Origin of the sequence: Streptomyces sp. NPDC058257 (assembly GCF_042881845.1) — a bacterium.
Taxonomy (GTDB): domain Bacteria; phylum Actinomycetota; class Actinomycetes; order Streptomycetales; family Streptomycetaceae; genus Streptomyces.
The window spans coordinates 450722-500240 of the sequence record NZ_JBHVXJ010000003.1; the positions used below are offsets into that span (position 1 = coordinate 450722).

Annotated in this window: 45 protein-coding genes; 21 read left to right on the forward strand and 24 right to left on the reverse strand. The window is 70.4% G+C overall.

Features of this window, described 5'->3' with window-relative positions; all coding sequences use genetic code 11:
- Positions 1 to 156: 156 nt before the first annotated feature.
- From ACFVXC_RS11035 to ACFVXC_RS11045, 3 genes are all read left to right on the forward strand, one after another.
- Entirely contained in the window at positions 157 to 894 is a 738-nt protein-coding gene (locus tag ACFVXC_RS11035; RefSeq protein WP_389903871.1) for a hemolysin III family protein, read from the forward strand.
- 135 nt (positions 895 to 1029) lie between these two features.
- Positions 1030 to 2589 (forward strand): MFS transporter, encoded by a 1560-nt coding sequence (locus ACFVXC_RS11040; RefSeq protein WP_389903873.1) that lies wholly within the window; start codon positions 1030 to 1032, stop codon positions 2587 to 2589.
- Between the two features lie 5 nt (positions 2590 to 2594).
- A complete protein-coding gene (locus ACFVXC_RS11045; RefSeq protein WP_389903874.1) occupies positions 2595 to 3260 on the forward strand; it encodes a TetR/AcrR family transcriptional regulator in 666 nt (221 codons plus the stop codon).
- 111 nt (positions 3261 to 3371) lie between these two features.
- On the opposite strand, the gene ACFVXC_RS11050 is transcribed toward ACFVXC_RS11045, so the two are convergent.
- Positions 3372 to 5384, reverse strand: coding sequence for a thioredoxin domain-containing protein (locus tag ACFVXC_RS11050; RefSeq protein ID WP_389903877.1), 2013 nt, complete (start codon positions 5382 to 5384; stop codon positions 3372 to 3374).
- A 134-nt stretch (positions 5385 to 5518) separates the two neighbouring features.
- On the opposite strand from ACFVXC_RS11050, the gene ACFVXC_RS11055 reads away from it, so the two are divergent.
- The gene (locus tag ACFVXC_RS11055) at positions 5519 to 8713 is read left to right on the forward strand and encodes a tetratricopeptide repeat protein (RefSeq protein ID WP_389903880.1); all 3195 of its coding nucleotides are present in this window, start codon (positions 5519 to 5521) and stop codon (positions 8711 to 8713) included.
- Here the strand turns inward: ACFVXC_RS11055 and ACFVXC_RS11060 are convergent.
- Positions 8710 to 8949: a hypothetical protein gene (locus ACFVXC_RS11060; protein ID WP_389903882.1), complete on the reverse strand. Its 240-nt coding sequence runs from the start codon at positions 8947 to 8949 to the stop codon at positions 8710 to 8712. The two genes, ACFVXC_RS11055 and ACFVXC_RS11060, sit on opposite strands and share 4 nt — an antisense overlap.
- Positions 8942 to 9823, reverse strand: coding sequence for a mycothiol conjugate amidase Mca (mca, locus tag ACFVXC_RS11065; RefSeq protein WP_389903884.1), 882 nt, complete (start codon positions 9821 to 9823; stop codon positions 8942 to 8944). The genes ACFVXC_RS11060 and mca overlap by 8 nt, the downstream gene beginning before the upstream one ends.
- Positions 9824 to 9991: 168 nt before the next feature.
- On the opposite strand from mca, the gene ACFVXC_RS11070 reads away from it, so the two are divergent.
- Together ACFVXC_RS11070 and greA are read left to right on the forward strand one after the other, a co-directional pair.
- The gene (locus tag ACFVXC_RS11070; protein ID WP_389903886.1) at positions 9992 to 10435 is read left to right on the forward strand and encodes a DUF4307 domain-containing protein; all 444 of its coding nucleotides are present in this window, start codon (positions 9992 to 9994) and stop codon (positions 10433 to 10435) included.
- A gap of 201 nt (positions 10436 to 10636) precedes the next feature.
- Positions 10637 to 11134 carry a transcription elongation factor GreA gene (gene greA / locus ACFVXC_RS11075; protein WP_389903888.1) on the forward strand — a complete coding sequence of 166 codons (498 nt, stop codon included), beginning with the start codon at positions 10637 to 10639 and terminating at the stop codon, positions 11132 to 11134.
- A 78-nt stretch (positions 11135 to 11212) separates the two neighbouring features.
- Here the strand turns inward: greA and ACFVXC_RS11080 are convergent, their stop codons facing one another.
- The 3 genes from ACFVXC_RS11080 to ilvA all read right to left on the reverse strand — a co-directional run bounded on the left by ACFVXC_RS11080 (position 11213) and on the right by ilvA (position 14670).
- Positions 11213 to 12088 (reverse strand): ABC transporter permease, encoded by an 876-nt coding sequence (locus ACFVXC_RS11080; protein WP_389903890.1) that lies wholly within the window; start codon positions 12086 to 12088, stop codon positions 11213 to 11215.
- Positions 12085 to 13116 (reverse strand): ATP-binding cassette domain-containing protein, encoded by a 1032-nt coding sequence (locus ACFVXC_RS11085; RefSeq protein ID WP_389903893.1) that lies wholly within the window; start codon positions 13114 to 13116, stop codon positions 12085 to 12087. Before ACFVXC_RS11085 ends, ACFVXC_RS11080 begins: the two co-directional genes overlap by 4 nt.
- 324 nt (positions 13117 to 13440) lie before the next feature.
- Positions 13441 to 14670 (reverse strand): threonine ammonia-lyase, encoded by a 1230-nt coding sequence (gene ilvA, locus ACFVXC_RS11090; protein ID WP_389903894.1) that lies wholly within the window; start codon positions 14668 to 14670, stop codon positions 13441 to 13443.
- A gap of 145 nt (positions 14671 to 14815) precedes the next feature.
- On the opposite strand from ilvA, the gene ACFVXC_RS11095 reads away from it, so the two are divergent.
- From ACFVXC_RS11095 to ACFVXC_RS11105, 3 genes are all read left to right on the forward strand, one after another.
- Positions 14816 to 15319: a MarR family winged helix-turn-helix transcriptional regulator gene (locus ACFVXC_RS11095; protein WP_389903897.1), complete on the forward strand. Its 504-nt coding sequence runs from the start codon at positions 14816 to 14818 to the stop codon at positions 15317 to 15319.
- Positions 15320 to 15428: 109 nt separating this feature from the next.
- Entirely contained in the window at positions 15429 to 15911 is a 483-nt protein-coding gene (locus ACFVXC_RS11100; RefSeq protein ID WP_389903900.1) for a sigma factor-like helix-turn-helix DNA-binding protein, read from the forward strand.
- Positions 15908 to 16162, forward strand: coding sequence for a hypothetical protein (locus tag ACFVXC_RS11105; protein WP_389903901.1), 255 nt, complete (start codon positions 15908 to 15910; stop codon positions 16160 to 16162). The genes ACFVXC_RS11100 and ACFVXC_RS11105 overlap by 4 nt, the downstream gene beginning before the upstream one ends.
- Before the next feature lie 38 nt (positions 16163 to 16200).
- Here the strand turns inward: ACFVXC_RS11105 and ACFVXC_RS11110 are convergent, their stop codons facing one another.
- Entirely contained in the window at positions 16201 to 17355 is a 1155-nt protein-coding gene (locus tag ACFVXC_RS11110; RefSeq protein WP_389903903.1) for a cystathionine gamma-synthase, read from the reverse strand.
- A 90-nt stretch (positions 17356 to 17445) separates the two neighbouring features.
- Between ACFVXC_RS11110 and ACFVXC_RS11115 the strand changes: the two genes are divergently transcribed.
- Positions 17446 to 18564 (forward strand): hypothetical protein, encoded by a 1119-nt coding sequence (locus ACFVXC_RS11115; RefSeq protein WP_389903905.1) that lies wholly within the window; start codon positions 17446 to 17448, stop codon positions 18562 to 18564.
- An 80-nt stretch (positions 18565 to 18644) separates the two neighbouring features.
- Positions 18645 to 19355, forward strand: coding sequence for a peptide-methionine (S)-S-oxide reductase MsrA (gene msrA / locus ACFVXC_RS11120; RefSeq protein WP_389903907.1), 711 nt, complete (start codon positions 18645 to 18647; stop codon positions 19353 to 19355).
- Between the two features lie 177 nt (positions 19356 to 19532).
- On the opposite strand, the gene ACFVXC_RS11125 is transcribed toward msrA, so the two are convergent.
- The gene (locus ACFVXC_RS11125) at positions 19533 to 20648 is read right to left on the reverse strand and encodes a helix-turn-helix domain-containing protein (RefSeq protein WP_389903909.1); all 1116 of its coding nucleotides are present in this window, start codon (positions 20646 to 20648) and stop codon (positions 19533 to 19535) included.
- A gap of 452 nt (positions 20649 to 21100) precedes the next feature.
- Here ACFVXC_RS11125 and ACFVXC_RS11130 point away from each other — a divergent pair, with 452 nt between their 5' ends.
- The 3 genes from ACFVXC_RS11130 to ACFVXC_RS11140 all read left to right on the forward strand — a co-directional run bounded on the left by ACFVXC_RS11130 (position 21101) and on the right by ACFVXC_RS11140 (position 23282).
- Positions 21101 to 21448, forward strand: coding sequence for a hypothetical protein (locus ACFVXC_RS11130; protein WP_389903910.1), 348 nt, complete (start codon positions 21101 to 21103; stop codon positions 21446 to 21448).
- Positions 21449 to 22000: 552 nt separating this feature from the next.
- Positions 22001 to 22669 carry an ATP-dependent Clp protease proteolytic subunit gene (locus ACFVXC_RS11135; RefSeq protein ID WP_389903913.1) on the forward strand — a complete coding sequence of 223 codons (669 nt, stop codon included), beginning with the start codon at positions 22001 to 22003 and terminating at the stop codon, positions 22667 to 22669.
- A 1-nt stretch (position 22670) separates the two neighbouring features.
- On the forward strand, positions 22671 to 23282 hold the full coding sequence (locus ACFVXC_RS11140) for a ClpP family protease (RefSeq protein ID WP_389903915.1): 612 nt from the start codon (positions 22671 to 22673) through the stop codon (positions 23280 to 23282).
- Positions 23283 to 23286: 4 nt separating this feature from the next.
- Here the strand turns inward: ACFVXC_RS11140 and ACFVXC_RS11145 are convergent, their stop codons facing one another.
- Both ACFVXC_RS11145 and ACFVXC_RS11150 read right to left on the reverse strand, forming a co-directional pair.
- Positions 23287 to 23649: a helix-turn-helix domain-containing protein gene (locus ACFVXC_RS11145; RefSeq protein WP_389904435.1), complete on the reverse strand. Its 363-nt coding sequence runs from the start codon at positions 23647 to 23649 to the stop codon at positions 23287 to 23289.
- Positions 23650 to 23814: 165 nt separating this feature from the next.
- Positions 23815 to 24717, reverse strand: a complete 903-nt coding sequence (locus ACFVXC_RS11150) for an aminoglycoside phosphotransferase family protein (protein ID WP_389903917.1) — start codon at positions 24715 to 24717, stop codon at positions 23815 to 23817.
- 43 nt (positions 24718 to 24760) lie between these two features.
- On the opposite strand from ACFVXC_RS11150, the gene ACFVXC_RS11155 reads away from it, so the two are divergent.
- Complete coding sequence (locus ACFVXC_RS11155; RefSeq protein WP_389903920.1) at positions 24761 to 25591, forward strand: alpha/beta fold hydrolase; 831 nt, start codon at positions 24761 to 24763, stop codon at positions 25589 to 25591.
- A gap of 80 nt (positions 25592 to 25671) precedes the next feature.
- Here the strand turns inward: ACFVXC_RS11155 and ACFVXC_RS11160 are convergent, their stop codons facing one another.
- Together ACFVXC_RS11160 and ACFVXC_RS11165 are read right to left on the reverse strand one after the other, a co-directional pair.
- The gene (locus ACFVXC_RS11160; RefSeq protein ID WP_389903922.1) at positions 25672 to 26058 is read right to left on the reverse strand and encodes a VOC family protein; all 387 of its coding nucleotides are present in this window, start codon (positions 26056 to 26058) and stop codon (positions 25672 to 25674) included.
- Positions 26059 to 26362: 304 nt separating this feature from the next.
- Entirely contained in the window at positions 26363 to 27421 is a 1059-nt protein-coding gene (locus tag ACFVXC_RS11165; protein WP_389903923.1) for an NAD(P)-dependent alcohol dehydrogenase, read from the reverse strand.
- Between the two features lie 118 nt (positions 27422 to 27539).
- Here ACFVXC_RS11165 and ACFVXC_RS11170 point away from each other — a divergent pair, with 118 nt between their 5' ends.
- Positions 27540 to 28508, forward strand: coding sequence for a helix-turn-helix domain-containing protein (locus ACFVXC_RS11170; protein WP_389903925.1), 969 nt, complete (start codon positions 27540 to 27542; stop codon positions 28506 to 28508).
- Between the two features lie 4 nt (positions 28509 to 28512).
- On the opposite strand, the gene ACFVXC_RS11175 is transcribed toward ACFVXC_RS11170, so the two are convergent.
- From ACFVXC_RS11175 to ACFVXC_RS11200, 6 genes are all read right to left on the reverse strand, one after another.
- Positions 28513 to 29301: a group II truncated hemoglobin gene (locus ACFVXC_RS11175; protein ID WP_389903927.1), complete on the reverse strand. Its 789-nt coding sequence runs from the start codon at positions 29299 to 29301 to the stop codon at positions 28513 to 28515.
- Between the two features lie 194 nt (positions 29302 to 29495).
- Positions 29496 to 32840 (reverse strand): S8 family serine peptidase, encoded by a 3345-nt coding sequence (locus ACFVXC_RS11180; RefSeq protein WP_389903929.1) that lies wholly within the window; start codon positions 32838 to 32840, stop codon positions 29496 to 29498.
- A 142-nt stretch (positions 32841 to 32982) separates the two neighbouring features.
- Positions 32983 to 33666: an ABC transporter ATP-binding protein gene (locus ACFVXC_RS11185; protein WP_389903931.1), complete on the reverse strand. Its 684-nt coding sequence runs from the start codon at positions 33664 to 33666 to the stop codon at positions 32983 to 32985.
- A gap of 95 nt (positions 33667 to 33761) precedes the next feature.
- Positions 33762 to 35291, reverse strand: coding sequence for an ABC transporter permease (locus ACFVXC_RS11190; protein ID WP_389903933.1), 1530 nt, complete (start codon positions 35289 to 35291; stop codon positions 33762 to 33764).
- Between the two features lie 215 nt (positions 35292 to 35506).
- On the reverse strand, positions 35507 to 36763 hold the full coding sequence (locus ACFVXC_RS11195; protein WP_389903934.1) for an Ig-like domain-containing protein: 1257 nt from the start codon (positions 36761 to 36763) through the stop codon (positions 35507 to 35509).
- A gap of 262 nt (positions 36764 to 37025) precedes the next feature.
- Complete coding sequence (locus tag ACFVXC_RS11200; RefSeq protein ID WP_389903936.1) at positions 37026 to 37394, reverse strand: hypothetical protein; 369 nt, start codon at positions 37392 to 37394, stop codon at positions 37026 to 37028.
- Positions 37395 to 37504: 110 nt separating this feature from the next.
- On the opposite strand from ACFVXC_RS11200, the gene ACFVXC_RS11205 reads away from it, so the two are divergent.
- Positions 37505 to 37858, forward strand: coding sequence for a hypothetical protein (locus ACFVXC_RS11205; RefSeq protein ID WP_389903938.1), 354 nt, complete (start codon positions 37505 to 37507; stop codon positions 37856 to 37858).
- A gap of 15 nt (positions 37859 to 37873) precedes the next feature.
- On the opposite strand, the gene ACFVXC_RS11210 is transcribed toward ACFVXC_RS11205, so the two are convergent.
- Positions 37874 to 39142 carry an MFS transporter gene (locus ACFVXC_RS11210; RefSeq protein ID WP_389903941.1) on the reverse strand — a complete coding sequence of 423 codons (1269 nt, stop codon included), beginning with the start codon at positions 39140 to 39142 and terminating at the stop codon, positions 37874 to 37876.
- Positions 39143 to 39323: 181 nt separating this feature from the next.
- On the opposite strand from ACFVXC_RS11210, the gene ACFVXC_RS11215 reads away from it, so the two are divergent.
- A complete protein-coding gene (locus ACFVXC_RS11215; RefSeq protein ID WP_389903943.1) occupies positions 39324 to 40058 on the forward strand; it encodes a TetR/AcrR family transcriptional regulator in 735 nt (244 codons plus the stop codon).
- A 192-nt stretch (positions 40059 to 40250) separates the two neighbouring features.
- On the forward strand, positions 40251 to 41030 hold the full coding sequence (locus ACFVXC_RS11220; RefSeq protein ID WP_389903946.1) for a PepSY domain-containing protein: 780 nt from the start codon (positions 40251 to 40253) through the stop codon (positions 41028 to 41030).
- A gap of 86 nt (positions 41031 to 41116) precedes the next feature.
- Here ACFVXC_RS11220 and hutH read toward each other — a convergent pair whose 3' ends face one another.
- The 5 genes from hutH to ACFVXC_RS11245 all read right to left on the reverse strand — a co-directional run bounded on the left by hutH (position 41117) and on the right by ACFVXC_RS11245 (position 47288).
- The gene (hutH, locus tag ACFVXC_RS11225) at positions 41117 to 42655 is read right to left on the reverse strand and encodes a histidine ammonia-lyase (RefSeq protein WP_389904438.1); all 1539 of its coding nucleotides are present in this window, start codon (positions 42653 to 42655) and stop codon (positions 41117 to 41119) included.
- 71 nt (positions 42656 to 42726) lie between these two features.
- Positions 42727 to 43941, reverse strand: a complete 1215-nt coding sequence (locus ACFVXC_RS11230) for a diguanylate cyclase domain-containing protein (RefSeq protein WP_389903948.1) — start codon at positions 43939 to 43941, stop codon at positions 42727 to 42729.
- A gap of 115 nt (positions 43942 to 44056) precedes the next feature.
- Positions 44057 to 44854 (reverse strand): enoyl-CoA hydratase/isomerase family protein, encoded by a 798-nt coding sequence (locus ACFVXC_RS11235; protein WP_389903951.1) that lies wholly within the window; start codon positions 44852 to 44854, stop codon positions 44057 to 44059.
- A gap of 128 nt (positions 44855 to 44982) precedes the next feature.
- Entirely contained in the window at positions 44983 to 46167 is a 1185-nt protein-coding gene (locus ACFVXC_RS11240) for an adenylate/guanylate cyclase domain-containing protein (protein WP_389903953.1), read from the reverse strand.
- Positions 46168 to 46376: 209 nt separating this feature from the next.
- Entirely contained in the window at positions 46377 to 47288 is a 912-nt protein-coding gene (locus tag ACFVXC_RS11245) for a biotin--[acetyl-CoA-carboxylase] ligase (RefSeq protein ID WP_389903956.1), read from the reverse strand.
- Between the two features lie 150 nt (positions 47289 to 47438).
- On the opposite strand from ACFVXC_RS11245, the gene ACFVXC_RS11250 reads away from it, so the two are divergent.
- Complete coding sequence (locus ACFVXC_RS11250; RefSeq protein WP_389903959.1) at positions 47439 to 49097, forward strand: acyl-CoA carboxylase subunit beta; 1659 nt, start codon at positions 47439 to 47441, stop codon at positions 49095 to 49097.
- Between the two features lie 42 nt (positions 49098 to 49139).
- Complete coding sequence (locus ACFVXC_RS11255; RefSeq protein ID WP_389903961.1) at positions 49140 to 49346, forward strand: acyl-CoA carboxylase epsilon subunit; 207 nt, start codon at positions 49140 to 49142, stop codon at positions 49344 to 49346.
- The last annotated feature ends 173 nt before the right edge of the window (positions 49347 to 49519 follow it).

Sequence of the window (49519 nt, forward strand, 5' to 3'; positions counted from 1 at the left end):
TGAGCATCGCCACTCGCCAGGACGGCCCTCACCCGCGCGTCCATCCGCGAAGCCGTCACTTGTACGCTCGGGTATCACCGTGAGCATCGCCACTTGTGCGCCTCGGTTCCCACTCGCCTGATGCCTAACTTACGGTTGCGTAGGTACGATGCCGATATGACCGCTCCCGTCCCTGACGCGATCACGAACTCCTCGGCCAAGAGCCCGGATTCGTCCGCGTCCGCCGCCCCGTCGCTACCAGAGATCCCGGATCTCGCGGAAGTGAAGCCGAAGATGCGCGGCTGGCTGCACGCGGGCATGTTCCCCGCGGTGCTCGTCTCCGGCATCGTGCTCACGGCGCTCACGGACTCCACCCGCGGGCGCATCGCCTGCGGGATCTATGTCCTGACGGCCTGCCTGCTCTTCGGAGTCAGCGCGATCTACCACCGGGGCACCTGGAGTCCGCGCGCTGACGGCGTGCTGCGCAGACTCGACCACGCCAACATCTTCCTGATCATCGCGGGCACGTACACCCCGCTGACGATGCTGCTCCTGCCCGAATCCAAGGGGCAGTGGCTGCTCTGGGGCGTGTGGGGCGCGGCGGTGGCCGGCATCCTCTTCCGGGTCTTCTGGGTCGGCGCGCCGCGCTGGCTCTACACCCCGTGCTACATCGCGATGGGCTGGGCGGCGGTTTTCTACCTGCCGGACTTCCTGCGCACGGGCGGCATCGCCGTCCTGGTCCTCGTGATCGTGGGCGGACTGCTCTACAGCGCGGGCGGCGTGATCTACGGCATCAAGCGCCCCAACCCCTCCCCGCGCTTCTTCGGCTTCCACGAGGTCTTCCACTCCCTGACACTGGCCGCGTTCGCGGTGCACTACGTGGGCATCTCGCTGGTGGCGTACCAGCACGGGTAGTCGCCCGCGGGTGGTCACCACACCCCTCCCCTCTTTATGGCCGCGGCTTTCGAGCCGCGGCCATTTGCGTGCGCGGAGACACGCGAATGGCGGAACGCTTGACGGTCACTACCTTTTGAGAGTTACTCTCATTTCATGGCTACTGTCATAAGTTCGCCTGCCGCGCACCGGCAGGACCCCCGTCGCTGGTGGGCGCTCGGCGCCCTGGTCGCGAGCATGCTCGTGCTCGGTTTCGACATGACGATCCTCAACGTCGCCCTGCCCACGATGGCCGGGCAGCTGGACGCGAGCACGGGCCAACAGCAGTGGATGGCGGACGCCTACATCGTCGTCTTCGCCGCCCTGATGCTCCCGGCAGGACTGCTCGGCGACCGCTTCGGACGCCGCAGGATGCTGATCACCGGCCTCGGGATCTTCCTGGTGGGTTCGCTGATCGGCGCCCTGGTCGACTCCGTCGAGCTGGTCGTCGTGGCCCGGGCGGTGATGGGCATGGGCGGCGCACTCGTGATGCCCCTCGCCATGGCCGTACTGCCCGCGCTCTTCGCGCCCGGCGAGCGGACCAAGGCCGTCGGCATCGTCTCGGCCGCCGCCGCGCTCGGCGCGCCGCTCGGACCGATCGTCGGCGGCTGGCTCCTCGACCACTTCTGGTGGGGCTCGATCTTCCTGATCAACGTCCCGATGGTGGCGATCGGCATCACGGCCTGCGTCTTCCTGCTCCCGGAGACGACCGACCCGTCGTCCCCCAAGGTGGACGTCACATCCACCGCGCTCACCGCGGCCGGGCTCGGCACGCTCATCTACGGGATCATCGAGGCGCCCGTACGCGGCTGGGGCGACCCGCTGGTCCTCGGCATGTCCGCCGGAGCCGCCGTACTGATCGCCGCGCTCGTCCTGCGCGAACGGAACATGACGCGCCCGATGCTCGACATGTCGCTCCTGCGCGACCGCGGCTTCCTGCTCAACATGCTCGCGGCGACGCTCGTCATGTTCGTCCTGTCGGGCCTGATGTTCGTGCTTCCGCAGTATCTGCAGGCGGTGCTCGGCCATGACGCCTTCGGCACCGGGGTGCGGCTCCTGCCGATGATGGGCGGTCTCCTGGTCGCCGCGAAGGGCGCGGAGCCCGTCGTACGCCGCTTCGGCCCGCGTGCGGTGATCAGCTGCGGGCTCGTCGTCCTCGCCTTCGCGGCGATCCTCGGCAGCCGTACGACGGTCGACTCCGGCTACGGCTTCACCGCGCTGTGGCTCTCCATCGCCGGGCTCGGCTTCGGCTTCGCCGTCGTACCGTCCATGGACTCGGCCCTCGGAGCGCTCCCGGTCGAGCGCGCGGGATCGGGCACAGGGCTCCTGATGACCGTGCGGCAGGTGGGCAGCGCCATCGGCATCGCGCTGCTCGGCTCACTGCTCGCCGGTGTGTACGCCGACCGGCTCGACACCGGCAAGCTTCCCTCGGCCGCCGCGGACACCGCGGGCGATTCGGTCGTGGCCGCCCACGCGGTCGCGGAACGGCTCGGGGTCCCGGGGCTCGCCGACTCCGCCGACGAGGCGTACGTCGACGGCATGGCGACGGTCCTCCTGGTGAGCGGTGTCGCGGCGCTGGTGACGGCGCTGCTGGTCGCGGCGCTGCTGCCGAAGACGGCTCCCGCGCCGCAGGACGACGCCGACATGGCCCGCCGGACGGAGCATGCCCGACAATGAGCCCCATGACGGCCGCACGAACCACTCCTTCCGCGCACACCCCTCAGCCGGGGCAGACGGGACAGCCGGGGCACATGGCAGAGCTCGGACTCCGCGAGCGCAAGAAGCTCAAGACGCGCATCGCGATCCGCGAGGCCACCTACCGGCTGATCGAGGAGCAGGGGTACGACGCGACGACGGTCGAGCAGATCGCCGAGGCCGCGGAGGTGTCGGCGTCGACCGTCTTCCGGTACTTCCCGACCAAGGAGGACATCGTCCTCACCGACGAGTACGACCCGCTCCTGGAGGACGAGTTGCGGGCGCGCCCCGCGGACGAGCCGATCATGGAGTCCCTGCGGCACGTGCTGCGCAGGGCGGTGGTCGTGGGGTTCACCGAGGAGCCGGAGGTCTCGCGCCTCCGTACGCGCCTGATGGTCGAGGTCCCCGCCGTACGCTCCCGGATGATGGAGAGCATGTCGGTCACCGGCCGGATGCTGTGCCGCGTCATCGCGGAACGCACCGGCCGCGACGCCGCGGACCTTGAGGTCCGGGTGTTCTCGATGGGTCTGATCGGCGCGCTGACGGAGACGTCGGCGTACTGGGCGGAGCACGGTCACAAGGACGACCTGGGCGATCTGGTGGACCGCACCCTGACCACGCTGACCACGGGCTTCGCCTCCGGACAGGGCTGAATCTCGCAGCCCTGCCCGGCGCTTGAGGGGCGGTGCCGGAGAAGGCCCCGCCCCTCCCCCGCCCCCGCCCCATCCCCCATCACTCAGCCCTCAGCCCTCATCACTCAGCCCTCAGCCCGACAGCTTCGCCGCCAGCTCCCCCGCGTCAGTGGTGGGCGCATCGCACACGAACCGCCGGCACACGTAAGCCGCAGGCAGCTCCCTCCCCGCGAGGAGCGGAAACTCGCCGCCGCCCGCGGGGCCGACGGCCACCACCGCCCCGGGCGCCGTCCCCAACAGCGCCGTGCGGTGCAGCTCGCCCCCGGCCTCGCCGATGACGGCGACCTCACGAGGCCCGTCAAGGGCCGCCTCAGCCACCGCCAGCCCATGCCCGATGAACCGGGGAGCCCGAGGCGCGAGCCCCTTCACGACCCCCAACGCCCGCTCCGCCGCGAGGCGATGCGGCTCGGCGCCGGTCTGCGCCGAGTACGACAGGAGCGCCCCCGCAGCCGCCGTCCACCCAGAAGGCACCGCGTTGTCCGTAGGGTCCTGCGGTCGCCGGATCAGCCGCTCCGCGTCCGCGGCGGTGTCGTACAGCGACCCCGACTCCGCGTCCACGAACTGACCGAGCACATGGTCGAGCAGGAACCCGGCGAACTCCAGCCATACCCCCTCCCCCGTGACGGAGGCCAGCGCGAGGAATCCCTCGGCGACATCGGCGTAGTCCTCCAACACGCCCGCGTTGGCGCCCACTTGACCGTCCTTGGACGTACGGGACAACCTCGCCCTGTCGTCCATGTGCAGCCGCACGAGCAGGTCACCCGCGCCCACCGCCGCGGCCACCAGGTCCGGCCGGTCGAAGTACGCGCCCACCTCGGCGAGCGCGGCGACGGCAAGTCCGTTCCAGGCGGCGACGACCTTGTCGTCCCGTCCCGGAGCGGGCCGCTGCGAACGCGCCGCGAGCAGCCGCTCCCGGATCGAGGTGAGCCGCGCGGCATCCGCCACCACGCCCCGCGCCTCCGGAAGCTGAAGCACCGAAGCGCCCTCCTCGAAGGTCCCTTCCTCCGTCACCCCGAAGTACGCGGCGGCGAGCTCGGCATCCGCGTCGCCGAGCACCTCGCGCAACTGCTCCGGTGTCCATACGTAGTACGCGCCCTCGACATGCGCGCCACTCACGGCGTCCTCGCTGTCCGCATCGAGCGCCGAAGCGAACCCGCCCTCGTTCGTGCGCAGTTCGCGCACCATGAAATCGGCCGTCTCCAGGGCGACACGCCGCGCGATGTCCGATCCCGTGGCCCGCCACAGGTGGGCGTAGACCCGGCAGAGCAGCGCGTTGTCGTACAGCATCTTCTCGAAGTGGGGGACGACCCACTCCCGGTCCACGGAGTACCGCGCGAACCCACCGCCCAGCTGGTCGTAGATCCCGCCGCGCGCCATCCGCTCGCAGGTGTCGGCCGCCATCTGGAGGGCGCCCTCCGAGCCGGTGCGGGCGTAGTGCCGCAGCAGGAACTCGATGACCATGGACGGCGGGAACTTGGGCGCGCCCCCGAAACCGCCCCGCGAGGCGTCGTAGTCGCGCGTCAGGCCGAGCAGCGCCTGCGCGAGCTCGTCCTCGCCGGGCAGCTCGTCGGCGCCGAAGGCCAGCTCGCGTTCGGCGAGGTCGCGGACGATCTTCCCGGCGACCTCGTCGACCTCGTCGCGCCGGTCCGTCCAGGCACGCCGGACCCCGTCGGCCACCTGCTGGAAGGAGGGCATGCCGTGCCGCGGCTCGGGCGGGAAGTACGTGCCGAAGTAGAAGGGCTCGGCGTCGGGGGTGAGGAAGACCGTCATGGGCCAGCCGCCCTGGCCCGTCGCGGCCTGCACGGCCTCCATGTAGACGGCGTCGATGTCGGGCCGCTCCTCGCGGTCGACCTTGACGTTGACGAAGTGCTCGTTCAGGAAGGCCGCCGTGTCGGCGTCCTCGAAGGACTCGTGCGCCATGACGTGGCACCAGTGGCAACTGCTGTAACCCACGCTGAGCAGCACGGGGACGCCTCGCTCCCGCGCCTTCGCGAAAGCCTGCGCCGACCAGGGCCACCAGTCGACGGGGTTGTCGGCGTGCTGAAGAAGGTAGGGGGATGTCTCATGGGCCAGTCGGTTCGGCATGCCCCCCATCCTCGCGCACCGGGGCCTGTGATCCGGGGACTGCCCCACGTGATCCGCGGACTCCCTCGCGCCGGAGCGCCGTACGCAGGACACTTGATGCCACAGGTGACTATTGCTCTCGGAGGGGGACCCATATGCGGGACAGCCATCGGGCTGAGGCCGAGCGGCTGTTGGTGCGGGCGGTGGAAGAAGAGTCGCGGCGCTCCGGCGGACGGACCGACGGGGGTGTGCTGCTCTCCCGGGCCAAAGCCGCCCTCGACGCCATGGGGCAGACCGCCGACGAGGAGTACACGGCCTATACGCGGGCCCTGGACGAATCGGAGGCCGGTCAGCTCTCCTTCGGGCAGCGGTATGCCAGGGAGGGGGCGGGAACTCCGCTGCTCGTGGCCGCCGTTGCGGCCGTGGCCGCGTGTATCGCCGACCTCGTGCTCGGGACCGACACCTCGACCGCTCTGGGCGTGGGCGCCGCTGTCGGCGTCGTCGGTGCGGCCACCACCGTTGTGAAGGTCACCGCGTCCCACGTGCCCGATGCCAGCCGCCGCGCCGGTGCGCTCAACCAGCCCGGCGGACCCGAGCAGCTGCGGCTGCAGTGGCTTACGGCCCTTGAGGTACGGGGCATCCGGCCCTTCATCGACCAGCAGCGGGTGCTCCAGGCCTCCTCCGGCACGAAGAAGTCCGCGCCCCGGCTGCGGGGCACGGACAAGAGCGCGGCGGCGCGCAGGCGCACCGTACTGGAGCAGTCCTTCACCCAACTGCCCGAACTGGAAGGGCCGTTCGCCGGGCGCCGCGCCGAGCTCGCCCGTGTCGCCCAGTGGGTGCACGCCGCGCGGGCCAGCACCGAGACCAGGCCCACCGTGGTCGTGCTGCACGGCGCTCCGGGCTCCGGGCGCTCCTCGCTCGCCGTCCGTGCCGCGCACGATCTGCGGGACCAGTTCCGGGGCGCCTGCGTCGTGGATCTGCGGGGCGAGAGCTCCCAGCCACTGTCCACGCGGGACGCGCTCCTGCACCTGCTCAATCGGTTGGGCGCCCCGCGCGAGCAGCTGCTGTTCCGGGAGCGTTCCTCGCCGGAGCAGCAGGTCAAGCGGCTCAGCGAGCTGTACCACCAGTATCTGACCGGGCTCGCGGTGACCGTCGTACTGGATGACGCGAGCGACCCGGCGCAGGTGCGCACGCTCGTGCCCGAGCGCTCCGACAGCCTCGTGATCGTCACCGCCCGCAAGCCCCTCGAACTCCCCGCCGACCTCCCCGCCTGGGTGCACCAGCTGCCGGTGGAGCCGTTGGACGCGGCGGGCGCGGAGGAGCTGGTCAAGGAGGCCGCGGAGAATTCCTCCGGGCCCTATGACGCCGAATCGTCCGACGCGGTGCGGGAGTTGTGCGGCGGACTGCCACTCGCCCTGCGTATCGCCGGCTCCTCGATCGGCGCGCGCACGACGCGCCAACTCGCCTCCGACCTCTCCGCGTACGGCCCTGTGGAACCCGTCGAGCGCGTCCTGTGGCTGCGCTACACGGACCAGTCCGAGCCCGCGCGGCGCCTCCTGCGCAGGCTCGCGCTCGCCGGGCGCGCGTCCCTGGGGACTGCCGCGGCGTCCGCCCTGCTCGGCGCCGACGAGCAGGAAGCGGCCCGCCAGCTGACCGCGCTCTCACGCGCGGGCCTCGTCGACCACGTGCGCGGCAGCCGCTACCGCCTGCACGATCTCGTACGTGCCTTCGCCCTTGCCCGCCTCCTCGACGAGGAGGAGCCCGCGGAGCGTACGGCCGCGCAGGAACGATTGATCGCCAGCTACAGCGAGCTCGCCGGCTCTGTGATCCGCCTGGTCGACGGCAAGATGTCGACGCGGGCCGGCCAGTTCGACCGGCACGGTTTCTCCTCGCTCGACGCGGCCCTGCGCTGGCTGGACGACGAGTCGAGCTTCATCACGGCGACGCTGCGGCACGCGGAGGGCGTGGACCAGGAGGCGGTGCTCAACCTCCTGGGCGCGCTGTGCGACTACTGCCTGCTGCGCGGCGACCTCTACCGCCTCGGCGAGATCAGCGAACTCACGCAAGCCGTCGACCAGGGGCTTCTCGTGCGGAGCGTGCAGTGGCGTACGGGTATCGCCTCCCGCCAGCTCGGCGAGCTCGACCAGGCGCGGACGACCCTGACGTCGGTCGTGGACCTGTACTTGGAGGCCCAGCAGGACGCGGGCGCCGCGCTCGCCCTGTGCTCGCTCGGGATCACCCTGCACCACCAGGGCAATCTGACGGAGGCGTCGGCGCGCCTGCACGAGGCCCTCGAAATGCAGGCCTCCGACGAGCTGGCCGGTGACCGCGCCTGGACGATGCACGCACTCGCGGCGGTGGAGCGGGACCGCTCCAACCTCAACCAGGCGCTCGGGCTCCTGGAGGCCTCCCTCACCCTGCACCGCGAGAACGACTCCCTGCACGGCGAGGCGTGGGCGCACTTCCAGCTCGGTCAGCTCTTCCTGCGCATGGGCGACGTACCGCGCGCGGAGGAGCAGCTGCGTGGCGCCCTGGAGCTGTACGGGCGTACGCGTGACGGCCGCGGCGAGGCCTGGGCCCTGACGCAGCTGGCGCGGGCCCGCCTGGTGGACGGCGACCCGTCGGCCGCGGTCGACGGTCTTCGGCAGGCGGTGTCACGGCACCGCGACAACGAGGACGCGCGCGGCGAGGCGTGGAGCGCCTACTACCTGGGCCAGGCGCTGGAGGAGGCCGGCAGTCTCGACCAGGCGGTGCGCGAGCTGGAGCGCTCGCGGACGATGTTCTCGCGGATGCGGGACGTGTACGGCCTTGCTTGCGCGCGCCACCACTCGGCACGGGTGACCCGCGACCAGCGCGCCGCCCAGACGGGCTCGCTGCGCAACTCCGGTTTCGCCCGCCAGCTCCTGGTGGACGCCCGCGCCGACTTCCAGCGCATCGGCGTCGCGCACGGCGAGGCGTGGACATGCCTGGAGCTCGCGGTCGTCGACGCGGGGAACACGCGTGCTCAGCAGGCGCTCGCCCTGTGCGACAAGGCGGCCGAGCTGTTCGCCTCGTACGGCGACCGGCGCGGCGAGGACTGGGCCCGCTTCCTGCGTTGCACTTTGCTGCCGTACGCGTCGCCGGGCGGCTGGGAGATCGGTACCGCCGTCGCCCAGGAGGAGCTCAGCCAGCTGGCCCGCGCCGGTCATCCGACGCGTGACGGCAAGCTGGCCGACTACATGGAGGCGTACGGCCTCCTCCTGGAGCGCGGCGCCGACCTGGAGACCGGCTGGCAGGCCTGGCGTCTGGGCATGGTGCCCAACCGTCACTCCCGCGAGGTGATGGGAGTGACGGTGGCGCCGACGGGCTAGCCCTCGCGGGGTTGGGCCTCGGAGGTCTTCCCGTCGCCGGTGGAGGCCTCCGCGGGTTCCTTGAAGTCGACCTTCCGCATGTGCTTGCTCATCGACTTCATCAGACCCCAGACGGCGAGTGCCATCACCGCGAAGACGATGAAGCCGAGAACACCCGGGGTCACCTTGTCATCGTCGACCTCTTTGGCGAGAGGGACGAGATGCGTCATTGCCAGATGTGCGTTCACATCAGGCATTGTCGCGGATGCCCGCAAAGAGGTCGTCCTCGGGGAGGGATGTATCGACGAGCGACTTCGCGAGCTCGTACTCCTCCGTGGGCCAGACCTCCTTCTGGAGCTCCATCGGCACCCGGAACCAGCCGCCCTCGGGGTCGATCTGCGTGGCGTGCGCGATCAGCGCCCGGTCCCGGACCTCGTAGAAGTCGGCGCAGGGAACGTGGGTGGTCAGGGTGCGCTCGACCCGCTCGAACTCGTCCCAGCGCTTCAGCCAGTCCCCGTAGGGCGACTCCATACCCTTGTCGAGCATCGCCTGGTGCAGCGCCTCGGTGCGCGGCCGGTTGAAGCCCTGGTTGTAGTAGAGCTTCTGCGGCTGGTAGATCGGCCCGAACTCGCTCTCCGGGTACTTCTCGGGGTCCGCGGCGCCTTCGAAGGCGACCATCGAGATCTTGTGGGTCATGATGTGGTCGGGGTGCGGATAGCCGCCGTTCTCGTCGTACGTCGTGATGACCTGCGGACGGAAGGAGCGGATCTGCCGGACCAGCTCACCGGCGGCCTTGTCGACGTCCTCAAGCGCGAAGCAGCCGTCGGGCAGCGGCGGCAGCGGGTCGCCCTCGGGCAGACCCGAGTCGACGAAGCCGAGCCAGTCCTGCTTGACGCCGAGGATCTCGCGCGCCTCGTCCATCTCCTTCCTGCGCACCTCGTGGATGTTCTCCTCGATGTACTTGTCACCCTGGAGCTTGGGGTTGAGGATGTCGCCCCGCTCCCCGCCCGTGCAGGTCACGACGTGCACGTCCACCCCCTCGGACACGTACTTGGCCATGGTGGCCGCGCCCTTCGACGACTCGTCGTCGGGGTGGGCGTGAACGGCCATCAGTCGCAGCTGCTCAGTCAAGACTCGATCCTCAGTGATCTGGCGCCCGGTCGATTCGGCGCAGTAAACAGGTGTCGTCCCGCAGGGACGTCGATGCGGGGCGGCGGTCGGGTGGCGGGTGGGAGGCTTCTATAGTGACGGAACCGGGGGGCGGAAAATTCCGGCATCCCCTTTTCATGGAGGACGATCATGGCGGCCGTGAACGGCGGTGACATCAGCGGCTCCGCCGCGCGGGCTCCCGCGGGCCCTCCCGAGAGCCGGTACGGCCACGCGCGCACGGCCGACGAGCAGGCGGACCGCAAGCTGAAGATCATCGGCAGCGTCCTCGGTGTGCTCTTCCTCCTGATGATCGGCTGGTTCGGATACGACTACGTCTCCGGCACCAAGGTCAGCGGCGAAGTGATCAAGTTCGAGGTGGCATCGGACAGCGCGGTCAAGGTGCACCTGGAGGTGCGCAAGGACGCGGACGCGCACGGCTACTGCACCCTGCGCTCACAGTCCGAGGACGGCGAAGAGGTCGGCCGCGCGGACTTCCGCTTCGACCAGGACACGGGCCGGATCGACAAGGTCGTCACGCTGCGCACGAAGGCGCGCGGTACGAGCGCCGAGCTGCTCGGCTGTCACTCGGACTGACTCCGCCCCGCCCCTTGCGTCACGCCGGACGCACGACGTCCCCGGTGTACCGGTCCTCACCTGCGTTGACGTATTTCTGATGGCTTATGTCCTCCCCCTCACGCGCCTGAATTGTTAGGCTCGTGGTTTCGCCCACCCGTGAGGGAACATCCTTCTGGGTAGGGCGATGCTTTGTATTCCCAGTACCTACGAGGAGCACCTGTGACCCAGACCAGCGAGAACGTCACCTGGCTGACCCAGGAGGCGTACAGCCAGCTCAAGGCCGAGCTGGAGTACCTGTCTGGTCCCGCGCGCACCGAGATCTCCACGAAGATCGCGGCCGCACGCGAGGAGGGCGACCTGCGCGAGAACGGCGGGTACCACGCGGCCAAGGAGGAGCAGGGCAAGCAGGAGCTCCGCGTCCGCCAGCTGACCCAGCTCCTGGAGAACGCGAAGGTCGGCGAGGCGCCTGCCGCGGACGGCGTGGCCGCGCCCGGCATGGTCGTCACGATCGCCTTTGACGGCGACGAGGACGACACCCTGGAGTTCCTGCTCGCCTCGCGCGAGTACGCGAGCGCCGATATCGAGACGTATTCGCCGCAGTCCCCGCTGGGCAGCGGTGTGAACGGCAAGAAGATCGGCGAGAACGCGCAGTACGAACTGCCGAACGGCAAGCTCGCCTCCGTGAAGATCCTCGAAGCCAAGCCCTACCAGGCCTGAGGCCCGCATCGGCGACGCGAAAGGCCCCCCGCACCGAGCGTGCGGGGGGCCTTTCGCGTGGCTGGCTCCCGCTCGGGCTCAGGCTGTCGCCGAGCGGTACTTGCGGACCGCGAGCGTGCGGAACGCCACGATGATGAGCACCGACCAGATCAGCGAGGCCCAGACCGGGTGCTCCATCGGCCAGGCTCCGGTGACCGACCGCGGAACGCCCTCGATCGTGTTGCCGAACAGCTCTCGGGCCGCCGCCACCGTGGCACTGAACGGGTTCCACTCGGCGACGTACTGAAGGAACTTCGGCATCCCGTTGACCGGCACGAACGCGTTCGAGATGAACGTCAGCGGAAAGAGCCAGATCAGCCCTCCCGAGGTCGCCGCCTCGGGGGTCCGCACGGACAGGCCGATCAGCGCGCCGATCCAGGTGAACGCGTACCCGAGCAGCAGGAGCAGGCCGAAGCCCGCGAGAACCTTGCCGATGTTCTCGTGCGTGCGCCAGCCGACGAGCAGGGCCACCACCGCGAGCACGGCCAGGGTCACGGCCGTCTGCACCAGGTCCGCGAGGGTGCGGCCGGTCAGAACGGCGCCGCGCGCCATCGGCAGCGACCTGAAGCGGTCGATCAGGCCCTTGTGCATGTCGTCGGCGATGCCCGCTCCGGCGCCCGCCGTGGCGAACGTGACGGTCTGCGCGAAGATGCCCGCCATCAGGAATTCCTTGTAGGCGCTCGCGCTGCCTGCGGGCGCGCCCGGAATGTTGATGGAACCACCGAAGACGTACGTGAACAGCACCACGAACATCACCGGTTGGATGATCCCGAACAGGATCATCTCGGGAATCCTGGTCATGCGAATGAGATTCCTGCGGGCCACGACCAGGGAGTCCCTGACGGACTGGCCGATGCCGCCCGCGGGCCTGGGGCCCGCCGTGCGTTTGGTCACGATGCCGGTGGAGGTGCTCACTTGTCGGCCTCCTTCTCGGGCTCGCCCTGCGCGTCCTTCGCCTCGCCGCTCTTTTCGCCGCTCTCTTCGCCGTTCTTCTCGTCCTTCACCTCGGCCACGTGGCCGGTCAACGAGATGAACACGTCGTCCAGGGTCGGGCGGCGCAGCCCGATGTCGTCGATCTCGATCCCGCGGTTGTCCAGGTCGCGGATGACCTCGGCGAGCAGCTTGGCGCCGCCGGAGACCGGGACGGTGAGCTTGCGGGTGTGGCTCTCGACGGCGACCTCGCCCTTGCCGAGGCCTCGCAGGACCTCCACGGCCGGGGTGATGTGCTCGCGCTCGTGCACCACGACCTCGACGCGCTCGCCGCCGGTCTGCGCCTTGAGCTGGTCGGAGGTGCCGCGTGCGATGACCCGGCCGTGGTCGACGACGCAGATGTCGTGCGCGAGGTGGTCGGCCTCTTCGAGGTACTGGGTGGTGAGGAGGAGGGTCGTGCCGCCCGACACCAGCTCCTGGATGACCTCCCAGAGCTGCTGCCGGTTGCGCGGGTCGAGGCCCGTCGTCGGCTCGTCCATGAACATCACCGGGGGCGACACGACGAGGGCGGCCGCGAGGTCGAGGCGGCGGCGCATGCCTCCCGAATACGTCTTGGAGGGGCGGTCCGCGGCGTCGGCGAGATCGAACCGGTCGAGCAGCTCGCCCGCCCTGACCTTCGCCTCCTTGGCCTTCATCTGATAGAGCTGGCCGACCATTTGGAGGTTCTCCCGGCCCGTCAGATACTCGTCGACGGCGGCGAACTGGCCGGAGAGACCGATCGAGCGCCGTACTTCGTTCGGATGTTTCAGTACGTCGATGCCCGCGACGACCGCCCGGCCGCGGTCCGGCGTCAGAAGCGTCGTCAGGCAGCGCACCGCCGTGGTCTTGCCCGCGCCGTTCGGCCCGAGGAGGCCGAGCACGGTGCCTTCCGGGACATCCAGATCAACGCCGTCCAGAGCCCTTACGTCACCGAAGGTCTTGACGAGACCTTCGGCGTAGATGGCGCCTGGCATGTGGGTTCTCCCCGTGAGTTTGGGTGACTTCCTACCGAAAAGTTTAGATTTGCCGGTTAGCACGCGCCCGGCGACCAGTGACGTGAGACACACCATAACGCGATACATCGCGTCTTCGCAACGGGATTGACGAAGCTGTGGACAACGCAAAATAGCGGGCAACGCCCTTGGATGTGCGGGATTTTCGCCGGAGTCACCCGCGACGCGGACCGTCAGACGGGACGCGCCGAACGTCAGACGGGGGCGCCGAACGTCAGGCGGGGGGGCGCCGAACGTCAGGCGGAACGCGCCAGCCGTCAGCCATCAGCCGTCAGCCGTCAGCCGTCAGCCGATGACGGTGTAGCCCGCCTCGCGCAGCGCCGCGCCGACCTCGGTGCAGTGCGACGGGCCCTTGGTCTCCAGCTGCAACTCGACCTCCGCCTCCGTCAGGCCCAGACGCGGATCGGTCCGCACATGGCTCACGTCGAGGACATTGGCGTCGACCACCGAAAGCACCCCGAGCAGCGTGGCAAGGGCCCCGGGGCGGTCCGTGAGGCGCAGACGCAGCGACAGATACCGGCCCGCCGCAGCCATGCCGTGGCGCAGGATCCGCTGCATCAGGAGCGGATCCACATTGCCGCCCGACAGGAGCGCCACCACCGGACCCTCGAACTCCCGCGGCCTGCTCAGAAGCGCCGCGACGGGGCTCGCGCCCGCGGGCTCGACGACCATCTTGGCCCGCTCCAGGCAGAGCAGCAGCGCACTGGACAGGGCGTCCTCGGACACGGTGACCACGTCGTCGAGCAGCTCGTCGATGATCTGGAACGGCACGTCGCCGGGGCGCCCGACCTTGATGCCGTCGGCCATCGTCGCCGGATTCTCGACGGACACCGGATGCCCCGCGGCCAGCGAGGGCGGGTACGCCGCGGCGCCCGCGGCCTGCACACCGATCACCTTGACGTCCGGGCGCAGCGTCTTGACGGCCACCGCGATACCCGCGGCGAGCCCGCCGCCGCCGACACCCAGGACCAGAGTGCGCAGCTCGGGGCACTGCTCCAGGATCTCAAGGCCCACCGTGCCCTGCCCCGCGATGATGTCGGGGTGGTCGAAGGGGTGGATGAAGACGGCGCCCGTCTCGTCCGCGTACTCCTGCGCCGCGGCCAGCGTCTCGTCGACCACCTGGCCGTGCATCCGCACCTCGGCGCCGTACTCGCGGGTCGCTGCGACCTTGGGCAGCGGCGCGCCCACCGGCATGAAGACCGTGGACCGCACGCCGAGCAGCGAGGACGCGAGGGCCACGCCCTGCGCGTGATTGCCCGCGCTCGCGGCGACCACACCGGCCGCGCGCTCCTCCGGATACAGGCCCGCGATCCGCACGTACGCGCCGCGCAACTTGAACGAACCCGTCCGCTGGAGGTTCTCGCACTTGAGGTGGACCGGCGAACCGACCAGTTGCGAAAGGTGCCTGCTGCCTTCCATCGGCGTCACCCTGGACACGCCCGAGAGCATCTTCCGGGCACCGCGCACGTCGTCGAGGGTGACCGTCGGCAAGGAGTGACGCGTGCGGTAGCTCATGACGGCCAGTCTCCCAGTTCACACCGGGGTCCTCCTGTGGTGACCACGTGCCGAGACTGGTTTGCGCAGCGCCGGTACGCCCCGCGTCCCGGCCGCGTACCCTGTCCCCCAACCCATCGCCCTCGCATGAAGTGAGCCCCCGGCCATGCCCACAACTCCGGACATGACGACCGCCAGCGATCCCGGCCTCCTCGACACGCTGCAACACCAGGTGGCCGTGTTCGCCCGCCGTGCGGAGCAGACACGCCTCGGCGGCGTCGGACAGGTCCGCAACTCCATGGACCGCGCCGCATACCTGCTGCTCAACCGCCTCGACAAAGAGGGGCCCATGGGCGTCAAGGCGCTCGCGGCAAGCATGGGCATCGACTCGTCCACGGTCACCCGGCAGGTCGCCCCACTGGTCGACACCGGGCTGGTCAAGCGCACATCGCACCCCGAGGACGGCCGTGCCGTGGTGCTCCAGCTGTCGCCCCGCGGCGAGGCACGCCTCAATGAGGTGCGGTCCTCGCGGCGCGACCTCATGGCCGAATTGACCGATGACTGGTCCCCCCAGGAGCGCGAAAGCTTCTGCACGCTCCTCACGCGCTTCAATTCCGCGCTCTCCGCCCGCCAGACATCGCCGGCGCCCCCGGAGACACCCGCTTCCTGAACCCCGGTCCCCGCGCCCGGCGGCTCCGGGGGTGCCTGCCTCTTGACCCCGGCCGTGTGCCTGGCCTCATATGAGACCGGGGGCCCGTCCCCTCCAGGCGGGAGGCGCGGTGCGCGGACGGCGGGCGTTCTTGAACGCCCGCCGCGCCCGGGAGTTCGAAGCGTTCGTCGCGGGCGCGGCAGGGCGGCTGCTGCATGCCGCGACGCTGCTCACCACCGAGCCGCCGGACGCCAACCCACGCGCGCGTGCCCTGCTGACCGCGTCCCTCGCACACTCGTACGCGGGATGGGACCGGATGCGCGGAGAGGACCCGTACGACCGCACCCGCAAGGAGCTGGCCGTCCGCTTCGCCCGCGGGGCCTGGCGGCGCCGTCGCGGCCACGGCGGCGTGCTGGCCCGGCTCACGCCCCAGGAGCGGCTGATTCTCGTCCTGCGGCTGTACGAGGGGGTCGCCGAGGAGCAGACAGCGGCGCTCCTCGGCCTGCCCGCCGAGCGGGTCAGCGCGATCTGCGCCCGCGCGATGGAGACGGTCCTGCACCCGCCGCGCGGCCCCGCTCCGACGCGCCCCCTGGGAAAGGCGGCTCCGTCATGAGCCAGTTCGACCGCAAGGAGAACGCGGTCCGCCATCTCCTGGACGGCGGCACGCCCCCCTCGGTCCCGACGGAGGTCTACGAGGAAGCGGTCCGCCGCGGCGGCCGCAAGCTGCGCCGCGACAGGGCAGTGCGCCGGCTGCTGTGGCTCCTGCTGCTCGCCGCGGCGGTCACCTTCGTGATCTGGGCGTCGATCGCCCAGCCCTGGGTGCAGCATCCGTCAAAGACGACTCCACCGCTGACGAACTGGTGACTGGGCGCGGAAGCGCCCGGCCCCCGTCGGGCCCGTGTCTAACCAAGCGCCTGCTGCAGGTCGGCGAGCAGGTCATCGGCGGCCTCGATGCCCACCGAGAGCCGCACCAGGTCCGCCGGGACCTCAAGGGCCGAGCCCACCACGGAGGCGTGCGTCATCCGCCCCGGGTGCTCGATCAGGGACTCCACGCCGCCGAGCGACTCGCCCAGGGTGAACAGCTTCGCGCGGTCGCAGACGGCGACCGCGGCCTCCTCGCCCCCGGCGACCTGGAAGGACACCATCCCGCCGAACGACTTCATCTGCTTGGCCGCGGTCTCGTGACCGGGGTGCTCCGGAAGCCCGGGGTAGAGAACACGCGTCACGCGCGCGTGCCGCGTCAGCATGTCGGCGATCTTCGTCGCGTTCTCGCTGTGCCGGTCCATGCGCACGGCCAGCGTCTTGATGCCGCGCAGGACCAGCCACGCGTCGAAGGGCCCGGCCACCGCGCCCATCGCGTTCTGGTGGTACGCCAACTCCTCGCCGAGGGCCGCGTCGTCGACGACGAGCGCGCCGCCCACGACGTCCGAGTGCCCGCCCATGTACTTCGTCAGGGAGTGCACGACGACGTCCGCGCCGAGCGCGAGGGGCTGCTGGAGGTAGGGGCTCGCGAAGGTGTTGTCGACGACGAGGCGGGCCCCCGTCTCCTTGGCGACCTGGGAGACGGCGGCGATGTCGGTGATGCCGAGCAGCGGGTTGGAGGGGGTCTCCACCCAGATCGCCTTCGTACGGTCGGTCACCGCGGCCCGTACCGCCGCCGGGTCGGAGGTGTCGGCGACCGACCACTCGACGCCCCACCGCGACACGACCTTGGCGAAGAGCCGGAACGTGCCGCCGTACGCGTCATTGGGGATGACCACGTGGTCGCCGGGACTGAGCAGCGTACGCAGCAGGCAGTCCTCTGCGGCGAGGCCCGACGCGAAGGCGAGCCCGCGGCTGCCGCCCTCAAGGGCGGCCAGGTTCTCTTCCAGGGCGGTACGGGTGGGGTTGGCGCTGCGGCTGTACTCATAGCCGCCGCGCAGCCCGCCGACACCGTCCTGCTTGTACGTCGACACCTGGTAGATCGGCGGGACGACCGCGCCGGTGAGCGGGTCGGCGGTGTTGCCCGCGTGGATCGCGGCGGTCTCGAAACTCTGGCTGCTGAACGTGTCACTCATGCGGCCAGAGCCTAGTCCGGGACGGGCACGGGGCCGACAAGTTCGAGACTGGTTCGCCAAGTGTCAGAGCAGTCTGGTTCGCTTGTACTCATGGAGATTCTCTGGGTGCTGATGGCGGCGATCATGATCGGGGCGGTCCTCGGCCCGATCCTGCTGCGCAGGCGGGGCGGAATCCGCCAGGTCGCCCCCGGTTCACCGGACGCCGCGGACCCCGCCGAGTACGGCTTCGCCCGTCAGGAAGAGCTGGACATCCGCATGCCGGGACCGGACCGCGACCTCCTGGACGTCCTCGACGTGGTCCAGCAGTCGCAGAGCTGGAAGGCGGCGGCGCAGCTGCTCGCGGGCACGGAGGTGCACGGCGAGGTGCGCTGGCAGCGCGTGCAGGCGTTCGCGGGCGCGGCGTCCCTGGAGCTTCAGCAGCGGCCCGGCGGGGTCGGCGACCAGCCCGGCGGGCAGTGGCTGCGGGTGTGGCGGGCCGAGGCGCCGAAGGACGCGGGCGGCGCGGCGGTGCACGCGGAGTTCCTGGTCCAGCAGGCCTGGCGGTCGTCGACGTCCGGGACCGACGAGTTCCGGATCATCCTGGAGGAGGCGAAGGAAGCCTGCGGGCAGGCGGCGCTCCTCTCCCCCGGCGACCCCGTCCCGTACATCATCGAGCTCTCCATCGCGCGCGGCCTCGCGTACTCGCGCGAGGAATTCGAACAGCTGTGGCTGAAGATCCTTGACCGCGCGCCCGCGCACCTGGGGGCGCACCTGGCGGCCCTGCACTACTGGTGCGAGAAGTGGCACGGCTCGCGCGACCTCGCGAACGACTTCGCGGAGGCGGCTGCGGCCCGCGCCCCCAAGGGCTCGCTCCTCGCCGCGCTCCCGCTCTTCGCGGTGTACGAGCACCTGCCCGAGGTCAATCTGGTCCGTGGTTTCTACGAGAGCGAGGTCGTCACCAAGGCCGTCGAGGGCGCGCTCTACGCGGTGCACTCGGCCCGCCCGGACGACCCGATGCTGGCGCACGTCCGGCATCTCCTGATCTTCTTCCTGGTCCGCTGTGAGCGCTGGGCGGAGGCCATGAAGCAGCTGCTCCACGTGGACGGCCACGTGGGGGCACTCCCCTGGACGGTCTCCTCCGACCCGGCCGCGGACTACGCGGTGTACCGCGCGCTCGCCGTCGCGGGGTACGAGGCGAACGGCGGCAGCCCGGCGACGCTGTCGCACTGAGGAATGCGGCCCGCCCCGCACACGTTGACGAAGAAGCCGCAAGCCGCGCCCACCCCTAAGCGTCCCAGGAGGACAGCCCCATGCTCTTCGGCCGCACGCCCGAGCTCCCCGCCCCCGAGCAGGCCCTGAAGGGCCGCGCGACCCCCGAATTCGAGGTCCCCTCCCGCTACACGGTCCTCGGCAACCCGCTCCTGGGCCCGTACCCCGACGGCCTGGAGATCGCGGACTTCGGGCTCGGCTGCTTCTGGGGCGCGGAGCGCAAGTTCTGGCAGACGGAGGGCGTCTGGACGACGTACGTCGGCTACCAGGGCGGTTACACGGAGAACCCCTCCTACGAGGAAGTCTGCTCGGGCCTGACCGGCCACGCGGAGGTCGTCCGCGTGGTCTTCGACCCCACCCGCGTCTCGTACGCCGCTCTCCTGAAGCTCTTCTGGGAGTCCCACAACCCCACCCAGGGCTTCCGCCAGGGCAACGACGTGGGCACCCAGTACCGCTCGGCGATCTACACCCACTCCCCCGAGCAGGAGGCGGGTGCGGTGGCGTCGCGCGACTCGTACCAGCAGGTCCTGACCTCGGCACGGCACGGCGAGATCACCACGACAATCCTCCCGGCAGCCTCCCGCCCGTTCTGGCCCGCAGAGGGCTACCACCAGCAGTACTTGGACAAGAACCCGGACGGCTACTGCGGAATCGGCGGCACGGGCCTTGAGCTGGACAGCCCGTCGGAGACGAACTGGGGCCGAGCCTGCCCTACGGGGATCGCTCCGGCGCCTCAGGCCACGGAGCAGTAGCCTTCAGCTCCCGCTCGGCCGAACAGACTGTGCCGCCGACTGTGAGTCAGTACGGCGGCACAGCCATTCCACGCATCCTTCAAGAGCGGTGGCTGCGCAAGGCCCTGGCCGTGCCGCCACCTGACGCCCGCGTGCCTGGCCAGTGCCGTGATAAGCGCCCGGGAGCGTCGATACCCCTCACGGGCTGATCGTTGCCGCTGTGTGTCTGACGAGAGCCGACAGACCTACCGGCACCCCAGAGGCTCGGTCGACGACTTTCAATGCCTCCCGCAAGAGAAGGCGATTCCTCCCCGAGGTGATAGTGCTGAGGAGCGGTCCGATCTCGTGGATTTCCTCTTCCGCTTTCCCCCACGCTTTGGCTCTTGCGTAGCTGTGCAAGAGCTCAATGCGGTACAGCATGACGCCCCGTGGTGTTGCATGGGCCAGAGCGCTCTGGAATTTGAGGATCGCCGCGTTCAAGTCCGCGAGGCTCAAGAGGGCATGCCCTGAGTGCCCTACAATTTCCTGCTGGTTCACCCACCATGCCCACTCGGGATCACGTGAACTAAGGGACTCTTCCACGCCGCCTCGGGCTGCGTCCAAGTCGGCCAAGGCACGCTGGCGATCTCCTGTCTGAGCGAGCGCCCGGCCCCGCCTTACACGCGCCAGAAGTGCCACACGCGGAGGAATCCGGGACTGCGACAACAGTTCGTCGGTGATGCGTCGCACCCCTCCGGGACGGCCACATTCGGTGTCGAGCATGGCGAGCATGTCCAGGGCGAACCACTCCATGGCCCGTTCTCCAGCATGTCGGGCCAGCATGTGTGATTCGAGGAACGCGTTGCGGGCCGCTACTCGATCACCGGAATCAAAGAGCAGCCATCCAGCGACTTCAGCGGCTTCCGCCACGGCGGCCACATAGCCTCGCTGGGCCGACTCCGGGATTTCCCCGGCATCAAGTCTGCGCTGAGCGGACTGCCAAACCTGAACTGCGACGGGCGCCACGGCGTCTCCGCCATAGCGGTCGGCGTGCTTAAGGATGTGTTCGGCACTGGCTTTCATATGTGCGATGTCGGAAGCTGGGCCAGTCGGCTCATCCAGTGGTGTCACGGGCGTGGAGAGTCGCACCAACTCCCCGTCAGCCTGAAGGAGTTCGTCCAGCGCTTCGGCAAGTTGCACTGAAGGACGCTGGCGGCCGTTGGCGACGCGCGAGATATAAGCCACGTTGTAGTTGAGGGCGCGTGCAGTGCCCCTCAGGGTCATATCCCTCTCCGTGAGGAGTGCGCGGAGCCGTGGGCCGAATTCGGCGCTCATGTGCTTCCCCTGGTGTTGACCGTGCTCTCCAGAGTAGCTGTCAACGGCTGTCAACTCCCGGCAGTGCACGTCACGCGACAAGGATGGTGAGACAGACCCCGGCGACCGCGCGACCGGCCCCGGGGCATGGTCAACGCTGATTGGAGCGCCGACATGCCGGACTGTATCGCCCGAATTTTCGAGCCGTTGTTACGGCTCCTGTTTCCCTCTGAGGGGCGCCACCATGCGCCCGGACCGTGCCCTTCTGTACCGAACAGCGACCCACCGACCAGGCCCTTGCCACCCATGCCCGTCCTGCGGGGCGAGGGCATCGGCCTGGTTCGCCCGTACCTTGTCGCCTTCGAGCGGCGGCAGGAAGAGCGTCGGCAGAAGGCACGGCGGCGTGCGCTGTGGCTGGCCGTGCGCGGCGTGGATATCGGCCCACGCTTGATCCATGGAGTGGAGGTGACGGCATGACGGATCAGACGCGGTTGCTGCCATGGTCCACGCCAGAGGGCAAGCCCTGCGTTCTCGTGGGCACCGGCACGGGCTTCATGTCGCGAATGGCCGACAACATCGAGGGCGTCCAGCTGGGCATGGCGGGTGATCTGCTCGGGCATGCGGCGGACACGCTCGCTGACCGCAAGGCCACGCCTGAGGAACTCCGCTTCGTCGCCGCCCGGTTGACCGAGTCGCTTCGGGAGGTACACCGGATCGCGGAGAGCCGGGGAGATCGCTTGTCCGCTTTCGATCAATCCGATGGGGACGACAGCGACGAGGAGGACGACGATCCACAGCTTCCGGCGGGGGCGTTCGGGTGAGTGAGGGCAGCTTGCCACGGGGCCGCTACGTGCTTCTCGAATGGACTCTGGCGGCCATGCCCCCGGCGGCTGTGAGCCATGTAGGCAAGTGCCTCGTCTGTAGTGAGCACTCGGTGGACCGGGCCGACCCGGATGAAGCTCAGTTGTGGTGCCTCAGGCACGCGGGCATGACACGCCATACCGGTTTTGAGCTGTCGGCGTTTCAGTTCTTCAGTGCCACGATCACTGATCCTGCGGTGGGTGAGGCAGACCCGGCGACGTAGAGCAGGGCGGGGCTGGCGCGGTGCGGCGCCCGACGCCGTCAGTCCCGCCCGATCCCCTCCCCTCCTTACGAGGGGAGGGCGGTGGTAACCGGAGGGGGGGGCGGTGGGGCGCAAGTTCCCCCTGCGCTTCGAGACTCGCCCCATGGGGCTGCCCCCCGTAGGAGCCCTCTGCCGTCAGCGAATCTGCCGCAGGCCAAGAACCCTTACCCGGTGAGCGCGGCGACCCGAAGGTGGTGGGACAGGACAGCGGCCCGCAGGTGCGCCGCTCCCACCGTCAGGAGGACGACCGATGCCACCCATCGCCAACGGCTTGGAGCCCGCCTTCGCCGCGCGGGGACCACGGGCCTCCGAGGGCGAGACGCCCTCGTCGCGGTTCGACGATCATCTGGCCGCGCAGTTGCTGACCCAGCGGATCGTCTTCCTCGGCACCCAGGTCGACGAGGTCTCCGCGAACCGGGTCTGCGCGCAGATGCTGCTGCTCTCCGCCGAGGACCCGCGGACCGACATCAGCCTCTACATCAACAGCCCGGGCGGGTCCGTCACCGCGGGACTCGCCATCTACGACACCATGCGGCTGATCCCGAACGACGTGTCGACCCTCGCCATGGGGTTCGCCGCGAGCATGGGGCAGTTCCTGCTGAGCGTCGGGACCGCGGGGAAGCGGTACGCCCTGCCCAACGCCCGCATCATGATGCACCAGCCCTCCGCCGGGATCGGCGGGTCCACCGCCGACATCGCGATCCAGGCCGAGAACCTGGAGTTCACGAAGAAGGCCGTGGAGCGGATCACCGCCGAGCACACCGGGCAGACCGAGGAAGCCATCTCGCGGGACGGTGACCGCGACCGGTGGTTCACCGCCGAGCAGGCCAAGGAGTACGGGATGGTCGACCGGGTGCTTGATTCGCTGACCGATGTGCGGCCCGCCTCGGCCAAGCCGCGGATGGGACTGGGGGTCTGACATGAGCCAGTACACGATTCCGACCGTCATCGAGCGCACCCCGCAGGGCGGCGAGCGCGCCTACGACGTCTACAGCAGGCTGCTCTCGGAGCGGATCATCTTCCTCGGGACCGAGATCGACGACGGGGTCGCCAATGTCGTCATCGCCCAGCTGCTCCACCTGGAGTCGTCCAACCCCGAGCGTGAAGTCGCCGTCTACATCAACTCCCCCGGCGGCTCCTTCACTTCGCTCATGGCCATCTACGACACCATGAGCTTCATCAGCGCCCCCATCTCCACGTTCTGCGTGGGCCAGGCCGCTTCCACCGCCGCCGTACTGCTCGCCGGTGGCGATCCGGGGCGGCGGTTCGTGCTCGAACACTCGCGCGTACTACTCGGGCAGCCCGCGAGCGGCGGGCAGCAGGGGACGGTCTCCGATCTCACCCTCCAGGCCAAGGAGATGGTGCGGATCCGCTCGCAGGTGGAGGACGTCCTTTCCCGGCACTCGGGGCACGACGTCGCCACCCTGCGCGCGGACATGGACCGCGACAAGGTGTTCACCGCGCAGGACGCGGTGGCGTACGGGCTCGCCGACGAGGTGCTCAGCCGCCGCATGCTCGCGGCGGCGGCCTGAACCCTCAAGCGGCGAGGCGGATGTCTCCCTGACGCGGACGCGGTCGCGCCGGCTGCGTCTGGCGGATCAACTCGCCCTGGGCCAGGGAGAGAAGGTCCGCCAGGCCGAGGCCGAGAGCACGGGCGCCGGCCGCGAGGACCTCGGACGAGGCCTCCTTGCGGCCGCGCTCGACCTCGGAGAGGTACGGCATCGAGATGCGGGCGGCCTCCGCCACGTCCTTGAGCGTACGTTCCTGGGCGAGGCGCTCGCGGCGCAGCACGTCACCGACGATGTCCCGCCACAGCGGCTCTCTGGCCGCTGGAGAGGCTGGGGACACGGGAGTTGTGCGCACCGGGGCCGCATGCGCCTGGCGCGAGAGCGGGCGCAGGGGGATGACGCGAGCCCCCCGCTCGGCTGCCCGCGCAGGCTCGGGATTTCCCTCAGGGTTCTGCTCTTGGCTGCTCACCCTCTCAGGGTAGGAGCCGCCCGGCCCACCGGAAGGGATCAGCGTTCCGCCCCCGGCGAAAATCAGGGACCGCACCCTGAACCTTCCTTACGCGAGCGCCTCCGCCAATCCGTCCGCCGCCAGGATCCGCCACTGCGGGTCACCGTGCAGCCGGCCCCAGTGCGCCATGGTCACCGCCCTGGCCTGCGTCCACCGCCGGGCCCGCTCCGGGTCGATCTCGGCGGCGTCCGAGAAGACGGCGAGGCGGCGCAGGACGGCGGCCTTCGCGTCGGAGGCGGCGAGCAGCTCCTCGAAGCGGTGGTGGAGCAGCGTGATCGAGTCGTATGCCGGGTCGCCCGCGTACCCCTTGGGGTCGATGGCGAGCCAGGGTTCGCGATCCCCCCGCAGGACGTTGCCGACGTGCAGGTCGCCGTGGATGAGGGTGTCGGGCTGGTCGGGCCCCAGTTCCCGCAGGGTGCCGATCGCGGCTTCGAGCAGGCGCGAGGCCAACGGCGATCCCAACCGCGCGGCGCCGTCCCGGAGTTCGCGTTCCCACTCGCCGCACAGCGCGCTCACCCTGGGCAGTTCGGCGGGCGCCGGTACGGCGAGACGTCTGGCGAGTCGGCCCGCGGCCGTCAGTGCCGTCTCGGCGTCCGGCTCGTCGGCGAGCGAGCCGGGGCCCGCCTGTTCGAGGAGCATCGCGAACCGTGGGTCGTCCCGCTCGTGCAGGCGGACCGCGCCCCGCCCCTCCCACACGGTGAAGGCGTCCGGCTCGTGGACGTTGCCGGGGTGCGGGAAGGAGATCTTCAGGACGGCGGGCAACCCGTCGTGCCGACGCAGGACCGGAATGATCACGCCGACCTGCCCGTGCGTGACCGGCGCCGACGGCACGCACCCCCAGCGGTCGAGCAGTTCGTCGGCCAGTTCCGGCAGGGACGCCAGCCAGGAGCGGCCAGGCTCACCCTCCCGCTGGACGGTGCTCGCGGCGAAGTCCTCGGGTGTCTCGATCATCCCGGCACCCTAGCGAGGAGGGCAGGTGGCTACCGTTCACCCCATGCCCCTCGCTGAAGCCGCCGACGGCACCGCCCTGCACTACGAAGTCCACGGCTCCGGCCGCCCCCTCGTCCTGCTCAGCGGGCAGTCCAACAGTCGCCGCTGGTGGGATCCGGTGCGGGACGACTTCGCCGCCGCGTACCGCACCGTCGTACTCGACTGGCGCGGCACCGGAGAGAGCGGCCGCCCCGACACCGACAGCTACAGCACGCCCGGCTTCGCCCGCGACGTCGTCGCCGTCCTCGATCACGCGGGGATCGACCGCGCCCACGTGTACGGCACGTCGATGGGCGGCCGTGTCGCCCAGTGGCTCGCCGCCGACCATCCGGAGCGGGTCGACCGCCTTGTACTCGGTTGTACGTCCCCGGGGGCGCCGCACGGCATCGAGCGCGGGCCCGAGGTGCGCGGCGCCCTCGGGCAGCCGGACGCGGCGGCCGTGCGCCGCGCCCTGCTGGAGTTGATGTACACCCCGGACTGGATCGCCGGGCGGGAGCGTGCCTCCGCGAGGCCCGTGTTCCACACCCTCGGCGATCCGTCCATGCCCCCGCACGCGCGCCGGCGTCATCTGCGCGCCAGCGCCCGGCACGACTCCTGGGACGCGCTGCCGCGGATCACGGCGCCGACACTCGTCGTGCACGGAACCGACGACGCGTTCAACCCGACCGCCAACGCGCCCCTGCTCACGGAACGCGTCCCCGGGGCGCGGATGCGGCTCGTCCCCGGTGCGCGGCATGCGTACTTCGAGGAGTTCGCACAGGTCGCGACGCCGCTCGTGCTCGACTTCCTGAACGAGGAGGCAGAGGGAGCGGGGCGAGCGGAGGACGCGGGCTAGCTTCCGCTGCCGTACAGCTGCGGGCTAGCTTCCGCTGCCCCACGGCTGCGGACTAGCTTCCGCTGCCCTACGGCTGCGGACTAGCTTCCGCTGCCGTACGGCTTGGTGAAGATCTCCAGGTTGTGGCCGTTCGGGTCCTCGAAGTACGTGCCCCGGCCGCCGTCGTTGGTGTTGATCTCGTTGACGATCTTGTGGTACGGGTCGGCCCAGTGGGTGAGGCCCGCGTCCTTGACGCGGCCGAAGATGCCGTCGAACTCGTCCTCGGAGACCAGGAAGGCGTAGTGCTGGGAAGTGATCGGCCCGCCGTCGCTGTCGGCGTAGTCCAGCGTGACGCCGTTGGGGATCTCGACGGGGATGAACGGGCCGAACTGAGGGCTCACTCCGAGACCGAGGATGTCGGCGAGGAACTGAGCCGACTCCTTCTTGTTGCTGGCTGTGACGATGGTGTGGTTGAGCGCGATGGACATCGTGCGACCTCTTCCTGCGTCGATTCCTGCGTCGATTCCTGCGTCTGAAGTGCCCCCGTGCTGACGTCCACCACACTAGGCAGGGGCCTCGCGTCCGACATCGGTCACACGACCCCCCACCTGGTGCGCAATGCGGACTAGGACCGTGGGCCGAGACGAGTTCCGGCCACCCGGACCAGAGCGCGCACATACGCCGTCGCCCTGCTGTCCCTTTCGGGGCAGCAGGGCGACGGCGACGGCGGTCACGTCCTGGTCCACACGCCCCGGTGGGGGGGCGGTGCCGATCGGATCGTGGCGGGGTGGATCAGATCGTGGCCGTGTCGATCACGAAGCGGTAGCGCACGTCGCTGGCGAGGACGCGCTCGTACGCCTCGTTGATCTGGTCGGCGCTGATCAGCTCGATCTCCGAGCCCAGGCCGTGCTCGGCGCAGAAGTCCAGCATCTCCTGGGTCTCCTTGATGCCGCCGATCATGGAGCCCGCGAGGGTCTTGCCGCCGCCGATCACGGAGAAGAGGTTGAGGGAGACGGGCTCCTCGGGGGCGCCGACGTTCACGAAGGCGCCTTCCGGGCGCAGCAGGCCCAGGTACTTGTCCAGGGGCAGCGGCGCGGAGACCGTCGAGAGGATCAGGTCGAAGGAGCCCGCGAGCTGCTCGAAGGTGGCCTCGTCACTGGTCGCGTAGTAGTGGTCGGCGCCAAGGCGCAGACCGTCGTCCTTCTTGCGCAGGGACTGCGAGAGCACGGTGACCTCGGCGCCCATGGCGTGCGCGATCTTGACACCCATGTGGCCGAGCCCGCCGAGGCCGACGACGGCGACCTTCTTGCCGGGGCCCGCCTGCCAGCGGTGGAGCGGGGAGTACGTGGTGATGCCCGCGCACAGGAGCGGCGCGGCGACGTCGAGGGAGAGGCCGTCGGGGATGCGGACGGTGAACGCCTCGTCCACGACGACGTGCGTGGAGTAGCCGCCGTAGGTGGGCTCGCCCTTCTTGTCGAGGGCGTTGTACGTCTGGATGTTGCCCTTGGCGCAGTACTGCTCAAGGCCTGCCTTGCAGTTCTCGCACTCGCGGCAGGAGTCGACCATGCAGCCGACGCCGACGCGGTCGCCCACGGAGAACTTGGTGACGGCGGAGCCGACCTCGGTGACGACACCGGCGATCTCGTGGCCCGGAACCATCGGGAAAATACCCTCACCCCACCCGTCGCGGGCCTGGTGGATGTCCGAGTGACAGATACCGGCGTACTTGATGTCGATCAGGACATCGGACTCGCCCACCGGGCGGCGCGGGATGGTGGTCCGCTCCAGAGGGGCCTTGGCGGAGGGTGCGGCGAAGGCGGTGACGGTGGTGGTGCTGGTCTGTGCGGTCATGTACTGAACCGTGCCAGGATCGCGGACATCTACCCAGGTCACAGCTTTGCCTACGTCCAGTGAACCTACTACTGGCGGGGACAGGCTCATATGCGTACGACCCCGGATACTGGAATGTATGGATGCCCAGCCGCGCCCGCACTCCCCCACCACGGAGCCCGCCACGAGGTCCGCCACGAGGTCCGCCCCCGAACCCGCCCCCGAGCCCGCCCGTGAGCCCGCCCTCGACAGCCGCGCCGAGCTCAGCGAGTTCCTGCGCACCCGCAGGGCCCGGCTCCAGCCGGAGGACGTCGGGCTGCCGAACTTCGGTCGGCACCGGCGTGTGCCGGGGCTGCGGCGCGAGGAGCTCGCGCAGCTCGCCGGGGTGTCCGTCGCGTACTACACCCGTCTTGAGCAGGGCAACGGCCGCAACGTATCGGGCGAGGTCCTTGACGCGATCGCCCGCGCCCTGCGCCTGACGGACGCCGAGCACGCGCATCTGACGCACCTGGCCAAGCCCAAGCAGCACAAGAAGAAGCGCGCGGCCCGGCCGCAGCACCTGCGCCCCGCGCTGCGCAACCTCATGGACGCGATGGACGGCGTGCCCGCCTACGCGGTCGGCCGCCGCTCGGACATCCTCGGCTGGAACCGCATGGCCGCCGCCCTCTTCGGCGACTGGGGCGCGCTGGCGCCCGAGGAGCGGAACTGGGCGCGGATCTGTTTCCTGCACCCCGAGTCCCGCGTCCTGTTCCGGGACTGGGAACAGAAGGCGTCGGACATCGTGAGCTTCCTGCGGATGGACGCGGGCTGCTTCCCGAACGATCCGCAGCTCTCCGCGCTCGTGGGTGAGCTCTCCGTGAAGAGCGAGGAGTTCCGGACCCTGTGGGCGACGCACGACGTGCGGGAGAAGGGCCACGGCGTCAAGCGTCTCCACCACTCCTTGGTGGGCGACCTCACCCTGTCGTTCGAGACGCTACAGCTGCCCGAGGACCACGATCAGTCACTGGTGACGTACCACGCGGAGCCGGATTCGGCGTCGGCCGACGCGCTGCGGCTGCTCGCCAACTGGGGCGCGGACGCGGCGCGCGCCGGAGCCGCGCCTCGCTGAGACGTCACGGCTGATGCGGCTGATGCGGCTGGTACGGCGGCGCGGCGCCCCAGTTCCACAGCGGCACCGGCTGGTCGGCGGGGCGGCTCGCCTCCGGGCCCGAGAAGTAGACCGCGAGCCGGGTGCCCCACTCGACGTAGGCGAGGAAGGCGGACCGGAACTCGGCGTCCGTGGGAAGACCCGCGTCGTCCGCCGCGTCCTGCATCAGATCGACCCAGCGGCGGCGCTGCGGCTCGGTGATGCCCTTGCCGAGGTGCTTGCCGACCATGTGGGTGTGGCCGCCGTGCGCCTGCGAGTAGGTGGCCGGGCCGCCGAAGACCTCACCGAGCCACTGGGCGACGTGCGCGGCGTGCTCGGCGGGCAGGTCCGCGAAGAGCGGGGCGAGAAGACCGTCCTTGAGGACCTTCTCGTAGAAGATCTCCGTCAGGAGCTCGAACTTCTCCTCACCGCCCGCCCAGGTGTACAGGGTCGGGGTCGACGCGCCCGTGCCGCGCACGGCGGTGGGCGTGTAGTGGCGCATCTCCTCGATGTGCTCGACGTACGGGCGGATCTCCGCGAAGAACTCGCGGAAGAGCTCCGAGCCCCTGAAGCCCTCCAGGTGGTCGGTGGTCGATGTCCAGGTGATACGCAGGACGAAGTGCTCGAAGTCCTCCTCGCAGCGGGCGAGTTCGTAGTCGACGCACTGCGGTGCCGCGGACAGGGGGACGGCGGCTCGGGTGTACGCGGAGAGGAACTCCGCGGAGCGCTCGGACGGGATGCGGTAGCGGATGTACTCGACGGTGTGAGCGGTCATGTTCGTCGGCTCCCTCTGCGGTGGATGGTGCCGGAACGCGCGCTCCCCAGTCTGACGCCCGCGGCGGCCGGCCGCGTCAGCCGCTCTGTGAGCACCTTCCACCGCCCAGGACATGGCGAGGCGCGGCGCCGACGGACACTGGCGATACGTGATCGACAGCCCTCTCGGCGCCGCGCCCGGCGTCAACGGCTAACTCACTTGCCGTAGTACGCGTTGTAGATCGACAGCGTCGACTTGTTCCCCTTCTTGTCCGTGATCTTGGCGTGGAAGGAGATCGCCTTGCCCGCGGCCGGGTTCTTGACCTTGATCTTGCCGCCGCTGACGGTGACCTTCTTCCAGGTCTGGCCGTAGTCGTACGACACGTACGTGGCAAGGGACTTGAGGTTCGCGCCCGCGGCCGCGCCCTGCACGGTCACCGGCACGGACTGGGTCGCGCCCGCCTTGGCCTTGCTGCCCAGGTCGACCGCCGCGGCGAACCGCGCCGTGGAGACCGGCAGCTTCGCGTTGTCGGCCTTCTTGGAGCGGAACGTCCAGCTCGCGTCGATGCGGGTGGAGGCGGCCGCCACCTTGACGCTGCGCTTCACGGACGTCGACAGCTTGTACTCGGCGTCGGCCGCCGGGACCTTGAACGTGGCGCCGCCGAGCAGCGGGTCGTCGTTCTCGCCGATCTTGGTGGCGCCCTTGTAGAGGGTCGTCTTCACCGACGAGAAGAGCGAGGAACCGGCGTGCGTGTTGCCGTCGGCGAACAGCGGCAGATAGCCGCCGATCTCGTTGCCCTGCCGGGTGACGCCGTACTCGCCGCCGATACGGGGGCCGAAGACGGCGGTGTTGAACGTCTTCTCGTAGCTCTTGCCGCCCGTGAACTTCTGCGAGGCGCCCAGCGTGTAGGCCGCGTCGACGATCGGCCAGCCGTCCGGGTCGACCCCGGCCTGCTGCTCGAAGTCCAGGCCCCACTTCACGTTGTCGGCGGTGGACAGGTACATCGTCCGGGTGCCGGGCAGCGCCTGGGGAATGTTGATCGAGGAGCCGCCCGAGCTGCCGGGGAGGTAGCCAAGGGCGCTGATCGTGCCCTTCTTGTCCTTGGCCGCCGCGCCCAGGTTCGACTTCACCGTGGCGAGGTCGGACGCCTTGTAGTGCTTGGTGTAGCCGGTCGCGACCTGCTTGACCTTGCCTCCGGCCACGGTGTCGTACTCGGCGTCGTCACCCTTGACCCAGTGACCGTCCCACTGCTGGTGCAGTGAACCGTCGGTGACCTGCGGACCCAGGTGCGCGGTCCGGAAGTCGGTGTACGCGTCGAGGAACCAGCCGAAGCCGTAGCTGCCGTAGTCCGTGTCGACCGTGTAGTCGGGCGAGGCGAAGAACGACTTGGCGTCCGCCGACGGGACCGTGATGTCGACCGGCTTCGTCTTACGGGCGTCCAGCGTCACCGTCGTGTTCTTGGTGATGCTCAGCTTCGGCTGGGCGAGCCAGTCGGCGCCCTTGGTGAAGTCGCTCGGGTCCTTGTACATGCTGGTGTTGAGCACGTAACCGCCCTTGGGGACACGGATCTTGACCGTGCCCGAGGCGTCGTACGGGTTGAAGGACTTCTGCGCGGCGAGCCCGGAGAGACCTTCCAGGTCGCTGTCGTAGTACTGCGGGGCCTGTCCGTCGCGCCCGATGTGCTTCAGCGTCAGCTCGTACGACTCGACCTCGCGCTCGACCACGGCCGCCGTGCGCACGGACTGCCCGCCGCCACTCGCCACGACGTACGCGGAGTAGGCGCCGTCGACGGTTCCGCCGAGCTTGGTGTCGGTGGTCAGGTCGACCGCGGCCTTGCCGCCCGCGGGGACCTTCACCGTCTTCGCGCCGAGCTTGAAGAAGCCCGCCGGAGCCGCGGCGCCCTTGGGGTCGGTGCCCGACACCGTCAGGTCGAGGGTGACGTCGTCCTTGCCGAGGTTCTTATACGTCACCTTCTTCGTGACGGGCTTGTCGTCGGTGTGGGGCCACTGCTGCGCCTCGAAGCCGACGGACACCGGCTCGGCGACGACCGACTGCTTGATGGCCTTGTCGACGGCGATACGGCCCGAACCCTGCTCGAACGGCGTGTACTTGCCGCCCTTGGTGGACGCGGTGAGCGCGCCCTTGAGCTCGGCGTACTTCCAGTCCGGGTGCTGCTGCTTGAGCAGCGCCGCGGCGCCCGCCACGTGCGGGGTCGCCATCGACGTACCGGAGATCGTCAGATAGCCCTCGGGGTTCTGGCCGACCTCCTGGTCGATGACGCTGCCGGGGGCCGCGGCGGCGGTGATGTCCACGCCGGGTGCGGTGACGTCGGGCTTGATGGCGCCGTCGCCGACGCGCGGGCCCTGGCTTGAGAACTCGGCGAGCTTGTCGTTGTCGTCGACCGCGCCGACGGTCAGGGCCGCGTCCGCGCTGCCCGGGGAGCCGACGGAACCGGGGGCTCCGTCGTTGCCCGCCGCGATCGCGAAGAGGATGCCCTTGTCCGCGGAGAGCTTGTTGACCTCGGCTTCGAGCGGGTCGATGCCGGGGGTGTCGCCGCCGCCGAGGCTCAGGTTCACGACGTCGGCGCCCTGTTCGGCCGCCCACTCCATGCCCGCGATGATCCCGGAGTCGTCACCGGAGCCGGTGTCGTCGAGGACCTTGCCGTTCAGGAGCTTGGCGCCGGGCGCCACGCCCTTGAACTTGCCGCCCGACTTCGCGCCGGTGCCCGCCGTGATGGAGGCGACGTGCGTGCCGTGGCCGTAGTGGTCCGTGGCGTCCGCCGCCGGCGTGAAGTTCTTCGCGCCGACGACCTGGTCCTTCAGGTCGGCGTGCGTGGCGTCGACGCCGGTGTCCAGGACGGCGACCTTGACGCCCTTGCCGTCGAACCCGGCCGCCCACGCCTTGTCGGCGCCGATCTGCCGGACGCTCTTGTCGAGGCTCGCCTTGCGGACGCCGTCCAGCCAGACGCGGCTGACGCCGGAAGCGGTGGCGCCGCCCTTCTCGGCGACGAGCGCCGACCACAGGTCGTTGGCGTCCTGCTTCGGGGTGGTGATGGCGTCGGCGTTCAGGGACTTCAGCGACCTGCGGACCGTGGTGTCACCCGCGGCGCGCACATCGGACCTGGCCCCCGCGGCCGCTGCCCCCTTGTAGCCGACGATGAGCTTGAGGCCCTTCTTCTGGGCCTTGCGGTTGTCCTTCTTGCTCAACTCGGTGATGTCGAACAGGCGCTGATCGAGCTTGCCGGTGGCTATCAGGCGCTGCGCGTCGGCCGGGATCACGAGTGTGTGACCGCCGACGCGCTTCGTCAGTACGGGTATCCGCTCCCGCCCCTTGGCCCGCTCGAAGGCGATGACGCGCCCCTTGGAGTCGGCGGTGACACGGTCGCCGGTGATGAGGGTGACGCGGTGGGTGCTCTGTTCGGCGCTCTTGAGGCCTGCCGCCTGTGCGGCTGCCGCAGTGGCGTCGGGCGACTGCTTCGCCGCCGACGCCGGGCTGGTCATGCCCGCGGCGAGGGCCACGGCCGCCGCTGTGGCGATCGTGGCCCCGTAGGCTCTCTTCACTTTTCTGCGCAAGTCTCCCCCTGGAGGTTTCAAGGGGCTCTCGCCCCTGGACGAGGAAGTATTGCCCAGAGTCGAACATCTGCTCAATAGCGCGTCAGAAGTGACGAGTTGGTCGTCTGGTTTTGATCATCCGGCTGTCCGGTCACTGAGCGGCCCGTTCCGTGACCTTGATCTGCCCGCGCTTGATCGTCGCGAGGCGCGGGGCCTTCCGTGCGATCGCGCTGTCGTGCGTGACCATCACGAACGTCAGGCCGTGCTCCTTCCAGAGCCCTTCGAGCAGCTCCATGATCTCGTCGCGCATCGACTCGTCGAGGTTGCCGGTCGGCTCGTCTGCGAGCAGCACCTTGGGGCGCTTGACCAGGGCTCGGGCGATGGCGACGCGCTGCTGCTGGCCGCCGGAGAGCTCGGCGGGCAGATGGCTGATGCGTTCGCCGAGGCCCACGGACGCCAGGGCGTCGGCGGCGCGTTCGCGGCGGTCGGCCGCGCGCAGGCCCAGCGGGACGAGCGCCGTCTCGACGTTCTCCTGGGCGCTGAGCGTGGGGATGAGGTTGAAGGACTGGAAGACGAAGCCGATCGACTCGGCGCGGACCTTGGTGAGCCGCGCCTCGGGCAGCGCGGCCAGGTCGACGCCGTCGAGTTCGACGCTGCCGGACGTCGGCCGGTCGAGCCCGCCGAGCATCTGCAGGAGCGTGGACTTGCCGCCGCCCGTCGGCCCCTGGATGACGAGGCGGTCGCCGTCGCCGATGGCCAGATCGACTCCGGCGAGCGCGTCGACGGTCTCCTTGCCCCTGCGGTACTGCTTCGTGACGCCTTTGAGCTGATACATGGTGGGACTCCTGCGATACGTAAGGGGGTTGGCGGCGTGAGCGGCGGGCGCCGAGGCCGCCCGCTCGACACGCGGCGGTCGCTGAAGCCGGCCGCCTACTCGACGCGGCGCAGGGCGTCCGCGGGCCGCAGCCGCGAGGCACGCCAGCCGCCGAAGGCGCCCGCGATGAGGCCACCGGCCACGGCGAGGCCGACGGCGAGCACGATGGTCGTGGCGCTGACCGGTGCGGTCAGCGAGATGTCGAGGGCCTTCGACGCGGACTCGCGCAGGGCGCCGCCGGGGCCGCCACCGCCGGGGCCGCCGCCCATGCCGCCGCCGCCCATGCCGCCGCCCGACTGCCCGCCGGCCGAGCCGAGTTGCGCCGTCAGGGTGGGGCTGATCGCCGTCACCGCGTACGCGCCGCCGAGGCCGACCGCGATGCCGAGCACGCCGCCCACCAGGCCGTTGACGACCGCCTCGCCGATGACCTGCCGGGTCACACGGCCGCTCTTCCAGCCGAGCGCCTTGAGGGTGCCGAACTCCCGTACGCGACGGCTGACCGCCGACGACGTGAGCAGGCCCGCGACCAGGAAGGCCGCGACGAGCACGGCTGTGGAGAGCCACTTGCCGACGCTGGAGGCGAGGTCGGACGCGGTGGAGAGCGAGCCGGAGACGGTGTCGGCGAGGTCGGCCGACGTGGTCACGGTCGTACCGGAGACGTTCTTCTGGATGGCGCTCTTCACGGCGTCGATCCGCTGCGAGTCCGCGGCCTTGACGTACACCGTCGTGATCTTGTTCTTCGAGTCGGCGAGAGTCTGCGCGCGCTTCAGCGGGAGGTAGAGATCGGCCGCCGCGTCCCCGCTGTCGGGCGTCGCGATGCCCACGACCTTGATCTTGGTGCCGGAGATCGTGACGGTGTCGCCCACGGAGAGCTTCTTCTCCTTGGCGTACGAGGCGTCGGCGACGGCCACCTTGGCGTCGGACTCCTTCCCCGTGAACGTACGCCCCTTGCTGATCCTGGAGGAGGTCAGCGGGCCCAGGCCGAGCTTGCCGACGTCGGTCCCGTAGACGCTGTAGGAGTCGACGTCGAAGTCGGCGCCGCCGCCGCGCACCTGCCCTTCCTGCTGATCGCTGCCACCGCCACCGCCGGGCGCCTGCCCCTTGCCCTCGCCCTTGCCGGTGGAGCCCGGCGCCTGCTCGAACTGCCCGCGCTCGAACTGCCCGTTGACCTTCATGACCTGCAGGCTCAGCCCGCCGACGGCGTCGGCGACACCGTTCTGGCCGTCCACCTTCGCGACGGTGGCCGAGGACAGCGTCTGGAAGCCCTGCACCATGACGCGGTCGCTGCTCTGCTCCTTGCCGTCCTCGTCGTCCGTGTCCTCGCCGTCCGTCGCGTCGAACTTGAACCGCGGGCGCCCCTCGGTCTGGCCGCCGCCCTCCTTGGCCGGGGCGGCCGCCTTGGTGACGGTCATGTCCGTGCCGAGCCCGTAGAGCGACTGGAGGACCTTGCCCTGTGCCTGCTCCATGCCGGACGACACGGAGTTGACGACGATGACGAGCGCGATACCGAGCGCGAGCCCGGAGGCCACGACGAGGGCCGCTTTTCTGCGGCGGCGCAGCTCGCGCCTCAGGTAGGTGAAGAACATGTGCGTGAAGCTAAGTACGCACCGTGATGAACGGATAAGGGCGGCATAAGAGAACGATGAGAAGCCCGAACGACAGCGGCCCGCATCCCTGTTCGGGGATGCGGGCCGCTGCCGTTAAGCGCTTCAGCCGCCGCGGTTCACCTCACCGCTTCGGCCGCCGCGGTTCACCTCACCGCTTCAGCCACCGCGGTTCACCTCACCGCTTCAGCCGGGGCTCAGACGGCCGAACCGGCCTTCCACTGCGCCCAGTCCATGACCCAGCCGTTGAAGCCGTTGTCGGGCTGGACCGTCTTGTCGCCGGTGTTCCGGATGTCCACGACGTCGCCGACCATCGAGTTGTCGTAGAACCAGGCGCCCGGGGTGCTCTTGTCGCCCGCGCCCTTGGCGTCCTGCAGACCGACACAGCCGTGGCTGGTGTTGGCGCCGCCGAAGATGGACTTGGCGCCCCAGTAGTTGCCGTGGATGAACGTGCCCGACTGGGACAGGCGCATGGCGTGCGGCACGTCCTTGATGTCGTACTCGCCCTTGCCGTCGCCGTCCGTGAAGCCGACGGTCGCACCGTCCATGCGGGTCTCCTTGAACTTCTCGGAGATCACCATCTTGCCTTCGTACGTCTTGTTCTCCGGGGAGCCCGCGGAGATCGGGATGGTCTTGATGACCTTGTCGTCCCGCATGATCTTCATCTGCTTCGTCTTGGCGTCGACGACGGAGACCTGGTTACGGCCGATCTTGAACTGGACCGTCTTCTGCTGGACGCCGGTGACGCCGTCCGCTCCCTCGACGCCGTCGAGGGACAGCTTCAGGGTGACCGTGGAGTTGCCCTTCCAGTAGTCCTGGGGGCGGAAGTCGATGCGGTTGTTGCCGAACCAGTGGCCGACGACTTCCTGGCCGCTGCTCGACGACACCTTGATGTGGGACTGGACGTCCTTCTTGTTCGTGATCGCCTTGTCGAAGTTGATCGACACCGGCATGCCCACGCCGACCGTGGAGCCGTCCTCGGGCGTGAAGTTCCCGATGAAGCTGTTGGCGGGCGAGACCGTCGTGAACTTCGAGTTCTCGTGGGCCTTGCGGCCGTCGGAGTCCTTGGCGGTGGCGGTGATCTTGTACGTCGTGGCGCGCTCGAGCTGGCCACTCGGCTTCCAGCTCTTCTTGTCGGCAGCTATCTGCCCCTCGACCGCGGTGCCCTTCTCGGTCGTCATGGTGACGTCCGTCAGGGAACCCTTGCTCACCTTGACCACGGCGGCGTTGTTGATGCCCGCGTTGTCGGAACCGTCCTTGGGCGCGATCTTGATGTCGGCCTCGGACGTCTTCTTGGCAGCCGCTTCATCGACCTGGTTCTGCGACTCCTTGCCGCCGGCACTGTTCTTGTCGCCGTCGCCGCTGCAGGCCGAGAGCACCAGGACGCCACCGACCAGAGCGGACACGGCCGCGAGACCCTTGCGCCGCCCGCGCTGCCGCCTACTGTCCGTCATCACACGCTTCTCCATCGTTGCTGAATTCCCCAACACGCCAAGAACGCCGAGAGTCCCCGCAGTCCCGCATAACGTCCTGCCCGGTTCGTCCCGTTCCACTTCCGCCGAAGATGTGGGGAAGACCACGTCATGCGATGCGCCGGTGACAGCCGTGCACCTCTGAGACGACGGAACCCCGGGCGGCGGTTGCCGTCCGGGGCTACGGGTTCCGTTTTTTTCGTCCGGTATTCGTCCGCCGGACGAACTACTTTCCGTCTACGCCCTACAACCCCCGGCCGCCGGCACCGTCTGTGCCCGCGTCCGTGTCCCCGTCGTCGTCCTCATCATCCTCGCCACTCTCCCAGTCAGGCGAATCGGGGTCGTAGTCGATCTGCTCGCTGCTCCAGGAAGCCTGCGAGAGCTCGACCCCGGGCAGCTGGCTGACCAGGTCGAACGGATCAACCAGATAGGCGAGGGCCTCGGCGTCGTCCTCCTTGACGGCCGTCTCGGCATGCAGCCGCTCCTCGGCGGGCATGTGCTCGTCATCCGCGATGCGACGAAGGGCGGATGCGGCGAGATCGCCGGAGTCGTCGACCTCGACCACCAATTCGACGCGGAGCCGTACAAAACGAGATGTCTCAGGTGTGCTCATGGGTCGGAGCGTACGACCCGGGGACCCCGCGACTTTCCCACGACCCGCGCCTTTCACTACCATCGCCCCACACGGCCAATTCGCCAGCGCCACAAGGGGGATCCGATTCCGTGTCCGCACGTCGATCGTTGCTGACCGCCACCGCCGCGGGGGCCCTGCTCGGAGCCCTGTGGTTCGTCCCCTCCGCGAACGCGACAGCGACGTTCAGAACCCCGACGGCCCCTGATTCCCAGCAGGTCGTCCACACCGAACAGCGCCGAGCCACGCCGTCATCGGACACCACCGCCACCACCGCCACCGACACCACCACCGACACCGCCGCCCCCGCGAAGGCCCGTCTCGCGGACACGGGCGAGGGCGTCGACACGACGCCGTACCTGATCGGCGGGACCGCGTTCCTGGGCCTCGGGGCGGGGTTCGTGGCCTATTCGGTACGACGGGAGCGGCAGGGGCCCGCTTACTGAGGGGCGGGGCGCGGCTCACTGACGGACGGGGTCCGGCTCACCGAGCCGCGAGCCCAGCCGTGCCGCCCGCAGCCCGGGGAACGCCGCGGCCACGAGCAGCGTCGCCGTCACGCACACGAGTCCGCCCGCCATCACGGCCGCCCGCGCGCTGGTCAGCTCCGCCAGGAAGCCGACCGCCGCGTTGCCCAGGGCCGGGGAGACCGTCGCCTGGACCATCCAGAGACTGCTGACCCTGCCGCGCAGTTCGTCGGGGGTGCCGTGCTGGAGGAGGGCCGAGCGGAGCGTCTCGGATATCAGGTCGCCGAGACCGGCCAGGGCCAGGAGGGTCAGGGCGAGGGGCAGCCAGGACGTCATGCCGAAGCCCGTCAGTGAAAGGCCCCACACGAGCACCGCCCCGATCAGCGCGTGCCCGCCCGCGCGCGCCGTCCAGCCGCTGGTGGCCGCGCCGACGAGCGCGCCGAGCGCGGGGGCGGCGTAGAGCAGGCCCACCACTCCTGGACCGCCGCCGAACTGCTCGTCCGCGAGGACCGGGTACAGCGCCTGCGGCATCGTGAAGACCATCGCGGCGGCGTCCACCAGGAGCAGACCGACGATGAGCCGGTGCCCCCGGACGAAGCGGATCCCGTCCGCCACGGCCGCGAAGGCCTGCCGGACCCCCTTGCCCGTGGCGGCCTTCGCCGGGGGCAGCGGGCGTACGAAGAGCAGCGCGACGGAGAAGACCAGGAACCCGGCGGCGTCCACCGCGAAGCAGGCGGCGAGGCCCGGTCCCGCGATGAGTACGCCACCGACGGCGGGGCCGATCAGGGCGGCCAGCTGGGTCGACGCGGCCGTCAACGCGCCCGCCGCCGCAAGTCGTTCGGTGCCCACGAGGGCGGGGATCGCCGCCATCATCGCCGGACCGCCCAGGCCCGCGAAAAGGCCGGTGAGGCCGGTCGCCGTGTAGATCACCCACAGCTGGGGGTGCGGCACGAGGGCGTTGACCATGAGTCCCGCCGCCACGAGCGTCAAGGGGAGCCGGGTCACGAGCATGAGCGTCCGGCGGTCGCGGCGGTCGGCCAGTACACCGCCGATGAGTACGCCGACGATGAGGGGCAGGGCCCGGGCGAGGCTGACGAGGCCGATCTGGAGGGGCGAGCCGGTGAGGTCGTAGATCTGGACGGCTACCGCGACGCTGGTCATCAGGGTGCCGACGAGGGCGCCGAGGAAGCCCGCGTAGAGGAGGCGGAAGTCGCGATTTTCGCGCAGGGGGGTGACGTCCATGGCGAGGCCGGACAGGCGGGGCACGAGCGGCTCCAGAGGGGGGCGGCGGTCAGGTGAGGGCAGCCTTACTTGGATCACTCTGACGGGGCTCCCGCTTAAAGTCAACGAGTGTGAAGTTCAAGGGCGCTGCCGTCACCGCGGCCGTCACCGCGGCCGTCACCGCCCGCGCCGTCGCAGGTGCCCGGTACCGGTACCGTCAGTGGCGATGCACAGCGAGACTCCGGACACCGACCCCGCGCCCGCCGCCGCTCCCCGGGCCAGGCGGCGCCCCACCCACCGGAAGGGCCGCGCGACCCTCACGCGTACGGGCGTGGGCCGGGCGGCGCTGGAGTTCCTCGGCGACCACGAGGCCGCCGAACTGACCATGCGCTCACTCGCGAACGAGCTGGGCGTCTCACCCCGGGCCCTTTACAACTACGTGGAGGACCGACGGGATCTGATCACCGTGGCCGCCGAGGTCTTCGAGGCCCGGTGGCAGCCCCCGGCGCTCGACGCGGACGAGTGGCGGGACTCCCTCCGCAGGTACCTCCGGGATCTGCGCGCCCACTACCGGCGCCACCCGGGCATGACCACCCTCGCCCTGAGCGAGAACATCACCATGGCCCGCGACCCGGCCATGCTGCGGAACGTCGACGGGCTCATCGGCTTCTTCACCGAGGTCGGCCTGCCCCTGCGCGACGCCTATCCGGCGTGCATGGAGGCCATCCGGCTCGTCGTCGGCTTCGTGGAACTGCAGGACCGCGCGTACGACCGGCCGCCCCCGGACCTCGACCCGGCCGACCTGGAGCAGGTCCCGCCCCCATGGCTGCGGTCCGGCTCCGGGGACGAGCTGCCTCATCTGCTCCGGGCGAGCCAGGAACTGGCCGCCGAATCCCCGGACGCCCTGTTCGAGTTCGCGCTGGACGTCCTGACGGAAGGCCTGGCCGCACGGACCCGGTGAGGCCCGCGCCCCGGCGCGTCTCGTGGTGCGCCGCAGGAAAGTCCCACCCCGTACGGCGTGTCGTCACGCTCTTCCGTGATTTCCCTGCAGTTCCCGGCGATCGGGTGCCGGGGGACGGTGCCGCTTCGTCGATCGGGTGACCCTGGGTGTCGGACCACATGGGCGGACGGGCGGGCGGCTAGGCATGCCGTTATGAGAATCGATGCCCTGCGCAGGAACAGCGGCGCCCCGCGCGCCCGTCAGCTCCGTCTCGTCGGTGCCGTGTGCGCCCTGGTGGCCTCGGCGGCACTGGTGACAGGCTGCGGGGAGGACAGCAGCGACAAGGCGGCTTCCGCGGCGACCTCGGAGGCGGCGAAGACCGTCCCGGAAGGGGCGACCACCACCCCGTCGGCCAGCCCCTCGGGCAGCGCGTCGCTCACCCGGGACCAGTCGGAGCGCAAGGAGCTGCTCGGCGCCACCAAGGTCACCTACGACAAGGCCGCCGCCACGGCGGTGGACAAGGTCAAGGGCAGCAAGCTGACCGACCTCGAACTGAAGAGCGCGGACGACGTCAAGGACGATGACGGCGACGACGCCAGCGCGAGCCCCAGCCCCAGTCCCAGCCCGAGCGCCGGGGCCGCGGGGCCGCAGTGGGTCGCGGAGGTGGCCGAGAAGGACGGGACCTCGCACACCGTCCGCATCGACGCCGTCTCGGGCAAGGTGCTCAAGGCCGCCCCCGAGCGCGACCGGGACGCCGACGACAAGAAGGAGACGGCCGGCCGGCTCTCCCGCGTCAAGCAGACGCCGGAGCAGGCGGCCAAGACCGCCATGGCCAAGACGAAGGGCACAGTCACCTCCATCGGCCTCGACGGCAAGGACGACGGCTCCCTCGTCTGGTCCGTCGACGTCGTCACGAAGGACTGGAACAAGACCGACTTCGATGTCGACGCGGTCAAGGGCGACATCACCCACGAGCACGTCGACCGCGACTGACACGCCGTCACCACAGGACGGGGGCGCCGTCGGCCGTCAGCAGGTGACGGCTGACGGCGCCCCCGTCCACGTACGTAACGCCGCCGCTAGGCCAGCGGGCCCGTCACCGGCTCGACCGCGTCGAGGAGCGCGCCGGAACGTACGAACTCGTCCGCCGCCGCCAGATCCGGGGCGAGGAAGCGGTCCGGGCCCGGGCCCTCGACGCCCGCCTTGCGGATCGCCTCGATGACCGCGCGGGTCGCGGGGGCGGGCACGAGACCCTCGCGGAGTTCGACCGCGCGCGTGGCCGCGTACAGCTCGATCGCGACGATGCGGGTCAGGTTGTCGACCGCCGTACGGAGCTTGCGGGCCGCCGACCAGCCCATCGACACGTGGTCCTCCTGCATCGCGGAGGACGGGATCGAGTCGGCCGACGCCGGGACCGCGAGGCGCTTCATCTCGCTGACCAGCGCCGCCTGCGTGTACTGGGCGATCATCAGGCCCGAGTCCACGCCCGCGTCGTCCGCGAGGAAGGGCGGAAGACCGTGCGAACGGTTCTTGTCCAGCAGCCGGTCCGTGCGGCGCTCCGTGATCGAGCCGAGGTCCGCCGCGGCGATCGCGAGGAAGTCAAGGACGTACGCCACCGGCGCCCCGTGGAAGTTGCCGTTCGACTCGACGCGGCCGTCGGGCAGGACCACCGGGTTGTCGACGGCGGCGGCGAGCTCGCGATCGGCGACAAGACGCGCGTGCGCCATGGTGTCGCGTCCCGCGCCAGCCACCTGCGGCGCGCACCGCACCGAGTACGCGTCCTGCACGCGCGGCGCGTCGTCCTGGTGGTGGCCGGTGAGCCCGGAACCGGCAAGGACGGCGAGCATGTTGGCGGCGGACGCCCCCTGCCCCGGGTGCGGGCGGATGGCGTGCAGCTCGGGGGCGAGGACCTTGGCGGTGCCGAGGAGCGCCTCCAGGGTGAGGGCCGCGGTGATGTCGGCGGACTTGTAGAGGGCGTCGAGGTCGGCGAGGGCCATGACGAGCATGCCCAGCATGCCGTCGGTGCCGTTCAGGAGAGCGAGGCCCTCCTTCTCGCGCAGCTCGACCGGCGTGATGCCGTGTGCGGCGAGCAGCTCGCCCGCGGGCCTCAGCTCACCGTCCGGGCCCTCGGCGTCGCCCTCGCCCATGAGCGTCAGGGCGCAGTGGCTGAGCGGCGCGAGGTCGCCGGAGCAGCCGAGGGAGCCGTACTCGTGCACGACGGGCGTGATGCCCGCGTTGAGGACGTCGGCCATGGTCCGCGCGACCTCGGGGCGTACGCCGGTACGGCCCGAGCAGACCGTCTTCAGACGCAGGAACATCAGCGCGCGGACCACCTCGCGCTCCACGCGCGGGCCCATCCCCGCCGCGTGCGAGCGGACGATGTTGCGCTGCAGCTGGGCACGGAGGTCCGGGCCGATGTGCCGGGTGGCGAGGGCGCCGAAGCCGGTCGACACGCCGTAGACGGGCTCGGGCTTGGCCGCGAGGGCTTCGACGATCTCGCGCGCGGCGGCGAGGGCGGTCACGGCTTCGGCCGAGAGCTCGATCCGGGCGTTGCCGCGCGCGACGGCGATGACGTCCGCTGCGGTCGTCCCGGACGTCCCCAGGACCACGGTATGCATATCCATATTCAGCAGCGTACGGACTGAATCGCCGGGTGTCACGGGTGGATACGACCTGAGCCTCTTACCGCTCAGCGCCCGCGCCCGCCCTCCCCGGAGTCCGTGAAGCCCCCGGAGTCCCGCTCATCGCCCCGCGGCTCGGGACCGCGCCCCCTGAAGCGGCGCCTCTCGCCCGCCGGGCGCGAGCCCTCCGAGTTCGCGAGCCGCACCACCGGGTCGTCCGCGCCCTCGCGCCCCGCGACCACCGGCTTCAGCGCGCGCGCCGCCTTCGCGCGGTACTGGGCCGCGTCCGCGAGCCGGAACAGACGGCGGGCGGAGCGGACCTCGCCGATCGGGTCCTGGGTGGAGGCGACCCCGCACGCGACGCCGTCCCCCAGCTCCAACTCGGCGGCCCGTACGCACAGTTCTTCCGCGACCCGCACCACCTCGTCGGCCGAGGGCCCCACCGAGAGCAGGCAGAACTCGTCCCCGCCGAGCCGCGCGGCCAGGGTCCCTGGCAGCATCGCCCCGCACAGGGAGAGCACCGACCCGAAGCGTTCGAGGAGCCGGTCGCCGACCGCGTGCCCCTGGGTGTCGTTGACCCACTTGAGGCCGTTCACGTCGCACACGACCAGGCTCACCACCGCCCCGTCCGTACGGTGACGCTCCACCGCCTCCTCAAGACGCAGATCGACCGCGCGCCGGTTGGCGAGGCCCGTCAGCGCGTCGGTGAAGGCGAGGCGGCGGGCTTCCTCAAGGCGTTCGGTCTGCGCGATGCCCGCCGCGACCACCGAGGCGAGCACCGTCGCGAAGTCCGCGTCCGCGCGGTCGAAGACCGGTGCCCCCACCGGGCGCGCCACATAGAGCTCACCCCACGCCCGCCCGTGCAGCACGATCGGCGCGACCACGCAGCAGCCGCGACCCCGCCTGCGCAGGGCCGCGACGCGCTGATGGCAGTAGCCCGGGGCCGTGCTCTGCGCGGGCCCGCCCGCCGTCTCGACCCAGGCGTGCGGCTCGCCGCCGCCCGCCCAGCGCTCGTGCAGGAACTCGGTGATCTCCGGGAACTGGTTCACCGGGTACGCCTCACGCTCCGGGAACTCTTCCTCCCCCTCGGCGCGTTCACCCACGTTCACGAGCACCCTCAGCCGCCCGAGGTCGCGCTCCCAGACGGACAGGGCCGCGAAGCTCCCCGAGAGGGCATGACACGCGCCGCGGGCAGCCGCCCGCCAGGACTCACGCGGAGTGTGCGCGGCGGCCATCCCCTGCGCCAGCACGACTACGGCCCGCAGCCGAACGTCCTCTCCCATCTCCCTAGGCTAGGAGATTTACGACATTTTGGGCGATCGGAACATTACGGAGAGTGCGGACCGGATGCCCGACTCACTCTCCCGCCCGCCCTCGCACCCGCGCCCGCCCTCGCGCTCACTCCCCCGGCCAGTTCGGCTTCCGCTTCTCGTTGAACGCCGCCACGCCCTCCGCCCGGTCGCCGGAGAAGGCCACCGAGCGCCAGGCGGCGTCCTCGACCTCAAGACCGGCACGCAGGTCGAGCCCGTGACCGAGCCGCAGGGCGCGCTTGGCGGCGCGCAGTCCGACGGGCGAGTTGCCGGCGATCCGCGCGGCGAGCGCGAGCGCTTCCGTACGGTCCTCACCCTCGTCCACCAGCTGGTCGACGAGCCCCAACTCCCGCGCCTCGGCCGCTTCCACCCGCCGCGCGGTGAAGATCAGCTCGGCGGCGCGGGCCGCGCCCACCCGGCGCGGAAGCAGCTGCGTACCGCCGCCGCCGGGGATGACGCCGACCGACACCTCGGGGAGCCCGACCACGGCGGTCGGGTCGGCGACGATGAGGTCGCAGGCGAGCGCGAGCTCGAACCCGCCGCCGAGCGCGAAGCCGTGCAGGGCGGCGACGGTCGGCATGGGCAGTTCGAGTACGCCCGTATAGGCGGCCCGGGCCGTGGGGCGCTGGCGCACCAACTCGGCGTCGGAGAAGGAATTGCGCTCCTTCAGGTCGGCGCCGACACAGAACGCCCGCTCATGGGTGGACGTGACGACCACGACGCGGGCGTCACCGTCCAGCGCGAGGGCGTCGCAGGCGGCGCCGATGGAGCGGGCCATGTCCGTGGACACGGCGTTCATGGCCTTGGGCCGGTCGAGGACGAGCTCGGCGACGTACGCGTGCCGCCTGACGCTGACGAATTCCCCGAACCGCTGCTCGCCGCCCATTGCTTTCCTCCACGTCCGGTTAACGATCGTTATCGCGTTGCACGAGGATCATGTCACCGGTGCGGGGTGCCGGGTGGGCGTGCGGGTAAATTCCACCGCGAGGCGGTGGTCCGGGTTCGGCGGGGAACTCAGCTCCGCCGGGCGAGCAGCCAGGGCTCGACGACGCCGAGACCACGCACGGGCCGCTGCCACATCGGCTGCAGCGCGAACCGGTAGGAGGGCGGCTCGGTGCCCTCCTTCTCCGCCACCTCAGCCGCTTGGGCCGCCTCGGTCTCGGAGGCAGGCGCCTGGCCCGTCCGCGTCAGCTCCTCCGCGAGCGCGCCGTCCACGAGGACCGCGTCCCGAGGCGCTATCGACGTGAGGCGGCTCGCGAGGTTCACCGTCGTACCGAACACGTCGCCCATGCGCGTGGTGACCGTGCCGAAGGCGATGCCGACGCGCAGCTCGGGCATCGTCTCGTCGTTGGCCATGGTCTCGATGAGGCGCAGCGCGATCTCCGCGGCCACACTCGCGTCATCGGCGGCGTACAGGACTTCGTCGCCCAGCGTCTTGATGAGCCGACCGCCGTTCGCGGCGACCAGGTCAGCGGCCGTGGTCTCGAAGGCCTCGACGAGTTCGCCGAGTTCTTCCTCCTCCATGCGGCGCGTGAGCCGCGTGAAGCCGACGAGGTCGGCGAAACCGACCGCGAGCCGCCGGTCGACCATCTCCTCGTCGTCCGCGGCCTGCACGACCCGGCCGGTCGCGGCGGCCAGCTGCCGCCGCCAGACATAGACGAGGAACTCCTCCAGCTCGGGCAGGAGCAGCTCCATCAGGGGGTACGTCACTTCGGTCCGGGTCATGCCCGGCTCGGGCGGCTCCGTCAGACCCTCAAGGAAGGAGTCGATCTGCCATTCGGCCAGGCGGGCGGTGGTCTGCCCGGTCGACCGGGCCACCTGCACGGCCATCGCCTCGCTGAGCAGCCCCGCCTCGACGAGACCGGCGAGGCGGCGCAGCGCGAGCACGTCCGCCTCGGTCAGAGCCTTGGCCTGACCGATGTCGGGAAAGCCCATGGCCCGCCAGAAGCGGGAGGCCAGCTCCATGGAGACGCCTGCGCTGCGGGCCGCCTGGAACGGGGTGTAGCGGCGGTCCGCGCCGAGGATCAGCCCTTCCAGGCGCAGGGCGAGGGGGTCCTTCTCCTGGTCCCCGGGCTTCTCGTCCCCGGAGTCCATCGAGTCGAACGCATGGGTGGCGGACCCGACGGACCCAGCGGTACGTCCGGGCTCACCATCGGGAGCGGAATCACCCGCGCCCGAGCCCGTGTCGTCGACGGTCACGCCTGCTGCCCTTCCGATCTGCCGCGGTCAGGTATCGACCGGCGCCAACTTTACGGCAGGTGTGCCGCAGCTCACGCCTTTCCCGGCGGGGCGCCTCGATCTGTGGCTCCCCCGCTCGTGCGCCGCCGAACACACCCTTCCCGCCCAGCCGCCCGTTTGCCCCCCATCCTCACCTGGACGAACAGGCTCTCCGCACACCACCTACACCCCTACACCCCCCTCAGATGCACCACATCCCCCGCCCCCACCGGCTCCTGCACCCCGTCCCCCGTGGCGAGCACCAAGCGGCCGTCGCCGTCCACCGCCACCGCCTCGCCCGTGATCGAGCGGTCGCCCGGCAGCTCCGCGCGGACCTTGCGGCCGAGGGTCGCGCAACCAGCCGCGTACGTCTCCTGGAGGCGGGAGGCCGCCGGATCGCCCTCCACCGCGCGCCAGTCCCCGTACCACTGCTCCAGGGAGCGCAGCACCGCACGCAGCACCGTGTCCCGGTCCGTCGTGGCCGCCCCGGCCAGCGCGAGCGAACCCGCCGTGGGCACCGGGAGCTCGTCCGCGCGCAGGGTCACGTTGATGCCGAGACCGACCACCACGCCCCCCGCCTCCACCGAACCGGCCCGCTCCGCGAGGATCCCGCCCGCCTTGCGCTCCTCCCCGCCGACCGTCACCAGGAGGTCGTTCGGCCACTTGAGGGCCGTGTCCACCCCGGCCGCCCGCGAGAGCCCCGTGGCGGCGGCGACCCCGGTGAGCAGCGGCAGCCACCCCCACCGCTCGACCGGCACCGTGGGTCCCGGCTTCAGGAGTACGGAGAAGAAGAGACCGGAGCGCGCGGGCGCCGACCAGCGGCGGTCGAGCCGGCCGCGCCCCGAGCTCTGCTCCTCGGCGACGAGGACCGCGCCCTCGGGCAGCCCGTCGGCTCGTGCGGCCAGATCCGTGTTGGTCGACCCTGTCGCGGGCACCACGTCCAGGGAGGTCCACAGACTCCCGTCCCGCACCAGCGCGCGCCGGAGCGACGCGGCGTTCAGGGGCGGCCTTTCGAGGTCGGACCAGCGGCTGTCGTCAGGGGCGCCCGAAGGCGTACCGGAAGGAGTGTCCGAAGGATCGTCTGAAGCATCTCGCGGCGTCATGCAAGCCACCTTAGGTGTGGTAAACGCCGCACTGCCGAACCGTATACGCGCAGCTACCCTACGAGTCAGTAGCAAGCGAGCCACAGCAGTCTCAAGCCACCGCCGCAAGCCGCCAGTCGCCCCTTTGAGCAGGCAGGGAGCCGCATCCCTATGTCCGAGCCGGAAGAGCCCAACGTGCCCGTGCCAAGCGCCGCAAGCGATACCCCCGCAACCGCCGACGCGGGTGACACGGGTATCGATATCCATACGACTGCGGGAAAACTCGCTGATCTGCAGCGCCGCATCGAGGAGGCCAAGCACGCCGGTTCGGCTCGCGCGGTCGAGAAGCAGCACGCCAAGGGCAAGTTGACGGCGCGCGAACGCATCGATCTGCTCCTGGACGAGAACTCCTTCGTCGAGTTCGACGAGTTCGCCCAGCACCGCTCGACCGACTTCGGCCTGGAGGCCAACCGGCCCTACGGCGACGGGGTCGTGACCGGCTACGGCACCGTCGACGGCCGCCCCGTGGCCGTCTTCTCCCAGGACTTCACGGTCTTCGGCGGCGCCCTCGGCGAGGTCTACGGCCAGAAGATCGTCAAGGTCATGGACTTCGCCCTGAAGACCGGCTGTCCGGTCATCGGCATCAACGACTCCGGCGGCGCCCGCATCCAGGAGGGCGTCATGGCCCTGGGGATGTACGGGGAGATCTTCCGCCGGAACACGCACGCGTCCGGCGTCATCCCGCAGATCTCGCTCGTCGTCGGTCCGTGCGCGGGCGGGGCGGTCTACTCCCCCGCCATCACCGACTTCACCGTCATGGTCGACCAGACCTCGCACATGTTCATCACCGGACCCGACGTCATCAAGACGGTCACCGGTGAGGACGTCGGCTTCGAGGAGCTGGGAGGTGCCCGCACCCACAACAGCACCTCCGGTGTCGCCCATCACATGGCGGGCGACGAGAAGGACGCGATCGAGTACGCCAAATCCCTCCTCTCCTACCTGCCTTCGAACAACCTCAGCGAGCCGCCCGCCTTCCCCGAGGACGCGGACCTGGAGCTGACGGACGAGGACCGCGAGCTGGACACGCTGATCCCGGACAGCGCCAACCAGCCGTACGACATGCACAGCGTGATCGAACACGTCCTTGACGACGCCGAGTTCTTCGAGACGCAGCCGCTGTTCGCGCCGAACATCCTCACCGGCTTCGGCCGGATCGAGGGCCGCCCGGTGGGCATCGTCGCCAACCAGCCGACGCAGTTCGCCGGCTGTCTGAACATCGACGCGTCCGAGAAGGGCGCTCGCTTCGTCCGCACCTGCGACGCGTTCAACGTCCCGGTCATCACCTTCGTCGACGTGCCGGGCTTCCTGCCGGGCGTCGAGCAGGAGCACACGGGCATCATCCGCCGCGGCGCCAAGCTGATCTACGCCTACGCCGAGGCGACGGTCCCGCTGATCACCGTCATCACGCGCAAGGCGTTCGGCGGCGCGTACGACGTCATGGGCTCCAAGCACCTGGGCGCCGACCTCAACCTGGCCTGGCCGACCGCGCAGATCGCGGTGATGGGCGCGCAGGGCGCGGTGAACATCCTGCACCGCAAGACGATCGCGGCGGCGGAGGCCACCGGCGACGTCGAGGCGACCCGGGCCCGCCTCATCCAGGAGTACGAGGACCGGCTCCTCAACCCGTACACGGCCGCCGAGCGCGGTTACATCGACTCCGTCGTCATGCCGTCGGAGACCCGCGCCCATCTCGTCCGGGGCCTGCGTCAGCTGCGTACGAAGCGGGAATCCCTCCCTCCGAAGAAGCACGGCAACATCCCCCTCTAGACCGTGCCTCAGCCAGACCGCGCTTCAGCGAGGAGTCCGTTCATGATCAAGGTCGTACGGGGCAACCCCACCCCGGAGGAGCTGGCCGCCGCACTCGCGGTGGTCCAGGCGCGCGCCGCGGCGGTCGCGAACCAGCCGTCCGGCGCGCCCGCGGCACTCGACGCCTGGGCCGACCCGGCGCGCGTGGCCCGCCACCGCCTTCCCGCACCGGGGCCGACGACATGGGGCCGCACGTACTGGCCCGTGTAGGCGCGGGCCAGTGTTCCGGGTCCGTACGGGCCCTGGTCCGAGAATGAGTGGGAGGTGCCGGGGGGCGGGGGGCGCGGGCACACGGCCCCCCCCCCCCCCCCCCCGCCCCAACGGGGGGGAGGGGTGGTGGGGGCCCCCCCAACACCCCCCCCACCCCACACGGGGATAAAAAA

Coding starts and splice junctions, on each gene's coding strand:
- ACFVXC_RS11135 (WP_389903913.1), top strand. CDS start 22,001: ATGCCACCCATCGCCAACGGCTTGGAGCCCGCCTTCGCCGCGCGGGGA.
- ACFVXC_RS11245 (WP_389903956.1), bottom strand. CDS start 47,288: ATGACGCCGCGAGATGCTTCAGACGATCCTTCGGACACTCCTTCCGGT.
- ACFVXC_RS11235 (WP_389903951.1), bottom strand. CDS start 44,854: ATGGGCGGCGAGCAGCGGTTCGGGGAATTCGTCAGCGTCAGGCGGCAC.
- ACFVXC_RS11140 (WP_389903915.1), top strand. CDS start 22,671: ATGAGCCAGTACACGATTCCGACCGTCATCGAGCGCACCCCGCAGGGC.
- msrA (WP_389903907.1), top strand. CDS start 18,645: ATGCTCTTCGGCCGCACGCCCGAGCTCCCCGCCCCCGAGCAGGCCCTG.
- ACFVXC_RS11050 (WP_389903877.1), bottom strand. CDS start 5,384: ATGCCGAACCGACTGGCCCATGAGACATCCCCCTACCTTCTTCAGCAC.
- ACFVXC_RS11255 (WP_389903961.1), top strand. CDS start 49,140: ATGATCAAGGTCGTACGGGGCAACCCCACCCCGGAGGAGCTGGCCGCC.
- ACFVXC_RS11095 (WP_389903897.1), top strand. CDS start 14,816: ATGCCCACAACTCCGGACATGACGACCGCCAGCGATCCCGGCCTCCTC.
- hutH (WP_389904438.1), bottom strand. CDS start 42,655: ATGCATACCGTGGTCCTGGGGACGTCCGGGACGACCGCAGCGGACGTC.
- ACFVXC_RS11060 (WP_389903882.1), bottom strand. CDS start 8,949: ATGCCTGATGTGAACGCACATCTGGCAATGACGCATCTCGTCCCTCTC.
- ACFVXC_RS11230 (WP_389903948.1), bottom strand. CDS start 43,941: ATGGGAGAGGACGTTCGGCTGCGGGCCGTAGTCGTGCTGGCGCAGGGG.
- ACFVXC_RS11130 (WP_389903910.1), top strand. CDS start 21,101: ATGACGGATCAGACGCGGTTGCTGCCATGGTCCACGCCAGAGGGCAAG.
- ACFVXC_RS11250 (WP_389903959.1), top strand. CDS start 47,439: ATGTCCGAGCCGGAAGAGCCCAACGTGCCCGTGCCAAGCGCCGCAAGC.
- ACFVXC_RS11040 (WP_389903873.1), top strand. CDS start 1,030: ATGGCTACTGTCATAAGTTCGCCTGCCGCGCACCGGCAGGACCCCCGT.
- ACFVXC_RS11170 (WP_389903925.1), top strand. CDS start 27,540: ATGGATGCCCAGCCGCGCCCGCACTCCCCCACCACGGAGCCCGCCACG.
- ACFVXC_RS11155 (WP_389903920.1), top strand. CDS start 24,761: ATGCCCCTCGCTGAAGCCGCCGACGGCACCGCCCTGCACTACGAAGTC.
- ACFVXC_RS11215 (WP_389903943.1), top strand. CDS start 39,324: ATGCACAGCGAGACTCCGGACACCGACCCCGCGCCCGCCGCCGCTCCC.
- ACFVXC_RS11190 (WP_389903933.1), bottom strand. CDS start 35,291: ATGTTCTTCACCTACCTGAGGCGCGAGCTGCGCCGCCGCAGAAAAGCG.
- ACFVXC_RS11195 (WP_389903934.1), bottom strand. CDS start 36,763: ATGACGGACAGTAGGCGGCAGCGCGGGCGGCGCAAGGGTCTCGCGGCC.
- ACFVXC_RS11185 (WP_389903931.1), bottom strand. CDS start 33,666: ATGTATCAGCTCAAAGGCGTCACGAAGCAGTACCGCAGGGGCAAGGAG.
- ACFVXC_RS11160 (WP_389903922.1), bottom strand. CDS start 26,058: ATGTCCATCGCGCTCAACCACACCATCGTCACAGCCAGCAACAAGAAG.
- ACFVXC_RS11070 (WP_389903886.1), top strand. CDS start 9,992: ATGGCGGCCGTGAACGGCGGTGACATCAGCGGCTCCGCCGCGCGGGCT.
- ACFVXC_RS11085 (WP_389903893.1), bottom strand. CDS start 13,116: ATGCCAGGCGCCATCTACGCCGAAGGTCTCGTCAAGACCTTCGGTGAC.
- ACFVXC_RS11055 (WP_389903880.1), top strand. CDS start 5,519: ATGCGGGACAGCCATCGGGCTGAGGCCGAGCGGCTGTTGGTGCGGGCG.
- ACFVXC_RS11045 (WP_389903874.1), top strand. CDS start 2,595: ATGACGGCCGCACGAACCACTCCTTCCGCGCACACCCCTCAGCCGGGG.
- ACFVXC_RS11150 (WP_389903917.1), bottom strand. CDS start 24,717: ATGATCGAGACACCCGAGGACTTCGCCGCGAGCACCGTCCAGCGGGAG.
- ACFVXC_RS11220 (WP_389903946.1), top strand. CDS start 40,251: ATGAGAATCGATGCCCTGCGCAGGAACAGCGGCGCCCCGCGCGCCCGT.
- ACFVXC_RS11175 (WP_389903927.1), bottom strand. CDS start 29,301: ATGACCGCTCACACCGTCGAGTACATCCGCTACCGCATCCCGTCCGAG.
- ACFVXC_RS11115 (WP_389903905.1), top strand. CDS start 17,446: ATGGAGATTCTCTGGGTGCTGATGGCGGCGATCATGATCGGGGCGGTC.
- ACFVXC_RS11165 (WP_389903923.1), bottom strand. CDS start 27,421: ATGACCGCACAGACCAGCACCACCACCGTCACCGCCTTCGCCGCACCC.
- ACFVXC_RS11200 (WP_389903936.1), bottom strand. CDS start 37,394: ATGAGCACACCTGAGACATCTCGTTTTGTACGGCTCCGCGTCGAATTG.
- ACFVXC_RS11110 (WP_389903903.1), bottom strand. CDS start 17,355: ATGAGTGACACGTTCAGCAGCCAGAGTTTCGAGACCGCCGCGATCCAC.
- ilvA (WP_389903894.1), bottom strand. CDS start 14,670: ATGAGCTACCGCACGCGTCACTCCTTGCCGACGGTCACCCTCGACGAC.
- ACFVXC_RS11035 (WP_389903871.1), top strand. CDS start 157: ATGACCGCTCCCGTCCCTGACGCGATCACGAACTCCTCGGCCAAGAGC.
- ACFVXC_RS11125 (WP_389903909.1), bottom strand. CDS start 20,648: ATGAGCGCCGAATTCGGCCCACGGCTCCGCGCACTCCTCACGGAGAGG.
- ACFVXC_RS11105 (WP_389903901.1), top strand. CDS start 15,908: ATGAGCCAGTTCGACCGCAAGGAGAACGCGGTCCGCCATCTCCTGGAC.